Below are 47,190 nucleotides of genomic sequence, written 5' to 3' on the forward strand. Positions count from 1 at the left end.
AGATCGCCAAAAGTTTTGTGCCTTTATGGCGACAAATGGTGGTGGCGAACACACAAAGATTAGAGATGACTTTTTTGAAATTTTGAATGCTTATAAGCGCGTAGATTCTGGTGGGAGATGGAAAAATAATATTGGTGGACCCATAGGCGATCGCTATGCAAATTTTAGAGATTCTAAGCTCAAATGGCTTAGGAATTATAGATTTCATATTTGTTTTGAAAACTCAAGTTATCCAGGGTATTTGACTGAAAAACTTTTTGATGCTTATGCTGCTGGGTGTATCCCTATATATTGGGGTGATACAAGTTTGTGTGAAAATGTAGTGCGTGAATCTAGTGGTTGCAGCACTACATCATCTGAAACAATACAAGCAACTATTGCGCATATCTCACCACATTTGCGTGAATATACTATCAATCCAAAGGCTTTTGTTAATGCACATAATTTTGCTACCTTCCAAGATCTCGCACAAGAAGTCATACGTATAGATAGTGATCCTAAGAGGTATCAAGAGATGTATTTTCAACCTATCTTTGTAGGAGATTTTGATCCTTATACATATTACAAGACAAAACTTGAAGTATTTTTAGATTCTATAGTATCTCAAGGAGCAAAAGCGGCATTGCGTAGAGGTGATGGTGTGCACATGAAGCGACATAATAGAATGTTGATTAAAGGTAGCGATCCACTTAGGGCAATAAAAATGGGAGCTCACAGAGAAATTTCTAAGGCAATTCAAAAATGTAAGAGATACTTTGTGTCAAAATCTAAAGAGAATGTGTAATAGAGAAAATATATAAAAAGTGGTGCCGAGGGTCGGAATCGAACCGACACAGGGTTGCCCCTACTAGATTTTGAGTCTAGCGCGTCTACCAATTTCACCACCCCGGCTTATATATAAAAAAGAAATGGTGCGCTGAGCGAGATTTGAACTCGCACGGGTCGCCCCGCCACCCCCTCAAGATGGTGTGTCTACCAATTCCACCACCAGCGCATAATCTCCGCAAGATGCGGAGATAAATATTAAGAATTAGGCAAGAAAGGATTGCTATAAAGAGCAATAATAGCTAGGACCAATGTATAGATAACTTGTGCTTCGATAAGCGCCAATGCAATAAACATTGTTCCAAGCAATTTACCACTAATACCAGGATTTCTAGCAGTTCCAGAGATAGTTGCTGCTGCTGCATGTCCCATACCGATAGCACCACCAAGTGCTGCAATACCCACACCAACAACTGCACCAAGAACAGAATACATACGAATCATATCTAGACCACTTACTTCAGCTCCAAATGCTAAGCCAAGCATACCTAAAGACAAAACAAGAAAGATTTTCATCTTGATCTCCTTACTATAAAATACAAAGTTTTTCGGATCTCTCCCCTACTAAATCTTTGGAAGCAGCATTCTAGCTATGTTTTGATAAAAGCTAGTTTAAATTTCACTCTTGGCGCAAAAATTGTAGCGGATATTTGCATTCTTTGCAGACAACATTTGCGTCTATTTTGTTGATTTTGTTGTGTGTGGATTCTGAAACTTTGTGTATCTTGCAGTGGCATTGATACACATATACAGCAGGTTTATCTTCTAGTTTGCAGCTTAAGGGTTTTTGGTCGAGTGAGCAAGAGGGGTTAGTTTGTTTATCAAGCACTGCTTTTGTATTGTTGGCAATTTGGACTGCATTCCATTCCTCAATGCGTTTATCTTCTTGCATAATATGCCCTATGAGCCAATCTCTAGCAATGATGAGCAAACTTTCTTTGAGGTCATTTATAGAGTGTGAATTTTTAACAAGACTTGCCACATTGCGCGTGAATTCCTTGTGAATCTCCTTGTGATTGGAGAGTTCTGGATATCCGATGCTTTTCATATATTCTTCTTCATGCGCAAAATGCACACGCATATAATTAAAAAACTCTGCCAAAATATCTTTAAGCTCCGAGCGATTAGCCGCTTTGTTTGCTGCTGCCTCAACTCGGTGTGCTAACTCAAAGAGTTTGCGATGTTCGGCATCAATAGTCTCATTATGCACCGAATATTCATTGCTCCACGCTGGCAACATATGTTTTCTACCCCTCAGCTTGAAAACTAGATTTTTCTATAAGGTTTTTGTCCCATTTCATAAAAATTATTTCCCTGTGTATCGATGGCTACGATAGCAGGAAAATCTTCGATAGTAATGCGTGCCACTGCTTCTGGACCAAGTTCAGGATACGCCAATACTTCATATTTTTTGATTGTTTTTGAAATAAGAGCAGCAGCTCCTCCAACTGCCACCATATATACCACACCATTTGCTACCATAGAATCTATCACCTCTTTTGAGCGGTAGCCTTTGCCAATCATACCACTAATACCTTGGGCAATAATTGTAGGCGTATATTTATCCATTCTGCCACTTGTTGTGGGACCTGCCGAACCTATTGCATTACCGGGTTTAGCAGGGCTAGGTCCTAGATAATAAATCGTCTCTCCTGCTAATTCTACTGGAAGTTTTTCGCCTCGCGCTAAAGCTTCTGTTAAGGCTTTGTGTGCGGCGTCTCTAGCAACCAAAATCGTTCCAGAAATAAGCACAGATTCTCCAGCTTTTAGGCTTTTGCCTACTTCTTTGCTAAAAGGAGCCGTGATTTTTTTGATGTCGCTCATAGTTTCCTCCTTATAGTTCGATATCTGCGTGTCTAGCGGCATGGCAATTGATATTAATTGCTACAGGTAAGCCAGCGATATGTGTAGGATACCATTCAACATTGACTTTAAAGGCAGTGGTTGTGCCTCCTAGTCCTTGTGGTCCCACACCTGTGGCATTTGCCATTTCTAAAAGTTCTTCTTCAAGTTTAGCGTATCGTTCATCGGGGTTTTTAGAATCTACCTCACGCACCGCCGCCTTTTTTGCCAAGAGTGCTGCTTTTTCCATTGTCCCACCTATACCTACACCTATTACCATAGGAGGACATGCATTGGGACCAGCGAGTTTAACAGCTTCTAAGAATACATTTTTGACACCTTGGATTCCATCAGCGGGGACAAGCATTTTTAGAATACTTTTGTTTTCACTACCAAATCCCTTTGGTGCAACTTGGATATGCACCTTATCACCCGGCACAATTCTTGTATGAATAACTGCAGGAGCATTGTTTGTCGTATTTTTACGCTCAAAAAGTGGCTCTGCTACGACGGATTTGCGTAGATATCCCTCAGTATAGCCTTTTTTTACGCCTTCATTGATAGCATCTTCGATATATCCGCCCACGATATGTGCATCTTGACCGACATTAACAAACACCACAAGCATTCCGGTATCCTGACAGATAGGCATCATGTTTGTTTGTGCAATTTTGCCATTTTCTATCAATGTATTGATGATGTTTTTTCCAAGTGGTGATTGCTCGATATTTTGTGCTTTTGCAAATGCTTCTTTTATATCATTTGTTTGCACACAACAAGCCTCAATCGCAAGCTTTGCAACTGCTTCTACTATATCTTGATATTGAATCTCTCTCATGGCTTTCTCCTTGTTTTGATTCCTAGTGCGATTTCATTCTAACCAAAGATAGCAAAAACAAATCTTAAAAATTTATAAAGAATTGTATGTCGCGTTATGTAATATTGTATGTGTTGTGTTTGGTAATAAAATATAAAGAATAATGTTACAATGTCTGCAAAATTTTCTAAGGTTTATATATGCGTTTGCAGAAGTCAGAAATTAAGGTTTTGGGTTTAAGTTCGCTTGGTGGTATGCTAGAGTTTTATGATTTTATTATTTTTGTATTTTTTACAGAGATTATCTCTAGTGTATTTTTTCCTAGCACACTTAATCCATTTTGGGCGCATATGAATACCTATGGAGCTTTTGCAGCAGGATATTTTGCAAGACCATTGGGCGGGATTATTATGGCACATTTTGGCGATAAAAGTGGGCGCAAAAAGATGTTTATGCTCTCGATCTTGCTTATGGTAATCCCTACTTTTACACTAGGATTTATGCCTACTTTTGAAAGCATTGGCTATGCTGCACCAATTATGCTTGTGCTTATTAGAATCTTGCAAGGTATTGCCATAGGTGGTGAGCTTCCGGGGGCTTGGGTTTTTGTGTGTGAGCATAGCGATGACAAAACCTTAGGTTTGTATATGGGCGTTTTTACAAGTGCTGTGATTGGTGGGATTTTGTTGGGAAGTGTGGTAACACTTGGTGTGAATCTTATATTTACTCAAGCAGAGATTGCCACTTATGCTTGGCGTGTGCCTTTTATCCTTGGAGGACTTTTTGGGATTATTGCTATTTTTTTACGAAAGTTTCTAAACGAAACCCCAGTGTTTAAAGAAATTATAGCTATGCAACAAACACAGAAATTTCCCATTGCATCTGTGTTGCAATCTTTTAAGCAAGGCGTGGCATATTCTTTTCTTAGCACTTGGATTCTCACAGGTTGCGTGGTTATTATCGTGTTACTCTCTCCAAAGCTTCTCACGCAAGTTTTGGAGGTTTGTGCCATTGATAGAGTTTTATACCAAATGCTGATAATTTGTTGTATCGCATTTGGCGCTATCTTGGCTGGAATCTTGCATGATAGAGTTGGTGTCAAAAAAGCAAGCTTTGTGTTTGGTATGGGGTTATGTATTTTTGCGTTGTGCTTTTATTGGCTCTTAGAGACAAGGGCTTCTTTAGAATTTGTGCTTGTGATGTATTGTGCTATGGCATTTTGTGGTGGATTGAGCGTATTTACGCCCATTATTATGGTGCGAAGTTTTCCTGCACCTATACGATATAGTGGACTTTCTTTTGCCTATAATATTTCATATGCAGTGTTTGGTGGATTGACACCGATATTTTTTGGCTGGGCAAGTGGGAGCAATCATCTCTTGATGATTGGGTATTATATGGTGTTTTTGGGGATTTTGGCGATGGTGATTGGAAGGGTGCATAAACCATGCTAAGCGCGTTTATAATCCCCACTTTTCCCTCCGCTTTTAGATTCTAAACAAATATCACTTATTACCATACTTTTATCAATAGCTTTGAGCATATCATAGATAGTGAGCAATCCTACACTTACGCTATGTAAGGCTTCCATTTCTACACCTGTTTTGCCCTCACATTTGACAAGAGATTCTACTCTAAAGGCACATTCTTCTTCTAATGGAATAATATCTACATTGACTTTGCTTATAAAAAGTGGGTGGCACATTGGAATGATTTGGCTTGTATTTTTAGCCGCCATAATAGCTGCAATCACTGCTGTTTGGATAACTGGTCCTTTTTTGTTGGTATTTTCTATCACTGCCAAAAATGCAGCCTTACTCATTGTGATTTTACCGCTAGCAAGTGCTTCCCTAGATGTGCTATCTTTGGTGCTTACATCAACCATCGTAGGATTGTTGTTGTGATTAAGGTGTGTGAGATTCATGATAATCCTTTGGTGTTATTTGCGTGCGATGAGCATACCGAAATTTACCCATTTAAAGAGTACTTCGGTATGTTTAAATCCAGCTTCTTGGAGTAAATGTAGGTTTTCTTGGAGTGTGTAGGGGATTAGCACATTTTCTAGTGCCTCTCGTTTGCGTGCGATTTGGGTTTTAGAGTAGCCATTATTGTGTTTATAACTATGGTAGTATTCTATCATTTGGCTATCAAGCAGGGGATCTGTAGTTGTCATTTTTTCACTCATAATAAAAATGCCATTTTCCCTAAGGGATTGATATATTTTACGCACTAATCCTAGTCTTTGTGGTGGGCGAATAAATTGCAATGTGTAATTGCTCACAAAAGCACTAGATTCACAAAAATCCTCTTGTGTGCAGTCAGCGACTTTAAAAGATATGGAGGCGTTGTAAGCTTTTGCTTTGAGTGTAGCGTGTTCTATCATTGCTTTAGAGGTATCAAGCCCTATTAATGTGGCATTTGTGTGTGGTTCAAGGTTTAAGAGGAGATTGCCTGTGGAGCAACCAAGATCATAGATTACTCCATCTTTGGCGTTGTATTTCAAAAAATCTATACATAACGCAAGGCTTTCTCGATAAAATGGAATAGAGCGCTCTAACATATCATCAAAGACACTCGCTACTTGCGTATCAAATTCAAATTTTTTTTGCACCCCTTGCGTGGATTCTCCAAAAAGCGTATCTTTTTTTTGCATATATGCTTCTTTAGGCAAAGTTTCTAAAAATCGCACCCAAATCGACGTTTGCGATTTCTTTATCAGCGCATTTTTGGAATATGCCCTGTGCTCCCTCGATGAGATCTTGGCTAGATACGCCATGTGCAATGGAGATCTTGGCTTCTAAAAATGCACTAAGATTGTCGCATACTTTGAGAAACTCTCCATATATGGGATCAAATTTATCTTCATTAAATTGCGCAAAAAAATCTGCGCCATTTTGCATATCGTATCTAAAGTGCTCAATCTTATAGCGGTTATTGAATTCATCTTGTGTAAAATATTCGATATCATCACGAATGTTTGGCGGGACTTTACATAGAATCTTGTCATTTACTGCTTGTCGCTCGATATTTTTGATAAATTCATCTAAACCTTTTACCGTGTGCTTGATAGGTGAGATAATATCTCGCGTGAGAATCTCAGGTAAATCGTGAAACAAACCACATAAAAAATGATTAATGCGCATTTGCTTACAACATCCCAAATCAAGGCTCAATAAATACGCGCTTATGGCGACTATGAGCGTGTGTCCTAATACAGAAGTTGCGGGGATTCTTGGTGTTTGGCTCCAGCGTTTTTGGAATCTAAGTTGTCCAAACATTGTGATAAGCTCACGCACATCTTCATAAAGCACAATTTGTTGCATACCCGCAAGATGATAATGTTCCTCCACTTGCTTGTCGATAGTATTTTTGATATTTTGCACATCATACATATTGGCATTAAAATGATAAATAATGTCAAACTCCCATTTTGATGCGTAATAATGCGAAGCTTTGAGAATCTCTTTTTCGATATTGGAAGTATGTGAAGTGAGATATGTCTCCATTTGTGGGAAAAACTCATACGCCTCAAGATCGGTTTGTAGGTTTTGCATCACAAAATGCACAAGTTCTTGATTATGTGTTTTTGCCAATTGGTGAAATACGGGAGGCTTAATGTCAGTTAGCACGATACGCTCAAAAAATTCATAGCAAAATTGTAGGATTAATTGCTCCCAATTAATTTTAATCTTTCGGATATGCTCCTCATATCGCGCCAAAAGATAAGCGATAACAAACTTATGTGCTTGTTTATCTAGCTCGACAAACTCCACAGGTGTGGCTTGGTCATTCCAACGCCGAATAGATGCAGCTACAAAAATCTTGCGTAAAAGTGTGTTGCTAAGGCGTGGAATTTTTGGCATAAGATTCTCTATTTTTTGTAATAATCGCCACTAGCACCTACACATTGTTGTGTGCATTGTCCATTTTGACAAATCGTTTGGCATTCTATAGCTTGGTATGAACCTACAGGCTTTTTGTGTGAACAAGCACTAAAACATATAAGACTTACCATCATCATTCCCATAAGATGTGCAAAAATTCGCATGCATACTCCTTAGAAAAATAAAAATTATCTCTACAAATTACAATAAAGCATTTTTTATGCCATTATGATAACCCAAAGCATCAGGCAAAGATTCTTAATACACGTTAAGATTGTTGTAGGAGTGGCTTTATTATAGAGTAGATTTTTGCTACTGCAAATCTATCTCTAAGCCTACAGGGCAATGATCGCTACCAAAAACTTCAGGATAAATCTTAGCATTTAAGAGTTTTGAATCTAAAGCCTTAGAACAGAGAAAATAATCAATCCGCCACCCTGTGTTATTCTCTCGCGCTTTGCCCATATAACTCCACCAGCTATACGCTCCCTCTAGTGTGGGATAAAAATGTCTAAATGTATCAGTGAATCCAGAATCTAAAAGCTGTGTCATTTTTTCACGCTCTTCATCAGTAAAACCGGCATTCCTGCGGTTTGTTTTTGGATTTTTGAGATCAATTTCTTGGTGAGCGACATTGAGATCTCCGCACACAATCACAGGTTTTGTTTTTTCGAGATTTTTGAGATAGGCGCGAAAATCATCTTCCCATTCCATACGATATGACAATCTCTCTAGTTCGCGTTTAGAATTTGGCGTATAGACATTGACAAGATAAAAATCCTTGTATTCTGCACAAATAATGCGCCCTTCTTTGTCGTGGTGTGCTATACCCATATCATACGCGACACTTAAGGGTTTGGTTTTGCTAAAAATTGCTACTCCAGAATACCCCTTTTTTTCAGCGCTATTCCAATATTCTTCATAATTAGGAAAATCAAAGGTGGCTTGTTCGCGCTGCATTTTGGATTCTTGGATACAAAATACATCAGCATTAACCGCTTCAAAAAAATCCATAAAGCCCTTATTCATACAGGCTCTAAGCCCATTGACATTCCACGAAATAAGTCTCAAAACATTTATCCTTTAACCAAGGCGTTTTTTGATTTCACACGCGATTTCATATCCGTGATTTAATCCAGCAGCGATTGATCCACCGCTTTTTAGTGCGATGTCCCCTGCTAAAAATACATTTTCTATAGAGCTTTCTAGTTTTTCATTTGAAATCGGTGTGCCATTTTCATCAAGTGCTAATTGGCATTTTTTTAGAAAATCTATAGGCGCAGCACCGCCTATCGCATAGACAACTCTGTCAAAGGTTTCACTTTGATTATCTGTGAAATTAACTTTTACTTTGCCCTCATCATCTTCTAACCCTTGTATATCCACACCTAGACGCGTTTTTAGCTTTCCACTTTGGATAGAATCTTGGAGCTGTTTAGCATTGACTTCATTGATACGACTAAATTCTGTGCGACGATAATTAAGTGTCGTGTCATTGTCTTTGCATAGCAAGGTAGCGTATTCTACTGCCGAGTTACCACCACCTACGACCAATACTTTTTCATCGCTTTGGATATTGTTGGCATTGAATTGCACTTTTTTTCTAATTGTTGGTGGAATTGGATAGCTTGGTTTGTTTGGTTGCCCCATTTTACCAATAGCTATGACAACAAATTTTGCCTTAAAGCTTTGCCCACCACTACTATGAATCTCAAATATATCACCTACTTTTTGAATAGATTCTATATCGGTTTTGTAGTGAATCTTGTGGTTTTCTAGGAGTTTATCAAAAAGTTCTAGTGTGCTTTCTTTGTTCCCATCTACAAAAGGTATGCTCCCTTTGAGATCAACAATTTGCCCTTTGTAGTCCTTATCTACGCGCTTACCATCTTTATAGAATTGTCGGATAGTTGCGCTATGTTGCTCACTTTTTTCAAACACTGCGACATTTGTAATGCCTAGCGCTACATTTTCCACAGCAGCCCCTATACCACCGGGACCACCACCGATAATTGCTACATCATATATTTCAGCCATCATGACTCCTTTTTGTTTTGGGATTGTGTGATTTGAGAATCTAGCTCTTGTAAAAAATCATGTTTTTGGTGTTGGTTTGCGATTTTATTCAAATCTTCAGGAGTGTCAAAAAGCACACCTTCCATCATTTTGTTTTCATCATCGAATTGTCCATTTTTTAGTCCCCACAAGAATCCAAGAAGACCAAAAAATCCCAATACAAGAGAAATACCAAGCATGAAAGCTATAATCTCGACATTCAAAATCTAATCCTTAGATACAAGTGTATATTGTGCCAAAATGTAATTAATAAAGCCATCACCCCTCGCTAAAAAAGTAAATCTTCCTCGACATTTGTTACAGATGGGGTTGTTGGTGGAAGTTTGGAAATGTTAGTATAGAGATATTCTCCATCTGCAAAGGTTTTTTTCATAATGCCATTTGGCACATCAAAGCGTCTTTTGAGACCAGGTTCGATTTTTAGGAGTTTGTTGAAAAAATATGCATTCACAGGTGCGGCAACGATACCACCTGTCTCTACAGGACCTATTGGCGTGTTATTGTCTCGTCCATACCATATGATAGTTTGTATGCTTGGAGAATAGCCACAAAACCAACCATCAATATTTTGGTTTGATGTTCCTGTCTTTCCTGCTATTTCTAGATTTGCGACGCGTGCTCTTACCCCAGTTCCGCGATTGACGACATCACGCAAAATATCTGTTACCAAAAACGCTTGTTGAGGTTGTGTGTATTCACGCGTGGCAATAGGGAATGTGTAGGTTTCGCCCTGCACATTGACAATAGAATCTACCAAGCGTGGCGTTATCATCGTGCCATAGTTGGAAAAAACAGAATAAAATTTCGCAGCTTCTAGTGGAGAAAGACTAAGACTTCCTAAAACAATTGACATATCATTTGGGACATATGGGAATTCAAAATCCTTGATGCCTCTATATATGATATCAAATCCTACTTGCTGGACTAGATTTAGTGTTGCGAGATTGGCAGATTTGCGCAATGCCTCACGAAGGGTGATGAGACCACCATATGCACCCACATTTTTTGGTTTCCACACATCTTCTTCATCTTCTTGATTGCTTTGCACATTTTCATTTGTATTACCAAATTTTCTTGGTGCATCCATGACTTGCCACGCTGGAGAATAGCCCCTATCAAAGGCTACAAGGTAGATAAAGGGCTTGATACTAGAGCCAAATTGTCGTTTGGCTTGTGTTGCGCGATTAAACACAGATTTTTTATAATCCACACCACCCACAAGCGCTAAAATTTTACCACTTTGGGATTCTGTAACAACCATAGCCCCATTTAACTCACCATATTTATTTGCCTCTGATTCTTTTGGTTTTGCATAGATAAGTCCTTCAGAATCTAGCTCCTCGCGCACAAAAGTCCTTGGATATTGCTCCACTAAGCGCTCATTGATGTTATTATAGCCATATCGTAATGCCTCTTGTGCGATATTTTGATAGTCTAAATCTATTGTGAGATAAATCTTATAGCCGCCGGTTTTTAGGTCTGGGTATATTGGACTAAGTTGGCGCACGACTTCATCGACTGCATAAGGCGCGACATTTTGTGTGAGGCTTTTGTCATTATACACATATGGAATCTCCACAATTGCTACCTCATATTCTTCTTGTGTGATCCACCCTATGTCTTTTAGTCTATCTAAAATGTTGTTTGCGCGTCCTAATGAGTGTTGGAGGTTTTTTGATGGATCGTATGTATCTGGGGCTTTTGGAAGTCCCATAAGCATACACATTTCTTTGAGTGTGAGTTCATTAAGATTCTTATGAAAATACCCAAGTGCAGCGGTTCTTACGCCATAATATCCATGTCCCAAAAAGATATAGTTTAGATAAATCTCCAAAATATCTTCTTTGCTCATATTTTGTTCTAATATGATGGCAAACATCGCTTCTTTTATTTTGCGTTTGAGTGTTCTTTCGGGTGAGAGTGCTATGTTTTTGACAACTTGTTGCGTGAGTGTGCTACCGCCCTCGGAGTATTTAAGGTTTTTGACATTTTTAACAATGGCGCGAGAGATTGCATCTGGATTAATACCCATATGCTCAAAAAATAATGTGTCTTCAACAGCTAGGAGAATCTCGATAATTCTTGGTGGTATTTCTTCAAACTTGGCATATAAGCGATAATGTTCATTAAAAAGATTTGCTATTAAGCGACCTTTTGTATCAAAAATTTGTGTGGTAACATCCATTTTATGGCGTTTGACAGATTCTATTTCACTTTGCACTTCTGTATATACGCCATAAAGATATATGCCCACACCAAAAAGAGCTACAAAAAATGTAACTCCTATGCTATATCGTATTACTCGCCACACTGATAGTCTTTTAGAATTTATTGTGCTTTGGATGAGCCCTCTAGCTCGCTTATTTTGGCTTGAGTTTCATCATGAATCTCTGTGTAAAGTTCATCTATACAACGCATTACACCATCGCTACCTTTTTCCATTTCTGATACTTTTTCTTGTATGCAAGATTTTGCACATGCTGTATTAGGATCTTCAATTAAATTAACCAATGAAATAGCTTGTGTATGCACCTCTTCATGGAATGGATCAAGTTTTTTGTATCCTTGCGTATGGCTAAATAATTGCTTTCCTCGCCCTTCATAATACCATTTACCTAGACGACAATTTTTGTGATCTACTTTATTGAAGCTATCTTTGATACCAAACAAGAATCCATAGAGGTTATTCTTATACACCGTATGGTCAAGCTTTGCAAGTGTGCAGAAGATTCTAGAACTTAACGATGATGAAATTTGGTTATTAATAAGGTTACTTGTTTTTAGTTGGTTAATAAGATCAGTAAGTGCGGATATGACATCCCTTACAACATTTGTAGCGGTATTTGTTTCTTCTGTTCCGCTTTGAATGTCATTGGCTTCTTGTTGCATAGATTTTACGACAACAGCAATTTCTTTGGTAGCTTTTTGTGTTTTTTCGGCAAGCTTTCGCACTTCATCAGCAACAACCGCAAACCCTCTTCCATGTTCTCCAGCACGCGCTGCTTCGATAGCGGCATTAAGTGCCAAAAGGTTTGTTTGTTCGGCTATATCATCAATGAGTGAAACAACATTGGTAATTTCGTTGCTTCTTTGCGCTAGAGAATCTACAAGTTGTGTGGAAACCTGCATTTTCTCATATAACACTTCAATTTTTTCTAATGCATCACTACTAAGTTCGCGACCATTTTCTGCTTTTTGCACAGATTCATTGGATCGTGAAACCACTTCCGCGGATTGTTCTAATACTTCTTGTAGGGCAGATTGTGTGCCAACAATACCAGCTGACATAGAATGACTATAGACATCAAATAAATCAAAACCACCACTTTTATCACTGCGCAAATCCAAAGCCATAGCAGAATAATAGATTACATCACCTACTTTTTTAGTTGCGATAGTGAATTCTCCCATAGGTAATGCCAATGTTGTTAGATCATGGTGTAAGTGTGCAGCAAATGTATCAAAATTTTGTAGCTTAGAAGCAGCCTGATTTTTGAAGACAACTTCACCATTTTTGATACCCACAATAATTTCTTTTTGTGTGAAACCTAAAGCTTCTTTGTAGTGCTCTAATTCCTCTTTGAGGCTTTGCACCTCTTTTGCAAGTTGATTGTGATCATTTGCTTGTTTTTTTGTGCCAAACATCGACATTCCTCCCCTAAATAAATTTTAAACCTACTAGGATTATGCCATAAAAACGCTGAAAAAGAGACAAAAATATAGAAATAATTACAGAAAGATTGGAGTGTGAAGCACCATTAAAGTTATATTTTAATTTGTCTAAAAACCTAAAACTTATCATAGTTTTTATCAATAATTTATGTTACAATCTCAAAATATATTAAATCTTGATAAAAGGGTATGACGATGATTGATACCAAGCGTTTAGAAACTTTAGAGTCGATTTTGGATCGGTTGCGTGCAGAGATTAAGCGCAATGGATTAAAAAATTCTAAACAACGCGAGGAGATTCTCATCGTGTTATATAAAAGTGGCACACATCTAAGCCCTGAAGAAATCACAAATAAAATTCGTATGGTGGATAAAAATGCGAGTATTTCATCAGTCTATAGAATCTTAAGCTTTTTGGAAAAAAGTGGTTTTATTACAGCACTAGAGGCTGATAAAAGTGGGAGACGCTATGAAATTGCCGCCAAAGAACATCATGATCACATCATTTGTCTTGATTGTGGCGAGATTATAGAGTTTGTGAATCCACAAATTGAAGCCTTGCAAATCCAAATTGCCAAAGAATTTGGTGCTACAATCATTAGTCATGATATGCGACTTTTTGTGAAATGTGCTAAATGCCAAAAAAGCTAGATATAAAGAGTATTTGCTAGATAAAAGCTAAAACTTATAAAAAAGTGTAGTTTTTGTAAAAAAGATTTAAAAATATTGAGTGAGTGGGGTATCCACCAAGAGGTGGATCCACCCAAAATACTTTTGTATGCAAGAAAGTATTTTTTAGAGTGTTGCAGCGTTGCTTAGCACATCTGCCATTTGCGCATCTTTGTTTGCGTAGAGTTTGTTGTAGTTTTCTTGAAGCGCTACTTTAAAGGCTTCTTTGTCTTCTACTTGCAAAAGCTCTACAAATGTATCAAGAGATTCACCTTTGCCTTGTGCAATTTCTTTTGAAAGTGTATCCATATTTGATGCTACAAATTCTTGCACTCTTGTATCCATTACAAGTCCTTGCCAGCTACATCCAGAAGTTCCTGAAGTGATACCAAAAGTTTGTGTTCCAGTGGAATTGTTTGTTGTAATTTGGAAAAGATTCCAAATAAGTCCTTGTTTGTCGATGAGTTTAGAACCCAAACCACACCCAACATTTGAGTTTGCTGCCGCAAATGCACTGCTTGTCAATACGCTAGCTAATACTAAGCTTCCTAAAACTTTTTTCATTGTAACCTCTCCTTTGTGTAATTTAAGCAAAATGCTTACAAATTAATCATAGCTGAATTTATTTCAAGTTACCTTAAACAAACACAAAAATACACAGGATTTTTGGCAAGTTGTGAATTTGTTACTTATAAAGCGGGAATATCAAATTGTATGCCACATATTTGCAGTGTTTTGACAAATTTTGGCAAGATTTCATAAGATTTTGTATGCACATCGTGAAAAAGTATGATTCCGCTACGCCATAAAAGACTAAGGGTAAAGATTCTATCATACATTTCTTGTGGGTTGATGTGTCCCCAATCTTGCGAATCTATATTCCATAGCACTACCTTGCACCCTGAATCTTTTAGCATTTGCAGCAATTGAGTATCGCGTTGTCCATAAGGTGGGCGAAAATAGCACGAGGTATTAGCAGGCTTTTTCCCTAGTGTAGCAACATTTTGGCTTTGGATTGGAGCATTTTTATAAACCTCTGGCTTAGTGTGTGGTATGTGCATATCGCCGTGATAGCCTACTATCATATTTGTGTAGAGTTGTGTTACATCATTTCTTTTGTGTAGATTCTCGCCTAATACAAAAAACATTGCTTGTATATGCAGTGTCTTAAGGAGTGCGATAAGCTTGTCGGTATTGCCACCTTTTGGTGTGGGACCATCATCAAAGGTAAGAATAAAATGCTTATCTTGCAGTGTATCACCTAAAATCTCTTGTTGCTCACAATGTTGTGGCGCGGTGCAATCTTGGTGGGAATCTTGCAAGGGTAAAATCTCGCTTGTAATGCGTGGAAAAAGCGCACTTAGGCGAAGTTGCTCAGCTAGATATTGTGTATAAAATGCACTTGCGCTTTTATACCATGCTTGTAATTGCACTGGAAGATTGTGAGTGGCGTATTGACTAAGTCGCAATACATCTTCCCATTGCATAGTGGTTTTTAGATTCGGAAGAAAATCATAAGGAAGCTTTTGTGTTGCTTGTGTTTGTGCAATTGTCCTAAAATTTGCAAGAATCTTGGCTTGTGTCCTAGATAGATACATACGCATAGAGGACAAGTTTGGGTTTTGGACTTTGGCTTTGATATATGCTTGGAGTGCTGTATCATCGAGATTTTGGAGAGCTTGGAAATGCTGCACAAACACAAGCATCTCCATTTTGGAAGCAAAATCAAAACTAGCCGCAGAATCTATCGGATATATCCAAGTGCTTCTATCGGCTTTGGCTACTTCTATATTGGCACTATATCCTAGTGCAAATCCCCATATTCCCCACCACAGAATACATACTAAAGCTTTCATTTTGGATTTAATGCAATGCATCTTCCATGCGCTTAATGGCATTAATATATACTTTGTTGTTTTTGTGGTTTTGGGCATTTTTGAAATTTTGCAATGCACTTTCGTATTCGCCTTTTTCTTCATAGATTCTAGCGATATTATAATATGAGCTAGCCTTGATTGTGTTGGCGTTTGCACCACTTGCAAGTTCTATAGCTTTGCGATTTGCCCAATTTGCTTCAGCGAGGTTACCAGCCCTTTGATACGCCAAACCAAGGTTTGAGTATGTTTGTCCATCATAAGGATTAAGACTAATAGATTCCATATAGAGATCTATGGCTTTTTGGTAATCTTTTGCGTGGTAGGCTTTTTCACCTTGGTTATTGAGTGTTTTTGCGCGTTGTTTATCGGCTTGAGAAATAGCGCGTTTGTAATCAAGATTGAAATTCTTTGCGATAGTTTCTTCTAATCCTGCGCTAAAATTAGTGCTGCCAGCTTGCGGATCCCCATCATCGATAATGATATTTTTATCGATAATCTTGCCTTCCTCATCAATATAAAAAGGCACCCATATTCTTGCATTTTCTAATCCACTTGGAATTTCAGGCATTGTGTAAGTGCGAACAAGTGAGGATCCTATATATACATAGACTTTGACATTTTTTAGCTTATCAAGTGGTAAAGAATATTTTCCTTTGCTATCTCGGATCTCTTTTTCCCAAGAACTAAAGTTATGGACAAAAAATACATATTTTTTTCCATCTATGCGTTTATTAATCGTGATTGTTTCTGGACCAAATCCATCAGTATCATCGACATCTAAGTTTGCCGCATTACCTTTTTTATGACTGAAATAAATGTGGCTATCTCCGAAATATGCGTGTAAATCCATATCTTTTGGTGCATCAGCCCATTGTAAAACCACACGAATACTATCAAGATTTGTAAGCACAGGGCTCATCGCATAGACAAAGCCATTACAAGGGCATTTAACCGCCATACTCGCATATCCGTCTTTTTTGAGAATCATCATAACATCTGCACTATCATTGCCAAATGGTGTAGGAAGTGTAGCGATACCACTAGAGTTTGTTTTGGTTTTTATAGAAGATTCACCACTTTTTTGGAATGTAACTTCCACATCACTAAGTGTTTTACCTTTGATTGTTGCATCAAGCACACTGACACTTGTATCAGCAAACACTACATATGTGCATAACGCCATAAGCATTAGTAATTTTTTCATCGCAAGATCCTTAAGGCTTAAGATTTTGAGTTTTGGTCCTAATATATAGTTTTGGACGCTAACATCGATTTGAGTATATCGAGTTAAAGCTTAATTTTAGGTTTTTCTAACATGGTGTTTATTATAATGCCGCGTTTCTTAGAAGTATTTTGCAATAAAAGGATTTTCAATGGGAAGAGCGTTTGAATATCGTAGGGCAGCCAAGGAAAAACGATGGGATAAAATGAGTAAGATTTTTCCAAAACTTGCCAAGGCAATCACCGTGGCTGCCAAAGAAGGTGGCAGTGATCCGGCGATGAATGCTAAATTGCGGACTGCGATAGCCAATGCCAAGGCACAAAATATGCCAAAGGATAATATTGATGCGGCAATCAAACGCGCCAGTGGCAAAGATGGACAATTTAGTGAAATCACCTATGAGGGAAAAGCTGCTAATGGGGTGTTGATTTTTATCGAATGCACAACAGATAATCCCACACGCACAATAGCAAATATTAAAAGCTATTTTAATAAAACTCCGGGTAGTCAAATCGTGCCAAATGGTTCATTAGAATTTATGTTTGCGCGCAAAAGTATTTTTGTTTTGGCTAAGCCAGATTCTATGAATGTGCAAGATTTGGAGTTAGAGCTTATTGATTATGGGTTAGAGGAGCTTGAAGAGAATGAGGGAGGAGAGATTGTTGTATATGGGGATTATAAAGATTTTGGGAGACTAAATGAGGGTTTTGAAAAATTAGAAATTCCCCTTATAAAAGCCACCTTGCAGAGAATCCCAACAAGCCCTATTACGCTTACAGAAGAGCAAATTATTGAAGCAGAGAAATTGCTTGATAAGATAGAAGAAGATGATGATGTGCAAGCGGTTTATACCAATATCCAATAGCACGATAAGTGTCATATAAAATTTTAGGACTAATACAATGAAAATAAAATACAGCATATGTATGGCTTTGGTTTGTGGCTTTGGGCTTTGTGCGCAAGATTCTATAGAATCTACGCGCGATAACGGCTTTTTTTATACTGGTGGTATGGAGCTGTATAACAAAAATGCGACTACACTTGCAGGAAGTTTTCCAAACAATACTTATGGGTATGCATTGGGACAGCTTAATGTAGGATATAAGCATAATGGCTTTGAAATAGTGCTAGGTGGTGCAGGTGCAGGATTGACACATGATTCTACAAAAGGCTTAGCGTTTAATCATGTCGGCTATTGGAGTGGTTATCGCAACGATCTTGTTGGCTCACAAGCAAATGCGCACAATATCTTTGTGCATAACGCGTATATGCGCTATGAAGATGAGAACATAGACATTAAGCTTGGAAGATTCAAACAAGAAAATGATGATTGGATTGATGCGTATGTCGAGGGCATGAATGCTATTGTGCGTGCAGGTGGTTTTCATCTAAAGCTTTTTTGCACAAGTGGAATTGCCTTTGCAGGTGGTGGGTGGTTTATGGATTATGAGCGTCTGTTTTCAACCTATGGGATTTTAAATGCCGAGGTAGGCTATGCAAATGAACATGTAAAGTTTGATACATATGTGTATTATGGTGATCGTGAATACATCGCACCAGGTGCTAATCTTGAAATTTATGCTGGAGATTCTGATATGCTTGGATCTACCACCAAGCTTACTGCGCTTTTTCCTATACACAATAAGGGGATAAATAGCCTTGGCAGACATTATTTTGCAAATTTTGGTGATGGGGATTCATCGGGGTTTAGTGCGTCACTTGTGGCACGGCAAGATTTTGATTTTTTACGCCATTATAATGTCTCACTTGCCGTATATAAAAATATAGGTAATGCCAATGCACGTATGGGACAACCAGGCAACCCACTTGGATTCTATACACTTGATAATAGCGTGTATAGCACAGGTCCTGCGCTCAATGCCTTTTTGGCACCTGATGCGTTTAGTGCGCTGTTTTTTAGTAATGTCGCATTAGGAGCAACAAAAGCTGGAAATTTTGTTTTTGGGCTTGATGGACGATACACTACCGCACCAAGCGCTAGAGAGCACGCACTAAAACTACATGTAGATTGGGAGATAGATTCTCATCTTACATTAGGATTGATAGCGACTTATTATATTTCTACGCCTCTAGAAGCTGGTGTATGGGCATTAAATGGCGAGAGCTATGAAGTTGGTAAAGCGCTAGATAGAAGTTATGTGATCTCACAGATTAATTACAATTTTTAGGTGGTTGCATGGATACACAATCTCTCCCAAATATTCACGCATTTTTACAGACATTGGGTGCGTATAGCGGTAAGGTTATTAAGCCTCTTAAAGATTTTGGCGTGGGAGCTACACACAAGAGGGCGTTAAGTTTTGGGCTTTTTGCGCCTTTGGCACAAGAGATCTTAGAGCGCGCTAAGGTTACTCAAGGGATTATCTTGCACCCATTTTTTTTCGAGGATACACACAATATCTATCGCTATGAAATTGGCACAGAATCTGGCGTGAGTGCATTATTGGGATTAGAATGTGAGAGCTTGGCAGAATTTGTTGCGGAGTTAGACATCGGCTATATCGTTAATGAAAGTAGTTTGTGCGATGAGGAAGTAACACACATACAAGATTTTGTGCGAAGTGGTGGTGCGCTTATTTTGGGGCGTGATTTATATTTGCATACGCAGAGCGTGTTTATTGCACAGATTCTAGGAAGCGTGGCAAAAGAGAGAAATATAGAAATTTTTATGCAAGATCTCTCGCACCCTTATGAGACATCTACAGCTATAGATATACGAGATTCACTCGATTGTGCCATTTTAGAGGAATTGCCAGAAAATAATGGTGCATTTGCGTATGTGTGTTTAGAATCTGAAATGCCAGAGGCATTTGGTGCTAAGCAAAGTGCTATGCAAGAGCTTTTTGCACCAGAGAGCTTTAAGGCTATTTTAAAAATCAAAACACAAGGTGTGTATCCTATAAAATTGATGAGCGCAATGGATACACAATCTGTAGAAAACAAAGAATATCAAGTGTCTTTTTGCCCTGCTATAAGAGGCACGATAGGTTGCTTGTCCAAAGCACAGGTATTGCAATATCCATTTGTGCGTATCCTTGCTCCTTAGGGTTTTGGTTTTTGTGGTAGCAAAATCGCACCATTTAAGCAAAACCTTGTAATATTTTTGTATAATTGCAAGCTTAAAATTCATTCAAAGGTTGTGAGAATGTCAAGAAAATGTATATTTACAGGCAAAGGTCCAATGGTTGGCAATAATGTAAGCCATGCAAACAACAAAACAAAAAAGCGTTCCTTACCAAATTTGCGTAGAGTGAGAATTAAGCTAGAGGATGGCACAAGTGTGCGTGTTCGTGTGGCTGCTTCGACACTACGCACAATGAGAAAAAAATCTTAAGAGAGGATTCTCTACACCTTGGCTAAGGTAAAAAAAAATTCGCACACAAAGATTCAACAAAGACCCGATATTAGCTTGAGTGCTGAACTTTATCAGCAGCTTAAGCCTTTTAGAATCCCCCTTATACTCCTTCAATTCTTTATCGTTTTTGGCACAATAGGATATCTTGTCCTAGAAGATTATGATTTAATGCAGGCTTTCTTTCAAACGACATATACTTTTACCAACACAGGTTTTGGCGCACTCAAAGAGCGAGATTTTGGCACAATTACAATTATTTTTACAACTATACTTATGGTGTGTGGTGCTGGTATTGTTACCTTTAGTGTTGCCTTTACTATTAGCATTTTTAACAATAGCACGCTTATTTCGCTTATCAAGGAGCAAAATATGATCTACAAAATTAGTCGCTTACGCAATCATTATGTGATTTGTTATCACAACAAACACACAATCGAGCTTACTAAGCAGTTTCGAGAATCTCAAATTCCCTTTGTGGTGGTTGATAATGCACCAAACTTTGAGCAAGAGGCGCGCTTACACAAATATCCTTATTATATTATGGGTGATCCACACACGCAAGTTGCGATGCTAAAAACACATCTCTCATCGGCAAAAGGCATTGTCACTTTCTCACCAAATATTACAGAAAATATCGCACTAATCGCGAGTGTAAGGCTATTTGAAAAAGAATTGGGACGCAAACCTTATTATGTTATTGCCAATGCTAGCACACAAGAAGAAATTGATAAACTAAAAAAATTAGGTTGTGATTTTGTCGTATCTGCCTCCAAGCTTCTTGCGCAGAGAATCTCGGCTATGGCGATTAGACCAGATATGGAAAATCTTTTGGAGCAATTTTTATATAAGCGCGATACTAAGCTTGATTTGGAGGAAATCATCGTGCCAAAATATAGTTGGCTTGTATTACGAAAGCTTAAAGATGCGCATTTTAGAGATGTAACCAATGTGTCAGTTGTGGCTATTACGCAAAAAGATGGTAAATTTATCACAATGCCAACAGGAGATGTGGTTGTAACAAGTGAATGTAAAATGCTTCTTATAGGGACTTCTGAAGGTATAAGAATGACAAAGCGCTTGATTATGAGAAAACAAAAACCTAGAGAGGTGGATTATGTCTAAACATTATAATGTATATCCTATAGATGGTGGTGTGTGTGCACCAAATGGATTTTTGGCTGATGGCGTTGCAGCTGGACTTAAAAAAGATAATGCGCTTGATATGGCGTTTATTTGTGCAAAAGAGGGCTTTAATGTGCATACGCTTTTTACGAGTAACACATTTGCTGCTGCGCCTATTGTGCATTTTAGACAATATGTGGAAGGAAAGCAGAGCAATTTTATTCTTATCACGACAAAAAATGCCAATGCGATGACAGGAAAAGCGGGTGTGCAAGATATATGTGAGATTTTGGACGCTTTAAAAAAGCGATTTAGTTGGGTTACAAATCCTATTATGTCAAGCACTGGTGTTATTGGTGTGCGTTTGCCAAAAGAACAAATTATACAGGCTTTTGAAAAATTTAGTTTTGAATCTAGCAAGGATTCACATAAGCGCGCTAGTGATGCAATCCGAACCACAGATGCTTTTAGCAAAGAAATTGCCTTGGAAGTTGAGCTAGAAAATGGCAAATGTTTTAGGATTGGTGCTATGGCAAAGGGCGCAGGTATGATTGCACCATCTTTGGCAACAATGCTTTGTTTTATCACTACAGACGCACCCATTCCTGCAGAACACGCACAAAAACTTCTCCAACAATATGCTAAGAAAAATTTTGATGCTATTAGTGTCGATGGGGATATGAGCACCAATGATTCTGTATTTTTGCTCTCTAGCGGGAAAAGTGAGGCATACGATGAGGAAGCCTTTGGTATGGCATTAGATACGATCACGCATAAACTTGCTCTTGATATGGTGCGTGATGGCGAGGGTGCAAGTAGGGTTGTAGCCTTTGAAGTAAAGGGTGCTCGTGATGAGGCACAGGCACGATGTGCTGCCAAAGCCCTTAGTAATTCTTTGCTTGTGAAAACGGCAATTTTTGGTGGTGATCCAAATTGGGGGCGTATCGCTTCGACTATAGGTGCTAGTGGAGTAGAAGCGCGCGAAGAATTACTAAGTATTAGCATTGGTAGCGTGTTAGTGTATGATAAGGGTGATATTGTTTTTACTCCAGAGGTAGAGGCTAAGGCACACAAGGCTATGGAATCTGCGGAATTTAGAATCGTATGTGATTTAGGAATTGCACAAGGTGCGTATGTGAGCTATGGCTGTGATTTGGGACATAAATATGTGGAGATAAATTCAGATTATCGATCTTGACACATAAAAAATGGTGCAAAACTTGCTTATATTGCATATATATAAATAAGGAGTAAGATTGCTACGGGTTTTTGTGTGCTGTGCATTCATTGTTGTGGGAATTGGTAATGCGCTTGAGGTGAGCATTAATTATGGTAAGCAAAATAATGCGCATTTTTCTGTTCTAAATCTCCAGCACGATGAACCTTTTGAGTGTCAAGCTCTTAGCAATACCTATGGCGAAACGACAAGGATTGTATGCGTTATTAAACAAACTCCTACGGCTAGTTTTTCGCCTACAAGCACGATTTTTTTTAAGTTTTGGAATCGCGTCATAGATGGGGAATTTTACCTGTATATTGAGCCAAATTTTTCTGCCAAGCTTTTTAATACCTACATAGATTTGCGTGATGAAGTAGCCATTCCCAAAGAGCGTCCCAAAAAATCCAAAAAATGGCAAGTTGTGGGGTATAAAGATCATTTTCCTTTTCTTTCATCAAGCAATGCTCCTGTAGATGGTTTAAATTTCCCTGTGCGCATTGCGCAAGGTGAAGAAAATTTTGTCCAAGCGCTTGATATTAATCGCACACCTTTAGAGTTTGAAGAAGGGCAAGATTTTACCTATTATCTTGCGATTCAAGATTTGATGAAAAATGCCTTGTATTTTGATGCGATAAAAATGATTGATGAGACATTGCGCACATTTCCCGAGAGTATTTTTGTCAAAGATTTGATGTATTATCGCCTTAAGGTGCTTCAAGAACTCGATCCACAAGAAAATGCTGATGCCATTATCGATATGGGGACTAAATGGGTCAAACGCTATCCGACAGATATGTATATCCCAGAGGTTTTGTATTATATAGGAAACGCGTATAATGATATTCGCTTTGGATCAGAATCTAAGTATTTTTTTGACCGCTTAATTAGTGAATATCCTAACTCGCGTTTTGCACCCCTAGCAAAAATGCAGCTTGCTAAAAATTATTATGGACTTTCAGATTCTCCTACTGCTATGCGACTTTTTGTGCAAGCCTATCAGGAGGCAAAGGATCTTGATAGTGCGAGTATGATTGCACTCAATTGGAGTGAATTTTATATAGAATCTGGCAAAAAACAAGATGCACAAAAACTTATCGATACGCTTTTATCAGCATATCCACAATTTTTGGGAGAAAATATTACAAAAACATATAATTTTATTGCGCTACTTGCCGAAAATGAAATGTGGGAGAGCGCGGCTAAAATGAGTGAAATGCTTTTTGCACAGCTACATGATGATATGGTGCTTGCGCGTGATGAGGTGCTAAATAAGGCTGCATTGTATTATCAAAATGCCAACCAATATGAGAAAGCACACGAACTCAATGAGCTTTTTATGCAAGAGTTTCCTAATAAAGCACAGGCTCAAGAAGTCAAAGAGCGTGATGATAAGATGCTCTTTTTTGTGGGTGTAGATGATGATGATGCGAAAAAAATTGAGCGCTATGACTATCTCATACAAAAATACCCAAATACAGATATTGCCCAAAAAGCCACAGAATTAAAATCCCAAATTCTCTTCTCGCAAGGGCGATATAATGAGCTTTTGGGCACACAAGATCAAGAATTAGCCCAAAAAAGCTATTTTGCATTAATCCGTAAGGCTATAGAATCTAAAGATTGTCCAAAAATTGTGGAGTATTTTGCGCATTATCCAAAAGATAAATTTAGCGATGAGCAGAATCTAGTAGCATTTACATGTTTGTATGATGTGTCGCTTAATAAAGAAGCCCAAGAGCTTATAGAAGGTATGGCACAAGCACAAAGTGATACGCGTAAAAAGTTAGAGATTCTCTATTATGAGGCAAAAAATCTCGATAAATTGGGTATGGTAAAACAAGCCACGCTTGCTAGTCGCGACGCGCTGTCATTGGCACAGGGGTTAGGAGAGAGTAGGCGTTATGACATTGGCTTTGTGTTGTTTAAAAATCTCATAGCTCTAGGGAATCTTGATGAGGCGCGTGAGGTTTATACATTTTTGCATAAACATATTGGCGATGATGTGCGTATGATTGATGTGGATTTGGAACTGCTAAAATCTGCCCAAACTCAAAAAGAAGAAACTTCTATTGAATTATATGCGCGTGATATTTTGCGTTTACAACGCCTCCATAAGAGCAGCAATGGGACACCATATGTGGAATTAGCCCTTGGGCAATCATATATGCGACTTGGGGCGTGGCAGGATTCTAATGCGATTTTAGGTGAGCTTTTGCAAAAAGATATTACACCATCTACTCGCGCACAGGTTTTGTATTTGCAAGGATCAAATTATAAAAATGCTAGTGATCTTACACATGCCAAAGAGAGTTTTGAATCTTGTCAGAAACTCCAAGGCGCTGGGGTAGATGTGTGGCAAAATCTCTGTGTTGAAAGCCTAAAGCTTTTAAACTAGCAAAGACAACCTAACGATAAAAATTTTGGATAATATTGTGTAATAAAGAAGTGGAAATACCCCTCACACATAAAAAATACGAGGGGAAGCGTGAAAGATAGTTATTTTGTGCGATCTTGTTTGCGAAGCTCTTTAATACGTGCTGCTTTACCACTGCGAGTGCGCAAGTAATAAAGTTTAGCTCTTCTTACGCGTCCGATACGCAATACTTGAATGGAATCTAAACTTTCACTATAAAGTGGGAATGTTTTTTCTACACCTATGTTGTTAGCACCCATTTTGCGCACGCTAAAGGTTCGATCTACACCATTACCCCTAATAGCGATACATACACCCTCAAAATTTTGGATTCTGCTTTTATCGCCTTCTTGAATCTTAATGCCTAGTCTTATGGTATCTCCAGCCTTGAATTGCGGAACTTTTTTGTCGCCAATCTGTGCTTTTTGGAAGCTCTCGATATATCTATTTTTCATACCTAATCCTTAGATGTCAAAAATTATTTCTTTGCTACCGCGAGATGTGTGCGAAACAAATCGGGTCGAAAATATTGCGTTTTGCAACTTGCCAAAGAATGTTTTAAACCTGCGATTTTATTATGGTTTCCCTTTGAATACTCTGAAGGGATTGCAAATTTTTGTAAATTTTTGATTTTTTTTTCAAAACTTGATGTGTTTTTTGCAAAGTTTGGGGCTTCGAGCAGATGAGATTCAAAGCTTTCGCCTTTGAGTGAATCTGCATTGCCAAGCACATTTGGAATCTGTCGTGCGATACTATCTGCAAGACATAAGGCTCCAAGCTCCCCGCCAGTGAGGATATAATCTCCTATGCTAAATACCTCATCGCCAAAACATTCTATCAATCGCTCATCAAAGCCCTCATAACGACCACATACAAAGCTAATATGAGGTTTTTTGGCAAGTCGTGCAGCATCATTTTGTTTAAATGGCTTGCCACAAGGACTAAGAAATATAATATGGGAATTTCGTGCCTCCCATAGCGCATAGGCTAGAGATTCAAACATAAGCACTTGTCCTGCTCCACCGCTTATGGGTGGATTATCGACTGCTTGGTATGTATTTGTTGCAAATTCGCGAAAATTTATACATTCAATGTCTATAAGCTCGTGTTTTCGCGCTCGTTTCAGGATAGAATCTTCAAAATAAGGCAAGATAAGCTGTGGAAAGAGTGTAAAAAAACTAAATTTCATTAACTACTTTCCAAAATTTCACGCGCATTTTGCGTGTAAATGCATTTTTGCGCAATATCAGTTTGGATAATGAAACGATCGATGTAGGGTAAAAGAAAAGTTTTTGGGAGTTTGTGTGTTGTTATAAGATGAGGATTAGTGCTTATGAGCATATAGTCTGTGTTGCCTATGCGCTCAATCTCTTGGACTTTGCCTAATGAAATTTGGGATTCTATAATGTCACAACCAATAATATCAAACCAAAAAAATTCATCGTCTTTTAAAATACAATCTTGCCGACTTTGCTCTATGGTCGCATACAATATATGGTTTGTAAGTGCTTTTGCTATTTCTTGTGTTGTGATGTCGCGAAATTGAATTTTTGCATAATCTTTATTAGGGAGTGGTGTATAAGATTGCACAATGACAGATGAATAGATTCTGTGGGAAGTGTAGTATGGCTTATCCTTTGCTATGCTCGTGGGAAAGTCGGTTTGCACAAAAAGACGCAAACTCCCATCAAATCCGATGGTGCGTCCGATTTTGCCTATTTGTATGAGATTATTGGTTGATTGCTTGGATAAAGATTTTGTAGTTTTGTCCATCTTTGGCTTTTGCTCCCGAAATAAGTGTTTTGAGAGAGCCTATCATTCTACCTTCTTTACCAATGAGTCGCCCAAGATCATCAGAATGAGCCAAAACACATATTTCTCGTGTTATACTTCCGTCTTCTTCTGTGATATCTCGACTTGAGACACCGATACATTCAGGTTTTGTAGCGAGTTTTTTGGTATATGTTTCTACGAACTTTTCTATCATTACAAATTCTTACAATATGCCTAAAGATATGTAGTTATTTGCTTGTGAGTTTGCTCACGCGATCGCTCATTTTTGCTCCCACACCTTTCCAGTATTCTAGTCTTTGTGCATCAAATTTTACAACTGCAGGTTGTGCAAGAGGATTATAATAACCAAGAGATTCTATCCAACCACCATCGCGTTTTTTGCGAGAATCTGTTACTACAATGCGATAAAAAGGTTTCTTTTTGCGTCCCATTTTGGTTAAGCGAATTACTGTTGCCATTGGCTCTCCTTTTGTGTTTGTATAGCGAATCTTAATTTGTGTATTTACAAAAAGGCGGATTATACGCTATGTTTGCTTAAATTGTTTTGATATTACTTTGGAAATCGTGCATTTCCTAGCATACTCATAAGTTCTTGCATACCGCCTTTTTGACCCATCTTTTTTGCCATTTTGGCAGCATTATCAAATTGTTTGATAATACGATTGATACTTGCGACATCAAGACCGCTCCCTTGTGCTATTCTTTTGCGTCTTGACCCATTGAGGATATCAGGGTTTGCGCGCTCTTTTGGTGTCATAGAATTGACCATTGCACGGATATTTTTAATTTCTTGAGAGTTATCCAAATCCACATTTTTTAGGGCACTTGCCATATTGCCAAGTCCTGGAATCATCGAAACAATCGAACTCATAGAACCAAGCTTTTTGATATTTTCTATTTGGCTAAGAAAATCTTCAAACCCAAATTGTCCTTTTTTGAGTTTTTTGGTAATGTCTTTGGCTTCTTTTTGGGTGATAATAGTGGCAGTTTTTTCAGCCAAAGATTCTATATCTCCTGCCCCCATAAGGCGTGAAATAATGCGATCTGGCAAGAAAAGATCTAAATCTGCTACTTTTTCGCCATTTCCGATAAAACGCAATGGCACACCAATTTGATACGCTATACTTAAGGCAATACCACCTTTAGAATCGCTATCAAATTTTGTCAAAATCACGCCATCAATACCAATCTTTTCATCAAAATACGCCGCACTTTTAACCCCATCTTGTCCTACAAGAGAATCTGCTACATAAAAGCATTCTGTGGGCGCGATATGTTTTTTGATTGCAGCAAGTTCATTCATAAGCTCTTCATCAATACTAAGGCGTCCAGCCGTATCCACAAGCAAAACATCATAATGTCCGCTTATAGCCTTTTGTTTGGCTTCTTGTGCGACTTGCAGTGGCGTTTGTGAGTTATTAGTGGGAGCAAATACATCAATTTCTATGCTTGCTCCTAGTTGCTTTAGTTGCTCCACTGCAGCTAATCTTTGCAAGTCACACGCAGCCAAAAGCACCTTTTTGCCTCTAGCCTTAAGATAATTGCCTAGTTTTGCGATGGTGGTAGTTTTACCGCTCCCTTGTAATCCCATCATAAGCACGATTGTAGGTGGTGTAGGCGCAAAGGTAAAGCCATAATGCCTAGAGGTTTTTAGGATATTTTGCAAACTTTCTTGCAAGGCATGTGTGAAATTTTGTTTGCCAATGCCTTTTGCTTTTGTGTTTTGCTCAACTTGTGTGAGAATCTCTTTGGCAACCTTATGATGCACATCATTGCGCAGTAGGATTTTTTTGAGCTCTTCTAGCGCACCTTTTAGTGCTCTTTCATCATCGCTAAAGCGGATTTTGTTTGTTATGTTTTTGAATGATTGGGTAAGTGTGTCAAACACGCTAACTCCTTAGGTATTAAAAAGTGTTAGGAGTTGGAATTGTATAAAAAAAATATTGTGTTTTGGCTAAAAGTTACGATTTTGCATAGTAGGATTTTGCATTAACTTTTTTCTTGTATAAGGTTTGATTTTTTGATACATTTTATTACAACACAAAGAATTTCTACCAAAGGATATATCTATGGTTGCACAATTTACAAAAGATCTAAAAGCAAAGAATCTAAAAGTTACACCTCAGCGTATTGCAATGTTGCATGAGATTGAAGAAAATGGTCATATGGATGTTGATGAATTGTATGAAAGAATTAAAGAATTTTATCCTTCTATCTCTCTTGCTACGATTTACAAAAATATTGGTGCATTGTGTGAGGCAAATATTTTGCGAGAAATCAAAGCACCAAATCATAAGCAAAAATATGAACTTGCTTGTGATAAACATATCCATGTAGCTTGTGAGAAATGCGGAAAATTTGAGGATTTAAAAATGGATACAACTACGCTAGAAAAAATGGGATCGCAAAAAAGCGGCTATAGGCTTTATGATACTTCTGCGGTGCTTATTGGTGTGTGTCCAGAATGTGCTCAACGCGCTTAAAATATGTAGATTCACACATCATAGATTCATACGCAAGGAGGGGTTGTGCTAGGCGTTGGAGAGATTTTTGAAAAACTTTGGCAAAGTTGTGCTTTTAAAAGAGAATCTTTGTCAATCATAAACCAAGATCTTTGCAGTGCGCAGGGCTTTGTGTTGGCGCAAGATATTGTAGCTACACGCCCACTGCCACCTTTTGATAATTCTGCTATGGACGGCTATGCAGTGCGCATAGAGGACGCAGGAAAAGAAGTAAAGCTTGCTGGACGCACACTTGCTGGAGAAAGTAATGTTGGATTTGTGCTTACTCAAGGTGTTTGCCATAAAGTAATGACAGGCTCTCCTATTCCTCGTGGCACACAAGCTGTGGTGCCTATTGAGCAGGTTACACATAGCAATGAGCATACGATTTTGCTTCCTGCTGATATTAAAGATTCACAAAATATTCGTTTTGCAGGTGAAGAAATTGCCTTAGATTCAGTAATTTTGCCAAAAGGAAAGCGTCTTGGGGCATTGGATTTAGGCTTGATTGCTTCCCAAGGACTTTCATACATCAAGGTGTATAAAAAGCCTAAGATTGCACTTTTTTCTAGCGGAGATGAAGTCATAGAACCCGGAGAAGTTGCGCTAGATCATCAGATTTATAATACAAATGCCACAACACTTAGGGCGCTTTTTGCACAATATCATCACGAGTCTTGTTATAAGGGAATCTTGCCAGATGATAGGCAGAGTTTGCGTGAGATTTTGTGTGCTCTTGGGGAATATGATATTGTGGTTACCACAGGGGGTGCGAGTGTTGGGGATGCGGATTTGCTCAAAGCCACATTACATGAACTTGGCGCAGAATTTATCTTTGATGGCGTGAATCTAAAACCCGGCAAACATCTTAGTATAGCGCTCTTGGGTGAGAGTATTTTTATTATGTTGCCAGGTAATCCTTTGGCTTCACTCTTGCATGTTTATACTATTATTTTGAGTTTTTTAGAGTTTTGCGCCGGAGCCTCTAAGTATTATCTAAAAGCACATATTGGCTGTGTAGATTGTGATGTAGCGCTAAGAAATGGTGTGCAAACACTGCTTTTAGGGGAATTTCGTGATGGCGTTTTTTATGTCTTTAATCGTGGTAAATTTGGATCAAGTGCGCTTATTAATGTGTGGAAAAATAATGCGATAGCACTTATGGATGAAAATTATGCTAAGATTAGTGCTAAAGAATCTATACGATGTTTGCTCTTTGAGAATGATTTTGAAGAGGAGTGTCGTTTTATCAACACAAGGAGGAGTCTATGATAAAAGTATTATTTGGTGTAAGTGATACGCAAGAATGCCGCAGAGCAATAGATACGATTGTAAAATTTTTTGGTGATCGCAAAGATGTCGAGCTCACGCTTTTGCATGTCAGTCAAGATATTGTAGTATATGCTCAAAGTGGTGTAGTGAATTATGAAACTATCGAAAATATTGAGCATGAAAAATCTAATGAGATTCTTAATGAATTTGAGCAGGCTTTTAAGGAAAATGGTTTGACATGTCAAAAGATTCTGCGCACAGGTAACCCTATTGACATTATGCTTGAAATTGCAAATGAATATGATCTTTTGGTAATTGGTGCAAGTGAATCTTCGCTCCTTTATAGAATCTTTAGTTCTCATCAAAATAGCTTTGTGAATTCCTCGCCAATTCCAGTGCTTGTCGCAAAATAAGTGTTTAGTGTCGCGTGTAGATAATTGCAATTAACCCAGGTATTGCAAAGAGCGCGGCAAAAAGTGGATTGTAGGTAATACCAAGTAATGGTGCGATAACCACAAGACCGCCGATTTGGTTAGCAACCGCAATCCCTACATTAAATGCAGCTTCATTCACACTCATAGAGCTATCCATAAAGTTGGGAGTGTATTTTTTGGCGACATTCATCGCATTCATTTTTAATGCAGGAATGCTTGCAAATGCGACAAATCCCATACAGCATAGATTCACTATCACAAGCCAATCCCAATGATAACTCACACTCACACATGCATAGATGAGAATCTGCGCACCGATAATCAGTTTTAGGGCTGTGATACTGCCGTGACTATCGGCGAGTTTGCCACCAACAAGATTCCCCAAAATAGCACAAGCACCATAGGCTAAAAGAATAACGCCCATAGCATTTTGCGAAAAACCCATTGTTTTTACAAGGAGTTCCCCAAGATATGTATATAGCACAAAAGCCCCACCACAAGTGCATATCGTAACTAGATATGCTTTAAGGAGTTGAGAAACTTTGAGGGCTTTTAGCACATAGATAAAGCGTATTTGTTGCCCTTTGATATCATTTGGCATAAAAATACATGCACTAAGAAATGCGAGGCTTGTAAAAAGAAAAATCAGTAAGAAAATTGCCTTAAATCCATAAGCCTCACCGATAAATGTCCCCAATGGCACACCGCTTACAAGCGCTATAGTGAGACCAGATACCATCAGTGCGAGGTTGTGAGATTCTTTGCCTTTTGGTGAGACTTGCAAGGCAGTGAGGGTAGCGATGACAAAAAACACACCATGTTGTGTCCCAGCGATAAAACGTGCCACAACATTTAAAGAAAAATTATCGCTAACATAGAGCACAAAATTTGCGATACCAAAGATTCCAAGATTGAGTAAAAGTTGTATTTTTCGATTAAAGGAGCTAAGAGGAATGGTTACAATTGGTGCGCCTACAACGACACCCAATGCATAGGCAGTTGTGAGGTAACCAGCCTTATGCGCATCGATATCAAAAAACTTTTGCACATCAATTAATACTCCAGCGATAACAAACTCCGTAACCCCCATACAAAATGAACTTAATGCAAGGATTACAATGACTTTTTGTGAAAGAGAAAGCCCCAAAACATCTCGTGCCATAAGCGCTCCATACAGATATGAATTAAAATCGCGGATTATAGGACAAAAAAATAGTAATAAAGCTTAATGTTTAAGATTTTTGCCAAGCTAAACGCGTTACAATAAAACCGCAATCAAATCTTATTCAATCTAATGGGGCATATATGAAACTTATCAACATTTCTCATATACAAGACGCAAGATCGCGTTTGCAGAGTGTGATAGCTCATCAACCGCTTGCTTTTGCACCGCGCATTAGTAAGGTGGCTAACGCGCAAGTGTTTTTAAAAAAAGAAAATCTCCAGCTTACAGGGGCATTTAAAATCCGTGGCGCTTATAACAAGATTGCTACACTAAAAGAACAAGATGCACGCGATAGCACGAATTTTTTGGCACAGGGGGTTATATGCGCAAGTGCAGGTAATCACGCCCAAGGTGTTGCATATAGTGCACAATATTTTAAGACAAAGGCTGTCATTGTTATGCCAGAAAATACGCCGCTACTCAAAGTTGATGGCACTAAGGCAATGGGTGCAGAAGTGGTGCTTGTGGGTAATAATTATGATGAATCCTATGCTTATGCGCTTAAACTTGCTAAAGAGCGCAATCTTACTTTTATTCACCCATTTGCTGATGCAGAGGTTATGGCAGGGCAGGGTAGTATTGCACTTGAGATGATAGAGGAGCAAGATCTTGATATTGTGGTGGTGCCAGTAGGCGGTGGTGGGCTTATTAGCGGTATAGCAAGTGCGTATAAGGCATTAAGTCCAAAAACAAAAGTAATAGGCGTCAATGCCAAGGGAGCAAATGCCTTAATGAAGAGCTTTCATGCGCGTCAGATTCTCAATTCCCAATCTGTGCGCACCATAGCCGATGGGATTGCTGTGCGTGATGTAAATGAGGGTGTGTTTGAGTGCATATTGGAGGGTGTTGATGATATGGTAGAAGTTGATGATGAAGAGATAGCAAGTGCAATTTTATTTCTGCTAGAATCTCAAAAGCTCGTAGTAGAGGGTGCTGGTGCAGCAAGTGTTGCTGCGCTTTTGCATCACAAACTAAATCTCAATCCCTCTTTAAAAGTTGGAGCGGTTTTGAGTGGGGGCAATATCGATGTAACAATGCTAAATATGATTATTGAGCGTGGTTTGTTTAAATCTGATAGAAAAATGAAGTTAGAGGTTGTCCTTATAGATAAGCCAGGAAGCTTACAGAATCTCACAAATATTCTCACAAAGGTTGGAGCAAATATTGTTCAAATAAATTATGATCGCACACCTACGAGTTTAGAATATGGCGATGTGCTTATCACAATGGCATTAGAGATAAAGGGCAGGGAGCATAAGGAATCTGTGCTAAAAAGCTTATTAGAGTGTGGGTATAAATTTAGCGAAGTGATATAGTGTGATTACCTTCTAAAGAATCTAGCTTTGTAATTTATGGAGTCTTTGTATTTATAGTGCGTAAGATATGAGTAGCGGTATCAATATCTTTAGTGATTTGATCTTTTAGGGATTGTAGGGTGTCAAAATGCCTATTTTCTCGTATTTTTTGCACAAACCCTAGCGTGAGATATGGTGGCAGTGTAGGGATAGAGCGTCCTAAAATATGTGTTTCTATGCTAAATTCTCTATCTGTGCTTAAGCGATTACCCACAAAACTCACACTCTCATACCATATCTCATCAAACTTACACATACTTGCATATACGCCATCTTGGGGTAATATGTAGTCATTACATACAAGATTGATTGTTGGATAGAGTTCGCGTGAGCCGATATTTTGCCCCGTGGTTGTGTGGGCATATATGGTGTAGATTCGCCCTAGCAAAAGATTGGCAATAGGAATATTGCCTGTGGTGATACATTCTTTGATAATGCTTGAATGCACACCAAGATCATGGATTTTGTATTCTGGCACGATGATGATTTCTTTGTCCGCACAGAGTGTATAGAGATCAGAAGCACTAAACTTTCTATCTTTGCCAAACTTAAAATCATACCCTACCACAATGCGTTTTAATGTCCTAAAGTGTCGTGTGAGAAATTCGACAAATGCTTTGCCACTTAGGTTTTTTATGCGCGCAAGATCGACATAAAATATAGGTATGTTTGTGTGAGATTCTTTGTGTGGTGTGAGCATACGAGGAGCTTGTGTGTGGATAGATAAAATTGCACCTTGAGAATCTAAATGCTCCAAAAGTTTGAAATGCGCAAGATGCATGCCATCAAATTTGCCAATGGCAAGAGAAGTAATCTCATTTGAGTTGCGCGAGGATAAAGTATTCAGCATTGCCTTCCTTTCCTAAGATATTGCTTTTGTGTAGTATGTAGGTATGTGTTTGAGAGAGCAGGGCACAAAATTGTTCTAAATTTTGTTTGATAAGATACTCATCTTGCAACACGCCTTTTTTGTTGCGTTTGGCATCTTTGCCTACTTCAAATTGTGGCTTAAAGAGCAAGAGTAAATACGGAGCCCTAAAGCGCAATATTGAGGGCAAAATAAGGCGTAGCGAGATAAAGCTCACATCACAAGTGATGAGATCAAAATGCATAGTTGAGTGAAAATCGCGAATATCACAATTTTCAAAAAGGCTTATGCGTGAATCTTGTCGTAGTTTAGGATGGAGTTGTGCATTTCCTACATCAACGCACACGATATGTTTGGCACCAGATTCTAAGAGGACTTGCGCAAAGCCTCCTGTGCTAGAGCCTATGTCTAGGATTGTGCTATGAGCAATTTGCAAGGACACATTTAAGGTGGAGAGATATGTAAGAAAATCTTGGAGTTTATATCCTGCGCGGCTTACTAGATGCGCCTTGATTTCTAAATATGCAGGATCAAGCGGTGTATCGCTAGGTTGGATTATCATTGAGGGTTTGGTAAGTAATGTATTTTTATAACAAACCTTGTGAGCCAAAATTGCCTCTTTTGCCTTTTGTCTGCTTTGAAAATATCCCATTTTGTGTAAAAGAGAATCTAAGCGCATTAGCGAAGTTTGCTTTTTAACACAGGATAGCCAAAGTCAAAAGTCATACTTCCTACATTTTTGATTGTTACTTGGAGTTTCATTGTTTCCCTGTGTTTTTTGCTTATGCTATCAAATTCCACGACAAATATCGTGTTGTATGGGTTTTTGGGACGCAAAATATCAGTATATTGATGAGGATTTAGGCGTGTTACAAAAAGAGATTCCATATGAATATCATGCGAGAGAAGTGCAAAAGAGAGTTTGCTTTGGATTTTGGGATCGGGCTTTTTTTCATACAATTCTATGAGAAATACTTCGCGTGGGGCATTGATATGATCTACATCATTTAAATATGTTGCAATAGCAACAAAGGGCGTATATTTGCCCTCTATAATTTCAGCCTTGCGTGATGCTTGGACTTTGCGCTCCAAGCGTTTTTCTTGTGTGATATCGGTATTTTTTGCAGAAGGTATGAGAGAATATGTGCTTACATCACTACACCCACTACAAATAAGAATACATAAAACACAAGCAAGGCTACGCATTAATTCTTAAACCATGATTTGATTTTGGCAAAGCATTGATCTAGCGCGCTAAGATGTGGTGCACTCTCGTTTCCAAAACTCTCATGTAATTTTTGAAGCAATTCTTTTTGCTCGGCAGTAAGCTTTTTGGGATAGGTAATAGTAATTTGTGCCACAAATTTTCCATATGCAGAGGTATTGAGGATTTTTACTCCTTGATTTTCAAATACAAATTGTGCGCCATCTTTGGCATTACTTGGAAGTTTTAGTTCTAACTCGCCGCGTAAGGAAGGGATTTTGATACTTTGACCTAAGAGCACGGAAGTAAAAAACACCGGAACTTCTATGTAGATATTTTCACCATCGCGGATAAAGTTCTCATCATCATCAGCGTGAATCTGTAAAAATAAATCGCCCCTTTTGCCATTTTTATCGGCATGTCCTCTACCTTGTAAGCGGATTCTATTGCCACTATCTACGCCCTCTGGGATTGTAACTTCAAAGCTTTCTTCTTTGTTTTCATAGCCCTTGCCCTTACATGCTGGGCAATTTTCAACCTTTTTCTCTCCTGTGCCACCACACGCACTACAAGTTTGGGCAAAGGTTACAAAGCCCTGTCGTATATAGGTTTTTCCCTCACCTCTACATGTGCTACAAGTTTGAAGTTTGCCATCTTTTGCACCTGTGCCATTACATTTTTGGCATGAGACTTTATAAATATTTTTGATTGTTTTTGTGCAACCAAACACTGCTTCTTTGAAGCTTAGATGAAGCTCTTGGAGTGCGTGTAGATCTTCACCTCTTTTTGTCCGCGTGCTTCCCCCACCAAAAAAGCTCTCAAAAATACTTCCAAAGCCTTCGAAAATATCACCAAAGCCTTGTGCGCCACCGCTACCATTTAAGCCCTCTTTGCCGTATCGATCATAGATTGCGCGTTTGTTTTCATCGCTAAGCACTTCATAGGCTTCATTGATAAGCTTAAATCTTTCTTCTGCGTCTTTGTCATCGGGATTTCTATCAGGGTGGTATTTAAGTGCGAGTTTGCGGTAGGATTTTTTGATACTTTCTTTATCGCTTGTGCGCGTAACTTCTAGCACTTCATAGTAATCTAGGCTTTCCATTGGTATAATACTCCTTGAAAATAAAACCAAAAATTGTAGCAAAAGAAAACTAAAAAAGATATGTGGGAGGGAAAATGAATACCTACAAAATGGGGTTGCAGTCTTTTTTTGCACTTGTAGAGGCATTAGAGCAAATCCCAGCTATTGGCAAAAAAAGTGCACAAAAAATCGCACTCACCCTAAGCACAGAGGATAAGTTTTTGGGACTAAAAGTCGCTCATACGCTTGAAGAAGCCACACGCAATGTGCGTATCTGTGAGAAATGTCTAGGATTAAGTGAATCTGAAGTCTGTGAGATTTGTTTGGATTCTACGCGGGAGAATGGAGAATTGTGTATTGTAGCGCACCCAAAGGATATTTTTACGATAGAAGCTATGGGGGAATTTAGGGGTCGATATTTTGTGCTAGATTCAAAGGCACACATGCAAGATATTGATTTTGCACTTTTAGCTGGGCGTATAGAATCTGAAAATATCGTTGAGGTGATTTTTGCACTCTCGCCAACACTTGCAAATGAAGCGATTATGCTTTTTGTCGAAGATGCATTGCAAAATACCAATCTTAGATTCACAAAAATTGCACAGGGTGTGCCAACAGGGATTGGCTTAGATTCTATTGATCAGCTTTCTTTGTCTCGGGCTTTGAGCGCGCGAGTAAAAATTTAGCAAATTTAAGGCTTATATAAGTCCTAATTTAGGTAGAATTCTAAGGTCATTTCATCAAAAAAGGAGACGAAAATGAAAAAGTTAGTATTGCTTATTGCAGCAGGTTGTGTAAGTATGGCATTGGCAGCTGAAGCACCAGCTACTTTCAAAAAATGCGTAAGTTGCCATGGAGCTGATGGTAAAAAAACAAACTTTGGTAATGATGCTATTGCTGGGTTGGATAAAGCTACGATTGTTGAGGATTTGAAAGGTTACAGAGCTAAGACACTTAATCGTCATGGTAAAGCAAACCTTATGAATCCAAATGCAGCTACTCTTACAGATGATCAAATCGAAGAGCTTGCAACTTACATTTCTAGTTTGCCAAAATAACTCTTTGGGCTAGGGGGATTTCCTCTAGCTTCATACATAGACTTCCTACATGTCAGAAATTCTTTTAGATTCTCAAGCTTTTTTTCATAATCTCACATATATTTCAAAACATCTTCATACGCATTCTACATCTACAAAATTAGCCTTGGTTCTTAAAGACAATGCCTATGGACATGGATTGAGAGAGATTGCGAGTTTAGCTAGAGAATTTGGTGTGCAAGATGTGTTTGTGAAGACATATGATGAAGCACAGGTTGTGCGAGAGTTTTTTGGCTCTATTACGATTTTATATGGTGAGCCAAAGGGGGCGTTAGCACCCAATATGGCGATTGCAATTAACAATAAAGAAATTTTGCATTCATTGGCATTTGGAAGCAAGGTTGAATTAAAAGTCAATACTGGCATGAATCGCAATGGCATTGATCCTAGCGAGTTAGAGGAATACATCACATTAATCACCCAAAATGGCTTAGAGCTTTTTGGTGTATTTACACATAATGGGTATGGCGATGATTTGGGTGATGATTTTAAGATAGGGTGCGAAAACTTTGAAAACATTAAGGTTGCAGTATTGTATATTTGCAAGAAGCTTGGCATAGAGAAACCACGCTTTCATGGGCTGAATTCTTCTGGCACTTTGCGATCACAGACTATCACAGATGATTTGGTGCGTGTGGGGATTGGCGCATATGGATACCTCCAATCAGATGCTACACCCCAAATTGCTCATGCGCTTAAGCCTGTGGCGTCTTTATGGGCAGATAGAATCTCATCTAAAATCTTGCCAAAAGGCGCAAAAATAGGCTATGGTGGCAAAAGTGTGCTACAAGAAGAGAGTATGGTGAGCACATATGATATTGGATATGGTGATGGATTTCCTCGCATCAATGAACACACAAAGCTATATACTGCCTGTGGGAAGAGGATCTTGCCTCGCACTTCTATGGATTGTTTTTCGTGCGTGAGTGATGCACCTAGAATCTGTGTTTTTGATAATGTAATGCCCATAGCACAGGCATTTAATACCATTAGCTATGAAGTGCTTACACATCTCTCGCCTTTTATTAAACGCACGATAGTGAGGAAATAATGAAATTAGCGGTTTTTGATTTTGATTGTACCTTGATGGATGGTGAAACGATAGATTTTTTGGCAAAAGAATGTGGCGTGGAAGTACAAGTTGCAGCTATCACACATAAAGCTATGAGTGGAGAGCTAGATTTTTATGAAAGCCTTAAAAATCGTGTGCATTTGCTTGCTGGATTGACTGAATCTAGGGCGCGAGAAATTTGTGAGAATCTACCACTTATGTTAGGCGCACAAGAGATTGTGCATTTTTTGCAAAGCCATGGTTATAAAGTGGTGTGTTTTAGTGGTGGTTTTAGTTTTGCCACAAGGCATTTTGCAAGAATCTTGGGGCTTGATGGCGAGTTTAGTAATATCTTGCACACAAAGGCTGGTGTTTTAAGCGGTGAAGTTGGCGGCGAGATGATGTTTGGAGATTCTAAGGGTGTATTGTTAGCAAGGTTGCAGTATTTGCTTGGCGTGAGCGTGCAAGATACACTTTGTGTGGGTGATGGAGCAAATGATGTGAGTATGTTTGCCCATGCGGATACGCGCGTGGCATTTTGTGCTAAAGAAGTATTAAAACAAGCAGCAAATATTATTATTGAACAAAAGGATTTGCGCGCTATCATTCCTTCTTTAGAACAAGCCCATAAGGTGTAGATTCTAATTTTAGCTCTAGAATCTATGATATATATGCCAAAACCTTAAGGATTGCAAAAATGGAGATTGTCCCATATCTGACAAATGATACACATGTGATTACATTTTTGCTTTTACTCTTGCGTTTTAGTGGCATGTTTGCGTTTTTTCCTTTTTTTGATAATCAAATGATTTCTCCAAGCATTCGTGGAGCGATGATATTTTTTATGGCTGTGTTGTTTTATCCTCTTGCGCATTATGAATTGGGGCAGATTTCTGTCATTGAGTTAATGATTGCAGGACTTTTTGAGTTGATGTTGGGATTTTTGGCTGGGATTATGTTGCAAATTGTGTTTGCAATGATTAGCTTTAGTGGAGAGCTTATGAGTTTTTCTATGGGGCTTACTATGGCAAGTGCTTATGATCCTATCAGCGGCTCACAGCGTCCTATTGTAGGGCAGTTACTAAGTGTTTTGGCTCTGCTTATTGCATTAAATCTTGATTTTCATCATGTGATTTTGCAGCTTGTTGCTCATAGTCTAGATTCTGTGCCTCTTGGGAGCTTTATTTTTGGCGATAATGGTGTGGGTTATTATGTGAAAGCATTGAGCAATTTTTTTGTGGTTGGCTTTTCTATGGCATTTCCGATTTTAGCCATTATTTTATTCTCGGATATTATTTTTGGAATGATTATGAAAACCCATCCACAATTTAATCTTTTGGCAATTGGTTTTCCGATTAAAATTGCTATTGCATTTGTGGTGCTCATCATCGTGCTGCCTTCTATATATGTGCATTTTAAGCGTGAGATTGAAGAGGCATTGTTTGCTATAGGAAAGATGTTTTAATAAAAACTTAGCGGTATCTTAGGGTAAAACTTTAAGAGATTCTTAGTATTTTTGTAGTAGAATCCCACCCTAATTTTTACACAAGGAATCATCAATGAGAACCGAAGAAATTGCTGCTAAGGCATTAGAGAAACTTGATAATGATCGTTATGTTCTTTCAAATTTGCTTTTTGCGCGTATCAAGGAGCTTGGAGCAGGGGCTACACCGCTTGTAGATATGAAAGTTTCTAAACATAAACTTGCTGATATTGCAATGCGTGAGATAGCTGAAGGCAAGGTTGTATTTGAGAGTATCGAGCAGATTCCTACAAATAAATAACTTTTTATAAGGCAGATATTGTGAGTTTTTTTTCTCGTATAGGAGAGATTGATACCATAGAATCTGCCGCACAAACCTTACAAGAACTTACAAATATTACTCCAACGATTCAAAAAGCTATTAGTTGTGCCACACATTATCATCAAGGACAATTTAGAAAAAGTGGCATTCCTTATATCATTCACCCTATGTGCGTGGCGTGCATTGTGGCGTTTTATGGTGGCGATGAGACAATGGTATGCGCTGCATTGTTGCATGATGCAGTTGAAGATACACAATGTAGTCTTGAATTCGTGCAGGCAGAATTTGGCTGGGATGTAGCGCATTTAGTCGATGCTTTGACAAAAATTGTAGAGATTCGCAAAGAGGAATTTGGTGGGAGCTATGATAAAAAACTTGTTGCTTCTGCACTTTCTTTCCGTAAAATGCTCTTAATTTCTATCCAAGACATACGCGCATTTGTCATAAAAATTTGCGATAGAATGCACAATATGCTAACTCTTGATGCCTTGCCTCATTATAAACAAGTGCGTATCGCTGAAGAGACGCTTGTCGTGTATGCACCAATTGCACATAGGCTTGGGATTTCTTCATTAAAATCAGAACTTGAGGATCGCTGTTTTTATTATCTTTTTCCTAAAGAATATGAGCAGATTGATACATATATCAAAACACATTATCAATCTATTAGTCTTAAGCTTAGCTCATTTACAGATTCTGTGCGCACGCTTTTGCAACGCAATGGCTTTAGCGAGGGTGATTTTGAGATAGAATATCGTATTAAGCGATATTATTCAATTTATCTTAAAATGCAACGCAAAGGCGTAGCTATCGATGAAATTTTGGATTTATTGGCGGTGCGTATTCTTGTAAAGACTCCATTAGAATGCTATAAGGTATTGGGGATTTTGCACCTTAACCTAAAGCCCATTGTTTCTAGGCTTAAGGATTATATTGCAATCCCAAAAGAAAATGGCTATCAAACAATCCATACGACTATTTTTGATAAATCTAGTATTTTTGAGGTGCAAATTCGCACTTTTGATATGCATAAAACGGCGCAATATGGTATCGCGGCACATTGGAAATATAAAAGTGGTGGGCGTGAACCTAGTCTAAGTTGGGTGCAAAATCTCCAGCACCAAGAGAGTTCCATCGAGGAATTTTATGAACTTGTCAAAAATGATTTGTATCGCGAAGATCTTGTGGTATTTTCACCCGCAGGGGATACATATAGTCTGCCTGTTGGTGCATTGGTGTTGGATTTTGCGTATGCTATCCATACAGATGTCGGCAATCGCGCTGTAGGTGCATATGTCAATCATCAAAAAGTTTCGCTTTTGCAACCTCTTAAAAATAGTGATATTGTGCGTATCGTGGTCGCAAATGATGATGAGGTGATAAAACCGCGTTGTAGTTGGATAGATGCGCTTAAAACTTCAAAGGCAAAAAGTCAGCTCAAACTTCAATGTCACGCGCGTCTTAAAGAGGTCGATAGGAGGGCAGCGATAAATATTTTGGCAACAATGTTTGAGCGCACCCCAAAGGCTATTGAGGAATTTTTGCAGCAACAGAATCTAGATTCTGAAGTGTATAAGGTTATGCGCGATAGAGGCTTTTTTAAAAATATCAAAAATCATGCTAGAGACTTTTATCAAAAACGCAGGGTATTTTTTGGTCTTTTTAAAAGCAATCGCTTCAAAGTGCGCCAAATCAAGCTTGATAACATTGTGGCATTTAGTAATTTTGCCATTAGTGAGGCGATTTTTGATTATTGTTGTCATCCAAAATATGGTGATGGAATCTTGGCGATTAAAAATGGCACGAAGCTTTATATCCACCATAAGCTTTGTAGCCGCATAGAATCTGATATGGCAAATGGTGTAGATATGGTGTTTGTGCAATGGTTAGAAAATCAAAAATATAATTACAAGATTCTTGTAGCCCTTGAGGATAAAAAAGGTGCTATTGCAAGATTTTTGACGACTTTAGCAAAGTATCAATGTCGCGTAATTCGCGTGAATTATGATAGAATGAATAATGAGTTTGCAAGTTTGTGTGAAGTGTATATACAAAGTATCGATAATGATATTAAACCACTCAAAAATGCTATAGAGCAGCAATATAAAATTATCGAATTTAGTGCACTAAAAGATGCATATTCGTGAGATTAATATAGGAGATAGAGGCAATGGAGAATTTTGAACAACACTTAGATTCTTCACAATTAGAAAACTTACATAAGGCAATGCGTGAAATTGAGCGAGGGATTGTCGAGTTTATCGGTGCAGAATATATTCGATCGCTTATTGCGAGATTTTTTCTCACAGGAGAGAGATTTATTGTAAAAGCAGGATTTGATCCTACTGCACCAGATTTGCATTTAGGGCACACTGTGCTTATCCAAAAACTTGCTACATTTCAGCGTTATGGTGGTTTGGTGAAGTTTCTTATTGGGGATTTTACGGCAACAATTGGCGATCCAACAGGCAAAAGCGAAACAAGAAAACCACTTAGTAGAGAGCAAGTAGAGCAAAATGCACTCACATATAAGGAGCAAGTTTTTAAGATTTTGGATCCCAAATATACACAAGTATGCTTTAATTCCCAATGGATTAGCAAGCTTGGTGTTGAGGGGCTTATTACTCTTAGTTCGAAATTTTCTGTAGCAAGAATGCTAGAGCGCGATGATTTTACGAAACGATACAAAAATAACCAGCCCATTTCTATGGTGGAATTTCTCTATCCGCTCTTGCAGGGCTATGATTCTGTGGCATTAGAATGCGATATAGAGCTTGGAGGAAATGACCAAAAGTTTAATTTGCTTGTGGGACGCAGTTTGCAGAGAGCATATGGACTTAATAAAGAACAAAGTGTGCTAACCGTACCACTTTTAGAGGGTTTAGATGGCGTGAATAAAATGAGTAAATCTCTAGGTAATTACATAGGTGTTACGCAAGATCCAAACACTATGTATGCCAAGGTTCTTAGCATTTCTGATACCTTAATGTGGCGATATTATGAACTGCTTTCTGCTAAAAGTCTTGAGGAGATAGCTACACTTAAGGCGCAGGTAGAAAATGGCACACTTCACCCAAAAGCCGCAAAAGAGATTCTTGCGCTAGAAATTACAGAGCGTTATCACACAAAAGAACTTGCATATAGCGCAAAAGAAGAATTTGATAATGTATTTACCAAAGATGAGATTCCAAGTGATATAGAAACATTTAGTTTCGAATCTGGAGAGTGGATTTGCAAAATTGCGCTAGATTGTGGGCTTTCTCCCTCTACGTCACAAGCAAGGCGTGATATTAAAGCAGGTGCGCTAAAATTAAATAAGCAAAAAATAAGCGATGAAAATTTAAAATTAGACAAGGGCGAGTTTATCTTACAAGTTGGCAAAAGGCGTTTTGCTAAAATACTCATCAAATAACTAAGGACTACAATGCAGTTAAAACCTATCAAAATTGGAAAGCACATTATCAAGTATCCTATATTCCAAGGCGGTATGGGCGTGGGTATAAGTTGGGATAAATTAGCTGGTAGCGTCTCAAAAGAAGGTGCATTAGGTATCGTAAGTGCTGTGGGCACTGGGTATTATAAACAAATGCACTTTACACAAAAGCTTGTGAATCTTAAGCCATTTGAAGCAATTAATTTTTACTCCAAACAAGCGCTCCAAGAGATCATTAAGAATGCTCGAAAGCTTTGTGGAGATAATCCACTTGGGGTAAATATTTTGTATGCGATTAATGAATATGGTCGTGTGGTGCGTGATGCGTGTGAAGCTGGAGCAAATATTATCGTTACAGGTGCGGGATTGCCCACAAATATGCCTGAATTTACCAAAAATTTCTCTGATGTAGCGCTTGTGCCTATTGTGTCATCGGCTAAGGCATTGCGTATTATTTGTAAGCGTTGGAAAGATCGTTATGCAAAGATTCCTGATGCTGTGATCGTAGAGGGTCCTTTAAGTGGCGGACATCAAGGCTTTAGCTATGAGGATTGCTTTAAGCCAGAGTGTCAGCTAGAGGCTATTCTTCCAAAAGTTGTAGATGAGGCAAAACAATGGGGGGATATTCCAGTTATTGCTGCAGGTGGCGTATGGGATAGAAAAGACATTGATACAATGATAAGCCTTGGTGCAAGTGGCGTGCAAATGGGCACGAGATTTTTGGGCTCTTTAGAGTGTGATGCACAAGCATATCGAGATATTATGCCAAAGATTACTAAAGAGGACATTGTGCTTATCAAATCCCCTGTGGGTTATCCTGCTAGGGCGATTAAAATGGGTGTTTTGGAGCGATTAGAAGAAGGAAATGCGCCTAAGATTCGTTGTGTGAGTAATTGTGTTTCACCATGCCATAGAGGGCAAGAGGCTAAAAAAGTGGGATATTGTATCGCAGATTCATTGGGGGCAGGTCATTTGGGCGATCGTGTAAATGGCTTATATTTTACCGGTGCTAATGGATATAGAATTGAAAAGATTCAGAGTGTGAAAGAAATTATCACAGAGCTTGTTAGTGATGTGTAATGCAAAAAATCCTGTGTATTGTCGTATTTTTAAGCACATTTCTTAGCGCTCAAACGTATAAGATTCTAGGGCTTGTGCCATTTGGTGATTATAATCTTAAGATTGTTTTTGATCAAGATATTAGCGCCCTTAAGTTTGATGAAAAAAAACTCCAAGATGGGCGCGTATTTGTGGATTTGGAATCTGTCCTCGTGGTCCCAAAAAAGAGCTTTATTTTTAAAGATAATTCTACGATTAATGTCGCACAAAACACTCCTAAGATCGTGCGTGTTGTTATAAAACCTACAAAATCCTACACTATTACCAAAGAAGCCCAAAATCTCTATATTCGCATGAGCGAATCTACATCACAAATGCGTGCTACAACCACTACAAGCCCTGCTATTTCTACTGCTCCCTCATCTTCTGTCGCTAAGAAAAAAATTGTGATAGATGCTGGACATGGAGGTAAGGATTGTGGAGCTATGGGTGTGACTAAGGTATGTGAAAAGGTTATCGTGTTGGAAGTGGCAAAATACCTTCAAGCCGAGCTTAAAAAACGCGGATATATCACACATATGACCCGCGAGAGCGATCGATTTATTGATCTTATTGATCGCACAAAGTTTGCCAATGATAAAGGTGCGGATTTGTTTATTTCTATACACGCTAATTCTGTCCCTGTAGGCAAAAAATCCCCAAGCGGTATAGAGACATATTTTTTATCAACAAATCGTAGCCAAAAAGCCCTCAAGGTTGCCGAAGCCGAAAATATAGGGGATATAGCCACGATGAATTATTTTTCTAAACAAACCTTTTTGCATACGATTAATAATCATCGTCTTATTGCCTCTAGTAAACTTGCGATAGATATTCAAGCTGGAATGGTGGATTCTGTGCGGACAAAATATAAAAATATCGTTGATGGTGGTGTCAAAGATGGTCCATTTTGGGTTTTGGCTGGAGCGCTTATGCCATCTGTGCTTATTGAAATAGGATATGTCTCACACGCAAATGAGGGCAGACTTTTGATAAACAAAGAATATCAAAAGCTTTTGGCTCTTGGTATTGCTGATGGTATTGAAGATTATTTAGAGAAAAACTAAAAAGGAGAGGTTTTGAGAATTAGCAATAATCTTTTGGGCGCTATCATTTCTTGTGTATTTTTTGCATTATTTTCTTGGATTGCGATACTTCTTATAAGTTCTAGATTCTTTGATACATTTTCATATATCTTTTTTGTGTTTATCCGTGATCAAGGTTTATTTTCATTTCTGACAAATGCGATTTTGTTTTGTGGCGCACTCATAGCCTTGGGATTTTTAATCGTCGCGAGTTGGTATAAAAAGCTTGATGTATGGCTGTATACCTTTGCACTTGGTATGTGTGTGGGATGTGTGTATATCGTAGCGTTTTGTGCAAGCACAGAGATAAAGCCTCAAGAGCTTACTGATTTATTGCTCATAGAATCTAGCATTGATCATCGTAGTATGATAGAAAGCCTTTGGGATTATAAGTTGCGCATTATACTAAGCCTTATTGTGTATGTATTTTTTATCTTTATGCCTCTTATTTTTGCAATTTTGCATCTTGTGCCAAATACCAAGACTTATACAGGTTGGTTACTTGATATTACACAGCCTTCGTTTAATACTATAGTGATTGCCCTGTTTGCTTGTGCCTTTCAACCATTTTATTTTAAACAAAATGCCTATGATTATATTGATTTGGCGTTATTTGCAGCAGGTATCATACTCTTTTTTGTTGTATTGGTGCGTCAAAAACACACACTAAACTTCTATGGATATAGTAATCTTGCTATTTTAATTTTTGGTGTGGTGCTTGTAGCGTTTTGTTCAAACATTCTTGCAAGTTCTGATCAATATTTTTCTGTGCGTTACACATTGTATGCTTTTGTATTTATTGTGTGGTGTGTAGAATGTATGTATAATTACATAACTTATGATGAGGAGTAGCCTCGGCTAAGTTTGGTATTT

The 47,190-nt window shown here is 38.4% G+C and carries 52 protein-coding genes and 2 tRNA genes; 25 read left to right on the forward strand and 29 right to left on the reverse strand.

Annotated features, from left to right (window positions below):
- Positions 1-784 (forward strand): glycosyltransferase family 10 domain-containing protein (locus B9T66_RS07120; RefSeq protein ID WP_257874651.1); only part of this gene is annotated, 784 nt, incomplete at its 5' end.
- 20 nt (positions 785-804) lie between these two features.
- Here B9T66_RS07120 and B9T66_RS07125 read toward each other — a convergent pair.
- From B9T66_RS07125 to B9T66_RS07150, 6 genes are all read right to left on the reverse strand, one after another.
- Positions 805-891: transfer RNA gene (locus tag B9T66_RS07125), tRNA-Leu, on the reverse strand.
- A gap of 18 nt (positions 892-909) precedes the next feature.
- Positions 910-994, reverse strand: a tRNA-Leu gene (locus B9T66_RS07130).
- Between the two features lie 29 nt (positions 995-1,023).
- A complete protein-coding gene (locus B9T66_RS07135) occupies positions 1,024-1,341 on the reverse strand; it encodes a F0F1 ATP synthase subunit C (RefSeq protein ID WP_095628288.1) in 318 nt (105 codons plus the stop codon).
- Positions 1,342-1,444: 103 nt separating this feature from the next.
- On the reverse strand, positions 1,445-2,065 hold the full coding sequence (locus B9T66_RS07140) for a bacteriohemerythrin (RefSeq protein WP_095628289.1): 621 nt from the start codon (positions 2,063-2,065) through the stop codon (positions 1,445-1,447).
- Between the two features lie 26 nt (positions 2,066-2,091).
- Positions 2,092-2,649 carry a Fe-S-containing hydro-lyase gene (locus tag B9T66_RS07145; protein ID WP_095628290.1) on the reverse strand — a complete coding sequence of 186 codons (558 nt, stop codon included), beginning with the start codon at positions 2,647-2,649 and terminating at the stop codon, positions 2,092-2,094.
- 10 nt (positions 2,650-2,659) lie between these two features.
- Complete coding sequence (locus B9T66_RS07150; RefSeq protein WP_095628291.1) at positions 2,660-3,505, reverse strand: fumarate hydratase; 846 nt, start codon at positions 3,503-3,505, stop codon at positions 2,660-2,662.
- Positions 3,506-3,684: 179 nt separating this feature from the next.
- On the opposite strand from B9T66_RS07150, the gene B9T66_RS07155 reads away from it, so the two are divergent.
- Complete coding sequence (locus B9T66_RS07155; protein WP_095628292.1) at positions 3,685-4,938, forward strand: MFS transporter; 1,254 nt, start codon at positions 3,685-3,687, stop codon at positions 4,936-4,938.
- On the opposite strand, the gene moaC is transcribed toward B9T66_RS07155, so the two are convergent.
- The 9 genes from moaC to B9T66_RS09340 all read right to left on the reverse strand — a co-directional run bounded on the left by moaC (position 4,935) and on the right by B9T66_RS09340 (position 13,089).
- The gene (gene moaC / locus B9T66_RS07160; RefSeq protein WP_095628293.1) at positions 4,935-5,408 is read right to left on the reverse strand and encodes a cyclic pyranopterin monophosphate synthase MoaC; all 474 of its coding nucleotides are present in this window, start codon (positions 5,406-5,408) and stop codon (positions 4,935-4,937) included. The two genes, B9T66_RS07155 and moaC, sit on opposite strands and share 4 nt — an antisense overlap.
- Before the next feature lie 15 nt (positions 5,409-5,423).
- The gene (cmoA, locus tag B9T66_RS07165; protein ID WP_095628294.1) at positions 5,424-6,137 is read right to left on the reverse strand and encodes a carboxy-S-adenosyl-L-methionine synthase CmoA; all 714 of its coding nucleotides are present in this window, start codon (positions 6,135-6,137) and stop codon (positions 5,424-5,426) included.
- A 10-nt stretch (positions 6,138-6,147) separates the two neighbouring features.
- Positions 6,148-7,347 (reverse strand): HD domain-containing protein, encoded by a 1,200-nt coding sequence (locus tag B9T66_RS07170; protein ID WP_180763366.1) that lies wholly within the window; start codon positions 7,345-7,347, stop codon positions 6,148-6,150.
- Between the two features lie 8 nt (positions 7,348-7,355).
- Positions 7,356-7,532 carry a hypothetical protein gene (locus B9T66_RS08885; RefSeq protein WP_180763367.1) on the reverse strand — a complete coding sequence of 59 codons (177 nt, stop codon included), beginning with the start codon at positions 7,530-7,532 and terminating at the stop codon, positions 7,356-7,358.
- A gap of 148 nt (positions 7,533-7,680) precedes the next feature.
- On the reverse strand, positions 7,681-8,439 hold the full coding sequence (locus B9T66_RS07175; RefSeq protein ID WP_095628296.1) for an exodeoxyribonuclease III: 759 nt from the start codon (positions 8,437-8,439) through the stop codon (positions 7,681-7,683).
- A gap of 12 nt (positions 8,440-8,451) precedes the next feature.
- A complete protein-coding gene (locus B9T66_RS07180; protein WP_095628297.1) occupies positions 8,452-9,405 on the reverse strand; it encodes an NAD(P)-binding domain-containing protein in 954 nt (317 codons plus the stop codon).
- Positions 9,405-9,647: a cbb3-type cytochrome oxidase assembly protein CcoS gene (gene ccoS / locus B9T66_RS07185; protein ID WP_095628298.1), complete on the reverse strand. Its 243-nt coding sequence runs from the start codon at positions 9,645-9,647 to the stop codon at positions 9,405-9,407. The genes B9T66_RS07180 and ccoS overlap by 1 nt, the downstream gene beginning before the upstream one ends.
- 65 nt (positions 9,648-9,712) lie before the next feature.
- Complete coding sequence (locus tag B9T66_RS07190) at positions 9,713-11,755, reverse strand: penicillin-binding protein 1A (protein ID WP_257874652.1); 2,043 nt, start codon at positions 11,753-11,755, stop codon at positions 9,713-9,715.
- Between the two features lie 17 nt (positions 11,756-11,772).
- A complete protein-coding gene (locus B9T66_RS09340; protein ID WP_095628299.1) occupies positions 11,773-13,089 on the reverse strand; it encodes a methyl-accepting chemotaxis protein in 1,317 nt (438 codons plus the stop codon).
- A gap of 222 nt (positions 13,090-13,311) precedes the next feature.
- Between B9T66_RS09340 and fur the strand changes: the two genes are divergently transcribed.
- Positions 13,312-13,767 (forward strand): ferric iron uptake transcriptional regulator, encoded by a 456-nt coding sequence (gene fur, locus B9T66_RS07200; protein ID WP_095628300.1) that lies wholly within the window; start codon positions 13,312-13,314, stop codon positions 13,765-13,767.
- Between the two features lie 144 nt (positions 13,768-13,911).
- On the opposite strand, the gene B9T66_RS07205 is transcribed toward fur, so the two are convergent.
- The 3 genes from B9T66_RS07205 to B9T66_RS07215 form a co-directional block, all read right to left on the reverse strand.
- Entirely contained in the window at positions 13,912-14,349 is a 438-nt protein-coding gene (locus B9T66_RS07205; RefSeq protein ID WP_095628301.1) for a DUF3015 family protein, read from the reverse strand.
- A 125-nt stretch (positions 14,350-14,474) separates the two neighbouring features.
- Entirely contained in the window at positions 14,475-15,662 is a 1,188-nt protein-coding gene (locus B9T66_RS07210) for a polysaccharide deacetylase family protein (RefSeq protein ID WP_180763368.1), read from the reverse strand.
- Positions 15,649-16,866 (reverse strand): tetratricopeptide repeat protein, encoded by a 1,218-nt coding sequence (locus B9T66_RS07215; RefSeq protein ID WP_095628303.1) that lies wholly within the window; start codon positions 16,864-16,866, stop codon positions 15,649-15,651. Before B9T66_RS07215 ends, B9T66_RS07210 begins: the two co-directional genes overlap by 14 nt.
- A gap of 169 nt (positions 16,867-17,035) precedes the next feature.
- On the opposite strand from B9T66_RS07215, the gene B9T66_RS07220 reads away from it, so the two are divergent.
- The 7 genes from B9T66_RS07220 to B9T66_RS09395 all read left to right on the forward strand — a co-directional run bounded on the left by B9T66_RS07220 (position 17,036) and on the right by B9T66_RS09395 (position 24,996).
- On the forward strand, positions 17,036-17,749 hold the full coding sequence (locus B9T66_RS07220) for a YebC/PmpR family DNA-binding transcriptional regulator (RefSeq protein ID WP_095628304.1): 714 nt from the start codon (positions 17,036-17,038) through the stop codon (positions 17,747-17,749).
- 37 nt (positions 17,750-17,786) lie between these two features.
- Complete coding sequence (locus B9T66_RS07225) at positions 17,787-19,073, forward strand: outer membrane family protein (RefSeq protein WP_095628305.1); 1,287 nt, start codon at positions 17,787-17,789, stop codon at positions 19,071-19,073.
- Between the two features lie 8 nt (positions 19,074-19,081).
- Positions 19,082-19,951 (forward strand): hypothetical protein, encoded by an 870-nt coding sequence (locus B9T66_RS07230; protein ID WP_095628306.1) that lies wholly within the window; start codon positions 19,082-19,084, stop codon positions 19,949-19,951.
- A gap of 99 nt (positions 19,952-20,050) precedes the next feature.
- Positions 20,051-20,239, forward strand: coding sequence for a 50S ribosomal protein L28 (rpmB, locus tag B9T66_RS07235; RefSeq protein ID WP_095628307.1), 189 nt, complete (start codon positions 20,051-20,053; stop codon positions 20,237-20,239).
- Between the two features lie 18 nt (positions 20,240-20,257).
- Positions 20,258-21,382, forward strand: a complete 1,125-nt coding sequence (locus B9T66_RS07240) for a potassium channel family protein (RefSeq protein ID WP_095628308.1) — start codon at positions 20,258-20,260, stop codon at positions 21,380-21,382.
- Positions 21,375-22,580, forward strand: coding sequence for a bifunctional glutamate N-acetyltransferase/amino-acid acetyltransferase ArgJ (argJ, locus tag B9T66_RS07245; RefSeq protein WP_095628309.1), 1,206 nt, complete (start codon positions 21,375-21,377; stop codon positions 22,578-22,580). Before B9T66_RS07240 ends, argJ begins: the two co-directional genes overlap by 8 nt.
- Before the next feature lie 58 nt (positions 22,581-22,638).
- Entirely contained in the window at positions 22,639-24,996 is a 2,358-nt protein-coding gene (locus tag B9T66_RS09395; RefSeq protein WP_095628310.1) for a tetratricopeptide repeat protein, read from the forward strand.
- A gap of 101 nt (positions 24,997-25,097) precedes the next feature.
- Here the strand turns inward: B9T66_RS09395 and rplS are convergent, their stop codons facing one another.
- The 6 genes from rplS to ffh all read right to left on the reverse strand — a co-directional run bounded on the left by rplS (position 25,098) and on the right by ffh (position 28,696).
- Positions 25,098-25,469, reverse strand: coding sequence for a 50S ribosomal protein L19 (gene rplS, locus B9T66_RS07255; protein WP_095628311.1), 372 nt, complete (start codon positions 25,467-25,469; stop codon positions 25,098-25,100).
- A gap of 23 nt (positions 25,470-25,492) precedes the next feature.
- Complete coding sequence (gene trmD / locus B9T66_RS07260; RefSeq protein WP_095628312.1) at positions 25,493-26,203, reverse strand: tRNA (guanosine(37)-N1)-methyltransferase TrmD; 711 nt, start codon at positions 26,201-26,203, stop codon at positions 25,493-25,495.
- Complete coding sequence (gene rimM / locus B9T66_RS07265; RefSeq protein ID WP_095628313.1) at positions 26,203-26,787, reverse strand: ribosome maturation factor RimM; 585 nt, start codon at positions 26,785-26,787, stop codon at positions 26,203-26,205. The genes trmD and rimM overlap by 1 nt, the downstream gene beginning before the upstream one ends.
- Positions 26,744-27,001, reverse strand: a complete 258-nt coding sequence (locus B9T66_RS07270; protein WP_095628314.1) for a KH domain-containing protein — start codon at positions 26,999-27,001, stop codon at positions 26,744-26,746. Before B9T66_RS07270 ends, rimM begins: the two co-directional genes overlap by 44 nt.
- Before the next feature lie 34 nt (positions 27,002-27,035).
- Complete coding sequence (gene rpsP / locus B9T66_RS07275) at positions 27,036-27,266, reverse strand: 30S ribosomal protein S16 (protein ID WP_095628315.1); 231 nt, start codon at positions 27,264-27,266, stop codon at positions 27,036-27,038.
- A 92-nt stretch (positions 27,267-27,358) separates the two neighbouring features.
- Positions 27,359-28,696: a signal recognition particle protein gene (gene ffh, locus B9T66_RS07280; RefSeq protein ID WP_095628316.1), complete on the reverse strand. Its 1,338-nt coding sequence runs from the start codon at positions 28,694-28,696 to the stop codon at positions 27,359-27,361.
- A 181-nt stretch (positions 28,697-28,877) separates the two neighbouring features.
- Between ffh and B9T66_RS07285 the strand changes: the two genes are divergently transcribed.
- The 3 genes from B9T66_RS07285 to B9T66_RS07295 are packed head-to-tail and all read left to right on the forward strand — an operon-like array spanning position 28,878 to position 30,994.
- Positions 28,878-29,291: a Fur family transcriptional regulator gene (locus B9T66_RS07285; RefSeq protein ID WP_095628317.1), complete on the forward strand. Its 414-nt coding sequence runs from the start codon at positions 28,878-28,880 to the stop codon at positions 29,289-29,291.
- A gap of 45 nt (positions 29,292-29,336) precedes the next feature.
- A complete protein-coding gene (locus B9T66_RS07290) occupies positions 29,337-30,581 on the forward strand; it encodes a molybdopterin molybdotransferase MoeA (RefSeq protein ID WP_095628318.1) in 1,245 nt (414 codons plus the stop codon).
- A complete protein-coding gene (locus tag B9T66_RS07295; protein WP_095628319.1) occupies positions 30,578-30,994 on the forward strand; it encodes a universal stress protein in 417 nt (138 codons plus the stop codon). Before B9T66_RS07290 ends, B9T66_RS07295 begins: the two co-directional genes overlap by 4 nt.
- 4 nt (positions 30,995-30,998) lie before the next feature.
- On the opposite strand, the gene B9T66_RS07300 is transcribed toward B9T66_RS07295, so the two are convergent.
- Complete coding sequence (locus tag B9T66_RS07300; protein ID WP_095628320.1) at positions 30,999-32,177, reverse strand: MFS transporter; 1,179 nt, start codon at positions 32,175-32,177, stop codon at positions 30,999-31,001.
- Positions 32,178-32,320: 143 nt separating this feature from the next.
- On the opposite strand from B9T66_RS07300, the gene ilvA reads away from it, so the two are divergent.
- Positions 32,321-33,556: a threonine ammonia-lyase gene (gene ilvA, locus B9T66_RS07305; protein ID WP_095628321.1), complete on the forward strand. Its 1,236-nt coding sequence runs from the start codon at positions 32,321-32,323 to the stop codon at positions 33,554-33,556.
- A gap of 34 nt (positions 33,557-33,590) precedes the next feature.
- Here ilvA and B9T66_RS07310 read toward each other — a convergent pair whose 3' ends face one another.
- The 4 genes from B9T66_RS07310 to dnaJ are packed head-to-tail and all read right to left on the reverse strand — an operon-like array spanning position 33,591 to position 36,769.
- Positions 33,591-34,445: a bifunctional riboflavin kinase/FAD synthetase gene (locus B9T66_RS07310; protein WP_095628322.1), complete on the reverse strand. Its 855-nt coding sequence runs from the start codon at positions 34,443-34,445 to the stop codon at positions 33,591-33,593.
- On the reverse strand, positions 34,411-35,142 hold the full coding sequence (gene tlyA, locus B9T66_RS07315) for a 23S rRNA (cytidine-2'-O)-methyltransferase TlyA (protein ID WP_095628323.1): 732 nt from the start codon (positions 35,140-35,142) through the stop codon (positions 34,411-34,413). Before tlyA ends, B9T66_RS07310 begins: the two co-directional genes overlap by 35 nt.
- Positions 35,142-35,669, reverse strand: coding sequence for a hypothetical protein (locus B9T66_RS07320; RefSeq protein ID WP_095628324.1), 528 nt, complete (start codon positions 35,667-35,669; stop codon positions 35,142-35,144). Before B9T66_RS07320 ends, tlyA begins: the two co-directional genes overlap by 1 nt.
- Positions 35,669-36,769 carry a molecular chaperone DnaJ gene (gene dnaJ / locus B9T66_RS07325; protein WP_095628325.1) on the reverse strand — a complete coding sequence of 367 codons (1,101 nt, stop codon included), beginning with the start codon at positions 36,767-36,769 and terminating at the stop codon, positions 35,669-35,671. Before dnaJ ends, B9T66_RS07320 begins: the two co-directional genes overlap by 1 nt.
- Positions 36,770-36,843: 74 nt before the next feature.
- On the opposite strand from dnaJ, the gene recR reads away from it, so the two are divergent.
- The 11 genes from recR (at position 36,844) to B9T66_RS07380 (ending at position 47,169) form a co-directional block, all read left to right on the forward strand.
- Positions 36,844-37,434, forward strand: coding sequence for a recombination mediator RecR (gene recR, locus B9T66_RS07330; RefSeq protein WP_095628326.1), 591 nt, complete (start codon positions 36,844-36,846; stop codon positions 37,432-37,434).
- 72 nt (positions 37,435-37,506) lie between these two features.
- Positions 37,507-37,806 carry a c-type cytochrome gene (locus B9T66_RS07335; protein WP_095628327.1) on the forward strand — a complete coding sequence of 100 codons (300 nt, stop codon included), beginning with the start codon at positions 37,507-37,509 and terminating at the stop codon, positions 37,804-37,806.
- A 49-nt stretch (positions 37,807-37,855) separates the two neighbouring features.
- Positions 37,856-38,896: an alanine racemase gene (locus B9T66_RS07340; protein WP_095628328.1), complete on the forward strand. Its 1,041-nt coding sequence runs from the start codon at positions 37,856-37,858 to the stop codon at positions 38,894-38,896.
- On the forward strand, positions 38,896-39,534 hold the full coding sequence (gene serB / locus B9T66_RS07345) for a phosphoserine phosphatase SerB (protein ID WP_095628329.1): 639 nt from the start codon (positions 38,896-38,898) through the stop codon (positions 39,532-39,534). The genes B9T66_RS07340 and serB overlap by 1 nt, the downstream gene beginning before the upstream one ends.
- Before the next feature lie 59 nt (positions 39,535-39,593).
- Positions 39,594-40,361 carry a flagellar biosynthetic protein FliR gene (fliR, locus tag B9T66_RS07350; protein ID WP_095628330.1) on the forward strand — a complete coding sequence of 256 codons (768 nt, stop codon included), beginning with the start codon at positions 39,594-39,596 and terminating at the stop codon, positions 40,359-40,361.
- Between the two features lie 94 nt (positions 40,362-40,455).
- A complete protein-coding gene (locus B9T66_RS07355; protein ID WP_095628331.1) occupies positions 40,456-40,680 on the forward strand; it encodes a DNA-directed RNA polymerase subunit omega in 225 nt (74 codons plus the stop codon).
- Positions 40,681-40,700: 20 nt separating this feature from the next.
- On the forward strand, positions 40,701-42,848 hold the full coding sequence (locus B9T66_RS07360; RefSeq protein WP_095628332.1) for a RelA/SpoT family protein: 2,148 nt from the start codon (positions 40,701-40,703) through the stop codon (positions 42,846-42,848).
- Between the two features lie 23 nt (positions 42,849-42,871).
- Complete coding sequence (gene tyrS, locus B9T66_RS07365) at positions 42,872-44,113, forward strand: tyrosine--tRNA ligase (RefSeq protein WP_095628333.1); 1,242 nt, start codon at positions 42,872-42,874, stop codon at positions 44,111-44,113.
- A 12-nt stretch (positions 44,114-44,125) separates the two neighbouring features.
- Positions 44,126-45,214: a nitronate monooxygenase gene (locus B9T66_RS07370; RefSeq protein ID WP_095628334.1), complete on the forward strand. Its 1,089-nt coding sequence runs from the start codon at positions 44,126-44,128 to the stop codon at positions 45,212-45,214.
- Complete coding sequence (locus tag B9T66_RS07375) at positions 45,214-46,299, forward strand: N-acetylmuramoyl-L-alanine amidase family protein (protein ID WP_095628335.1); 1,086 nt, start codon at positions 45,214-45,216, stop codon at positions 46,297-46,299. Before B9T66_RS07370 ends, B9T66_RS07375 begins: the two co-directional genes overlap by 1 nt.
- Positions 46,300-46,311: 12 nt before the next feature.
- Positions 46,312-47,169: a hypothetical protein gene (locus B9T66_RS07380; protein WP_095628336.1), complete on the forward strand. Its 858-nt coding sequence runs from the start codon at positions 46,312-46,314 to the stop codon at positions 47,167-47,169.
- Positions 47,170-47,190: the final 21 nt, after the last annotated feature.

The sequence above is a fragment of the Helicobacter sp. TUL genome, assembly GCF_002287135.1.
GTDB lineage: Bacteria > Campylobacterota > Campylobacteria > Campylobacterales > Helicobacteraceae > Helicobacter_F.

Bases quoted from the DNA above. Each gene is read 5' to 3' on its own strand.
- B9T66_RS07135 (WP_095628288.1), bottom strand. From the start codon at position 1,341: ATGAAAATCTTTCTTGTTTTGTCTTTAGGTATGCTTGGCTTAGCATTT.
- B9T66_RS07140 (WP_095628289.1), bottom strand. From the start codon at position 2,065: ATGTTGCCAGCGTGGAGCAATGAATATTCGGTGCATAATGAGACTATT.
- B9T66_RS07145 (WP_095628290.1), bottom strand. From the start codon at position 2,649: ATGAGCGACATCAAAAAAATCACGGCTCCTTTTAGCAAAGAAGTAGGC.
- B9T66_RS07150 (WP_095628291.1), bottom strand. From the start codon at position 3,505: ATGAGAGAGATTCAATATCAAGATATAGTAGAAGCAGTTGCAAAGCTT.
- B9T66_RS07155 (WP_095628292.1), top strand. From the start codon at position 3,685: ATGCGTTTGCAGAAGTCAGAAATTAAGGTTTTGGGTTTAAGTTCGCTT.
- moaC (WP_095628293.1), bottom strand. From the start codon at position 5,408: ATGAATCTCACACACCTTAATCACAACAACAATCCTACGATGGTTGAT.
- cmoA (WP_095628294.1), bottom strand. From the start codon at position 6,137: ATGCAAAAAAAAGATACGCTTTTTGGAGAATCCACGCAAGGGGTGCAA.
- B9T66_RS07170 (WP_180763366.1), bottom strand. From the start codon at position 7,347: ATGCCAAAAATTCCACGCCTTAGCAACACACTTTTACGCAAGATTTTT.
- B9T66_RS08885 (WP_180763367.1), bottom strand. From the start codon at position 7,532: ATGCGAATTTTTGCACATCTTATGGGAATGATGATGGTAAGTCTTATA.
- B9T66_RS07180 (WP_095628297.1), bottom strand. From the start codon at position 9,405: ATGGCTGAAATATATGATGTAGCAATTATCGGTGGTGGTCCCGGTGGT.
- B9T66_RS09340 (WP_095628299.1), bottom strand. From the start codon at position 13,089: ATGTTTGGCACAAAAAAACAAGCAAATGATCACAATCAACTTGCAAAA.
- fur (WP_095628300.1), top strand. From the start codon at position 13,312: ATGATTGATACCAAGCGTTTAGAAACTTTAGAGTCGATTTTGGATCGG.
- B9T66_RS07205 (WP_095628301.1), bottom strand. From the start codon at position 14,349: ATGAAAAAAGTTTTAGGAAGCTTAGTATTAGCTAGCGTATTGACAAGC.
- B9T66_RS07210 (WP_180763368.1), bottom strand. From the start codon at position 15,662: ATGCATTGCATTAAATCCAAAATGAAAGCTTTAGTATGTATTCTGTGG.
- B9T66_RS07215 (WP_095628303.1), bottom strand. From the start codon at position 16,866: ATGAAAAAATTACTAATGCTTATGGCGTTATGCACATATGTAGTGTTT.
- B9T66_RS07220 (WP_095628304.1), top strand. From the start codon at position 17,036: ATGGGAAGAGCGTTTGAATATCGTAGGGCAGCCAAGGAAAAACGATGG.
- B9T66_RS07225 (WP_095628305.1), top strand. From the start codon at position 17,787: ATGAAAATAAAATACAGCATATGTATGGCTTTGGTTTGTGGCTTTGGG.
- B9T66_RS07230 (WP_095628306.1), top strand. From the start codon at position 19,082: ATGGATACACAATCTCTCCCAAATATTCACGCATTTTTACAGACATTG.
- rpmB (WP_095628307.1), top strand. From the start codon at position 20,051: ATGTCAAGAAAATGTATATTTACAGGCAAAGGTCCAATGGTTGGCAAT.
- argJ (WP_095628309.1), top strand. From the start codon at position 21,375: ATGTCTAAACATTATAATGTATATCCTATAGATGGTGGTGTGTGTGCA.
- rplS (WP_095628311.1), bottom strand. From the start codon at position 25,469: ATGAAAAATAGATATATCGAGAGCTTCCAAAAAGCACAGATTGGCGAC.
- trmD (WP_095628312.1), bottom strand. From the start codon at position 26,203: ATGAAATTTAGTTTTTTTACACTCTTTCCACAGCTTATCTTGCCTTAT.
- rimM (WP_095628313.1), bottom strand. From the start codon at position 26,787: ATGGACAAAACTACAAAATCTTTATCCAAGCAATCAACCAATAATCTC.
- B9T66_RS07270 (WP_095628314.1), bottom strand. From the start codon at position 27,001: ATGATAGAAAAGTTCGTAGAAACATATACCAAAAAACTCGCTACAAAA.
- rpsP (WP_095628315.1), bottom strand. From the start codon at position 27,266: ATGGCAACAGTAATTCGCTTAACCAAAATGGGACGCAAAAAGAAACCT.
- B9T66_RS07285 (WP_095628317.1), top strand. From the start codon at position 28,878: ATGGTTGCACAATTTACAAAAGATCTAAAAGCAAAGAATCTAAAAGTT.
- B9T66_RS07295 (WP_095628319.1), top strand. From the start codon at position 30,578: ATGATAAAAGTATTATTTGGTGTAAGTGATACGCAAGAATGCCGCAGA.
- B9T66_RS07300 (WP_095628320.1), bottom strand. From the start codon at position 32,177: ATGGCACGAGATGTTTTGGGGCTTTCTCTTTCACAAAAAGTCATTGTA.
- ilvA (WP_095628321.1), top strand. From the start codon at position 32,321: ATGAAACTTATCAACATTTCTCATATACAAGACGCAAGATCGCGTTTG.
- B9T66_RS07310 (WP_095628322.1), bottom strand. From the start codon at position 34,445: ATGCTGAATACTTTATCCTCGCGCAACTCAAATGAGATTACTTCTCTT.
- tlyA (WP_095628323.1), bottom strand. From the start codon at position 35,142: ATGCGCTTAGATTCTCTTTTACACAAAATGGGATATTTTCAAAGCAGA.
- B9T66_RS07320 (WP_095628324.1), bottom strand. From the start codon at position 35,669: ATGCGTAGCCTTGCTTGTGTTTTATGTATTCTTATTTGTAGTGGGTGT.
- dnaJ (WP_095628325.1), bottom strand. From the start codon at position 36,769: ATGGAAAGCCTAGATTACTATGAAGTGCTAGAAGTTACGCGCACAAGC.
- recR (WP_095628326.1), top strand. From the start codon at position 36,844: ATGAATACCTACAAAATGGGGTTGCAGTCTTTTTTTGCACTTGTAGAG.
- B9T66_RS07335 (WP_095628327.1), top strand. From the start codon at position 37,507: ATGAAAAAGTTAGTATTGCTTATTGCAGCAGGTTGTGTAAGTATGGCA.
- B9T66_RS07340 (WP_095628328.1), top strand. From the start codon at position 37,856: ATGTCAGAAATTCTTTTAGATTCTCAAGCTTTTTTTCATAATCTCACA.
- serB (WP_095628329.1), top strand. From the start codon at position 38,896: ATGAAATTAGCGGTTTTTGATTTTGATTGTACCTTGATGGATGGTGAA.
- fliR (WP_095628330.1), top strand. From the start codon at position 39,594: ATGGAGATTGTCCCATATCTGACAAATGATACACATGTGATTACATTT.
- B9T66_RS07355 (WP_095628331.1), top strand. From the start codon at position 40,456: ATGAGAACCGAAGAAATTGCTGCTAAGGCATTAGAGAAACTTGATAAT.
- tyrS (WP_095628333.1), top strand. From the start codon at position 42,872: ATGGAGAATTTTGAACAACACTTAGATTCTTCACAATTAGAAAACTTA.
- B9T66_RS07370 (WP_095628334.1), top strand. From the start codon at position 44,126: ATGCAGTTAAAACCTATCAAAATTGGAAAGCACATTATCAAGTATCCT.
- B9T66_RS07375 (WP_095628335.1), top strand. From the start codon at position 45,214: ATGCAAAAAATCCTGTGTATTGTCGTATTTTTAAGCACATTTCTTAGC.